At 63.0% G+C, this 47,922-nt stretch carries 34 protein-coding genes (1 of these 34 running past the window's edge); 19 read left to right on the forward strand and 15 right to left on the reverse strand.

The window, feature by feature from the left end; translation table 11 throughout:
* The 7 genes from Q0248_RS03865 to Q0248_RS03895 all read left to right on the forward strand — a co-directional run.
* On the forward strand, positions 1–74 hold the final stretch of the coding sequence (locus tag Q0248_RS03865) for an outer membrane lipoprotein carrier protein LolA (RefSeq protein ID WP_299319925.1). Its footprint begins 559 nt before the window's first position; 74 of the gene's 633 nt are visible here — the last part of the coding sequence; its start codon lies beyond the left edge, outside the window; it ends in the stop codon at positions 72–74.
* Positions 75–110: 36 nt separating this feature from the next.
* The gene (locus tag Q0248_RS03870) at positions 111–857 is read left to right on the forward strand and encodes an ABC transporter permease (RefSeq protein ID WP_299319928.1); all 747 of its coding nucleotides are present in this window, start codon (positions 111–113) and stop codon (positions 855–857) included.
* A 4-nt stretch (positions 858–861) separates the two neighbouring features.
* Positions 862–1,593, forward strand: a complete 732-nt coding sequence (locus Q0248_RS03875) for an ATP-binding cassette domain-containing protein (protein WP_299319931.1) — start codon at positions 862–864, stop codon at positions 1,591–1,593.
* A 23-nt stretch (positions 1,594–1,616) separates the two neighbouring features.
* A complete protein-coding gene (locus Q0248_RS03880; RefSeq protein WP_299319934.1) occupies positions 1,617–2,270 on the forward strand; it encodes a PASTA domain-containing protein in 654 nt (217 codons plus the stop codon).
* A gap of 212 nt (positions 2,271–2,482) precedes the next feature.
* The gene (locus Q0248_RS03885) at positions 2,483–3,508 is read left to right on the forward strand and encodes an RluA family pseudouridine synthase (RefSeq protein WP_299319997.1); all 1,026 of its coding nucleotides are present in this window, start codon (positions 2,483–2,485) and stop codon (positions 3,506–3,508) included.
* A 67-nt stretch (positions 3,509–3,575) separates the two neighbouring features.
* Complete coding sequence (locus Q0248_RS03890; protein WP_299319936.1) at positions 3,576–6,806, forward strand: S41 family peptidase; 3,231 nt, start codon at positions 3,576–3,578, stop codon at positions 6,804–6,806.
* 411 nt (positions 6,807–7,217) lie between these two features.
* A complete protein-coding gene (locus tag Q0248_RS03895; RefSeq protein ID WP_299319939.1) occupies positions 7,218–7,523 on the forward strand; it encodes a glutaredoxin-related protein in 306 nt (101 codons plus the stop codon).
* A gap of 243 nt (positions 7,524–7,766) precedes the next feature.
* On the opposite strand, the gene Q0248_RS03900 is transcribed toward Q0248_RS03895, so the two are convergent.
* Together Q0248_RS03900 and Q0248_RS03905 are read right to left on the reverse strand one after the other, a co-directional pair.
* A complete protein-coding gene (locus Q0248_RS03900; protein WP_299319941.1) occupies positions 7,767–8,840 on the reverse strand; it encodes an OmpA family protein in 1,074 nt (357 codons plus the stop codon).
* Positions 8,841–8,846: 6 nt separating this feature from the next.
* Complete coding sequence (locus Q0248_RS03905) at positions 8,847–11,210, reverse strand: outer membrane beta-barrel protein (protein WP_299319942.1); 2,364 nt, start codon at positions 11,208–11,210, stop codon at positions 8,847–8,849.
* A 613-nt stretch (positions 11,211–11,823) separates the two neighbouring features.
* Here Q0248_RS03905 and mscL point away from each other — a divergent pair.
* From mscL to Q0248_RS03935, 6 genes are all read left to right on the forward strand, one after another.
* Positions 11,824–12,246: a large-conductance mechanosensitive channel protein MscL gene (gene mscL / locus Q0248_RS03910; RefSeq protein ID WP_299319945.1), complete on the forward strand. Its 423-nt coding sequence runs from the start codon at positions 11,824–11,826 to the stop codon at positions 12,244–12,246.
* Positions 12,221–13,327, forward strand: coding sequence for a hypothetical protein (locus Q0248_RS03915; protein WP_299319947.1), 1,107 nt, complete (start codon positions 12,221–12,223; stop codon positions 13,325–13,327). The genes mscL and Q0248_RS03915 overlap by 26 nt, the downstream gene beginning before the upstream one ends.
* A 123-nt stretch (positions 13,328–13,450) precedes the next feature.
* A complete protein-coding gene (locus Q0248_RS03920) occupies positions 13,451–14,704 on the forward strand; it encodes an MFS transporter (protein ID WP_299319949.1) in 1,254 nt (417 codons plus the stop codon).
* A gap of 42 nt (positions 14,705–14,746) precedes the next feature.
* Positions 14,747–15,196, forward strand: a complete 450-nt coding sequence (locus Q0248_RS03925; RefSeq protein WP_299319951.1) for a YhcH/YjgK/YiaL family protein — start codon at positions 14,747–14,749, stop codon at positions 15,194–15,196.
* Positions 15,189–16,373: a hypothetical protein gene (locus Q0248_RS03930; RefSeq protein ID WP_299319952.1), complete on the forward strand. Its 1,185-nt coding sequence runs from the start codon at positions 15,189–15,191 to the stop codon at positions 16,371–16,373. The genes Q0248_RS03925 and Q0248_RS03930 overlap by 8 nt, the downstream gene beginning before the upstream one ends.
* A 62-nt stretch (positions 16,374–16,435) precedes the next feature.
* Positions 16,436–17,617, forward strand: a complete 1,182-nt coding sequence (locus tag Q0248_RS03935; protein ID WP_299319955.1) for a TlpA disulfide reductase family protein — start codon at positions 16,436–16,438, stop codon at positions 17,615–17,617.
* Between the two features lie 477 nt (positions 17,618–18,094).
* Here Q0248_RS03935 and mnmE read toward each other — a convergent pair whose 3' ends face one another.
* The 13 genes from mnmE to Q0248_RS04000 form a co-directional block, all read right to left on the reverse strand.
* Positions 18,095–19,654, reverse strand: coding sequence for a tRNA uridine-5-carboxymethylaminomethyl(34) synthesis GTPase MnmE (gene mnmE, locus Q0248_RS03940; protein ID WP_299319957.1), 1,560 nt, complete (start codon positions 19,652–19,654; stop codon positions 18,095–18,097).
* Positions 19,655–19,709: 55 nt separating this feature from the next.
* Positions 19,710–20,108 (reverse strand): 2-amino-4-hydroxy-6-hydroxymethyldihydropteridine diphosphokinase, encoded by a 399-nt coding sequence (locus Q0248_RS03945; protein ID WP_299319959.1) that lies wholly within the window; start codon positions 20,106–20,108, stop codon positions 19,710–19,712.
* 4 nt (positions 20,109–20,112) lie between these two features.
* The gene (locus tag Q0248_RS03950; protein ID WP_299319962.1) at positions 20,113–21,189 is read right to left on the reverse strand and encodes a bifunctional 3-deoxy-7-phosphoheptulonate synthase/chorismate mutase type II; all 1,077 of its coding nucleotides are present in this window, start codon (positions 21,187–21,189) and stop codon (positions 20,113–20,115) included.
* 7 nt (positions 21,190–21,196) lie between these two features.
* Positions 21,197–22,618: a polysaccharide deacetylase family protein gene (locus Q0248_RS03955; protein WP_299319963.1), complete on the reverse strand. Its 1,422-nt coding sequence runs from the start codon at positions 22,616–22,618 to the stop codon at positions 21,197–21,199.
* Positions 22,619–22,642: 24 nt separating this feature from the next.
* A complete protein-coding gene (locus Q0248_RS03960; protein ID WP_299319965.1) occupies positions 22,643–23,776 on the reverse strand; it encodes an endonuclease/exonuclease/phosphatase family protein in 1,134 nt (377 codons plus the stop codon).
* On the reverse strand, positions 23,763–24,662 hold the full coding sequence (locus Q0248_RS03965) for a rhomboid family intramembrane serine protease (protein ID WP_299319967.1): 900 nt from the start codon (positions 24,660–24,662) through the stop codon (positions 23,763–23,765). The genes Q0248_RS03960 and Q0248_RS03965 overlap by 14 nt, the downstream gene beginning before the upstream one ends.
* A complete protein-coding gene (locus Q0248_RS03970) occupies positions 24,646–25,347 on the reverse strand; it encodes a rhomboid family intramembrane serine protease (RefSeq protein ID WP_299319969.1) in 702 nt (233 codons plus the stop codon). The genes Q0248_RS03965 and Q0248_RS03970 overlap by 17 nt, the downstream gene beginning before the upstream one ends.
* Before the next feature lie 375 nt (positions 25,348–25,722).
* Positions 25,723–26,931, reverse strand: a complete 1,209-nt coding sequence (locus Q0248_RS03975) for an FtsX-like permease family protein (RefSeq protein ID WP_299319972.1) — start codon at positions 26,929–26,931, stop codon at positions 25,723–25,725.
* 16 nt (positions 26,932–26,947) lie between these two features.
* Positions 26,948–27,589 (reverse strand): ATP-binding cassette domain-containing protein, encoded by a 642-nt coding sequence (locus Q0248_RS03980; protein WP_299319974.1) that lies wholly within the window; start codon positions 27,587–27,589, stop codon positions 26,948–26,950.
* Between the two features lie 4 nt (positions 27,590–27,593).
* Positions 27,594–28,787, reverse strand: a complete 1,194-nt coding sequence (locus Q0248_RS03985; protein ID WP_299319977.1) for an ABC transporter permease — start codon at positions 28,785–28,787, stop codon at positions 27,594–27,596.
* A 3-nt stretch (positions 28,788–28,790) separates the two neighbouring features.
* A complete protein-coding gene (locus tag Q0248_RS03990) occupies positions 28,791–29,963 on the reverse strand; it encodes an ABC transporter permease (RefSeq protein ID WP_299319979.1) in 1,173 nt (390 codons plus the stop codon).
* A gap of 1 nt (position 29,964) precedes the next feature.
* Positions 29,965–31,014, reverse strand: coding sequence for an efflux RND transporter periplasmic adaptor subunit (locus Q0248_RS03995; RefSeq protein WP_299319981.1), 1,050 nt, complete (start codon positions 31,012–31,014; stop codon positions 29,965–29,967).
* Between the two features lie 18 nt (positions 31,015–31,032).
* Entirely contained in the window at positions 31,033–32,403 is a 1,371-nt protein-coding gene (locus tag Q0248_RS04000) for a TolC family protein (RefSeq protein ID WP_299319984.1), read from the reverse strand.
* 627 nt (positions 32,404–33,030) lie between these two features.
* On the opposite strand from Q0248_RS04000, the gene Q0248_RS04005 reads away from it, so the two are divergent.
* The 6 genes from Q0248_RS04005 (at position 33,031) to cobJ (ending at position 47,647) form a co-directional block, all read left to right on the forward strand.
* Positions 33,031–35,583 carry a hypothetical protein gene (locus Q0248_RS04005; protein WP_299319985.1) on the forward strand — a complete coding sequence of 851 codons (2,553 nt, stop codon included), beginning with the start codon at positions 33,031–33,033 and terminating at the stop codon, positions 35,581–35,583.
* 29 nt (positions 35,584–35,612) lie between these two features.
* Positions 35,613–37,313, forward strand: coding sequence for a hypothetical protein (locus Q0248_RS04010; protein ID WP_299319987.1), 1,701 nt, complete (start codon positions 35,613–35,615; stop codon positions 37,311–37,313).
* Positions 37,314–38,642: 1,329 nt separating this feature from the next.
* Positions 38,643–40,775: a glycoside hydrolase family 97 protein gene (locus Q0248_RS04015; protein WP_299319989.1), complete on the forward strand. Its 2,133-nt coding sequence runs from the start codon at positions 38,643–38,645 to the stop codon at positions 40,773–40,775.
* Positions 40,776–40,888: 113 nt separating this feature from the next.
* Entirely contained in the window at positions 40,889–43,879 is a 2,991-nt protein-coding gene (locus tag Q0248_RS04020) for a TonB-dependent receptor (RefSeq protein WP_299319990.1), read from the forward strand.
* 15 nt (positions 43,880–43,894) lie between these two features.
* A complete protein-coding gene (locus Q0248_RS04025) occupies positions 43,895–45,478 on the forward strand; it encodes a RagB/SusD family nutrient uptake outer membrane protein (protein WP_299319992.1) in 1,584 nt (527 codons plus the stop codon).
* Between the two features lie 756 nt (positions 45,479–46,234).
* On the forward strand, positions 46,235–47,647 hold the full coding sequence (gene cobJ, locus Q0248_RS04030) for a precorrin-3B C(17)-methyltransferase (protein ID WP_299319993.1): 1,413 nt from the start codon (positions 46,235–46,237) through the stop codon (positions 47,645–47,647).
* The last annotated feature ends 275 nt before the right edge of the window (positions 47,648–47,922 follow it).

A 47,922-nucleotide genomic window follows, 5' to 3' on the forward strand; every position in this document is an offset into this window, starting at 1 on the left:
GTGCGGCCGCGGCCTCCTTCTATGTGCTCAGTGAGCGTAGCTATCCCGGCTGCGAGGTTATCGACCTACGCTAGCGGACCAGTCCCTTATCCTTCCCTTACAGTGCATCTATGCAATCCAAAGTCCTAGCCAACATCGGTGAGTACACGCAGCTCATGGGGCGCACCTTCGCCCTGCCGCTACGCTGGCACATGTTCCATCGCTCCGTCGTGCGGGAGATCTACAGCCTCGGAGTGGGCTCGATATGGATCGTCTTCATCATCTCCTTCTTTATAGGGGCGGTGATCACCATCCAGCTGTCGATCAATATGACCAGCCCGCTCATCCCGCGCTTCACCATAGGCTACTCGGCGCGTGAGATCATGATCCTAGAGTTCTCCTCGACGGTGATGTGCCTCATCCTCTCGGGGAAGGTGGGCTCCAGCATCGCCTCCGAGCTGGGGACGATGCGCGTCACTGAGCAGATCGACGCCATGGAGATCATGGGGGTCAACTCGGCCAATTTCCTCATCCTGCCCAAGATCGTCGGCTTCATGAGCTTCATCCCGGTGCTCTCCGTCTTCTCTATGATCACGGGCATCTATGGGGGCTACATCGCCTGCGACCTGGCCAACGGGCTGACACACCAGGACTATGTCTACGGGCTGCAGCTCTTCTTCACCCCTGCCTACGTAGGCCACTCCATCATCAAGAGCCTGGTCTACGCCTTCATCATCTCCTCGGTAGCCTCCTACTACGGCTACTGCGTCAAGGGTGGCGCCCTGCAGGTGGGCTCGTCCAGTACCCGTGCCGTCGTCAATAGCAGCGTGCTCATCCTCTTCTTCGACGTGCTGCTCACCAACCTCATGCTTACCTAGCGCTATGATCCAAGTAAAGTCTCTCTACAAGCGCTTCGGCGATAAGGAGGTGCTCAAAGGTATTGATGCCACCTTCGAGGCCGGTAAGACCAACCTCGTCATCGGGCGTAGCGGGGCGGGGAAGTCCGTCTTCGTGAAGTGCATGATCGGCCTCATCACACCCGACGTAGGGGAGGTGCTCTACGACGGCCGCGACCTGGTGGGCATGGACAAGCCTAGCCTGCTGGGGCTACGCCGCGAGATGGGGATGCTCTTCCAGGGCTCGGCACTCTTCGACAGCATGACGGTGGTGGAGAATGTGCTCTTCCCTATGGAGATGTTCTCCCGCGAGAGCTATGACCGCCGCTACCACCGAGCTATGGAGCTGCTGGAGCGCGTCGGGCTGGCAGAGGCAGCCAATAAGTACCCTGCCGAGATCAGCGGCGGGATGATGAAGCGCACGGCCATCGCCCGCGCCATCGCCCTGAATCCCCGCTACCTCTTCTGCGACGAGCCGAACTCTGGCCTTGACCCTAAGACCTCCATGGTGATCGACCAGCTCATCTACGAGATCACCCGCGAGTACGGCATCACCACCATCGTCAACACCCATGACATGAACTCGGTGCACTCCATCGGGGACAAGATCATCTACATCCATAACGGCCTCAAGGAGTGGGAGGGTAGTAGCGCCACCATCGACTCCCCCGACACGCCCGAGTCCGTCACCCTCTTCGTCAACGCGGGCCGTCTCTAGCCTGCGCTCTCCCTAGCAAATCTATGAAGAAGCTCTTCACCAAGGACTCCCTCCTCACACATCTGGCCCTTATGATAGGGCTAAGCCTGCTCTTTGTCCTCATCCTCACCTACGGGCTCGACCTCTATACCAAGCATGGCGATAGCGTCGTCATCCCCGACCTCAGGGGCAAGACGCTGGCCGAGGCCGAGCAGATCCTGAAGTCCGTCGGGCTGGAGTACGAGATCAATGACTCGACCTTCTCCAAGACCGCTCGTCCTGGGACGATCCGCGATGTCGTCCCCGCCCCAGGCAGCCGCGTCAAGGCTGGGCGTCTGCTCTTCATCGCCATCAACGGGCTGCACCCGCGCAATCAGACCATCCCTGCCTATAAGGACCAGTCGGCACGCCAGATCCTGGCGCTGCTGCGCGGGCTAGGCTTCGAGGAGGTCGAGCAGCGCACCGTCCCAGGGGGCTACGTGGGCTCGGTCGTCGACCTCAAGACGGCCGATGGCAAGAGCATCCCGCAGGGGACGCAGCTGCCCGTCAATACCAAGCTCTACCTCTATGTAGCTACGGCCGTCGTCGATACGCTCGGCCTGGATCGCCTCATCGAGGGCTGGGGACGCGATAGCCTTGCCGATAGCGTCGCCGTCACCCCCGAGCCCAAGAAGGAAAATACGACGGACTGGTGGTAGACACGCCTAAGCCTACCGCGGATGAGCTCGAGGCTGAGCTCGCCCTAGAGCTCGCCGAGGAGCTGCGTAGCCAGCGCTCTACCCTCAGCCCTGAGGGGGGCGAGGCTCGGCTGGGGGCTGCAGGGGACGAAGCGCCCCTAGCGGACGAGCTGGAGGCGGAGCTCCTCGAGGACGAGGAGGACGAGGAGCGGGATCCCGCCGCCGTCTCCTATCTGACGCACGCCGACAGCACGCCGCTCTACGAGCACTTCCGTGTCGTCGCTGACAAGGGGCAGGAGCTGCTGCGCATCGACAAGTTCCTCGCCACGCGCATGCCCCACACCTCCCGCAGCCGTATCCAGCAGGCACTGGAGGGCGGCTATGTCTTCGTCGGGGATCGACCCGTCAAGGCCAACTACCGCATCAAGCCCCTCGAGGTCGTCACGCTCCAGCTGCGCCGTCCGCGCCGCCAGCTGGAGATCATCCCCGAGGATATCCCCCTGGACATCGTCTACGAGGACGAATACCTCCTGGTGGTCAATAAGCCTGCGGGCCTCGTCGTCCATCCCGGGCATGGCAACTATACGGGGACGCTCGTCAACGCCCTGGCCTATTACCTCAAGGACGACCCGCATTACGACCCCGAGGACCCACGCCTGGGGCTCGTGCACCGCATCGATAAGGACACGAGCGGCCTGCTCGTCGTGGCCAAGCGCCCCGAGACGAAGGCGCATCTGTCGCGTCAGTTCTTCGAGAAGACCACCAAGCGTACCTACCGCGCCCTCGTCTGGGGACGCTTCGACAGTCCCGAGGGCACCATCGTCGGCAATATAGGCCGCGACGAGCGCGATCGCCTCCAGATGACCGTCTACCCCGAGGGCAGCGACAAGGGCAAGCACGCCGTTACCCACTACACTGTCCTCGAGGAGCTGGCCTATGTCTCCTGGGTAGAGTGTCGCCTCGAGACGGGGCGCACGCATCAGATACGTGCCCACATGCGGCACCTTGGGCACCCGCTCTTCGCCGACGAGCGCTACGGCGGTGACCGCATCCTATGGGGCAATCAGTTCGCCCGCTACCGACAGTTCGTCCAGAACTGCCTCACCCTCTGCCCGCGGCAGGCCCTGCATGCCAAGACCCTTGGCTTCGTCCATCCGCACACGGGGCAGGAGCTGACCTTCGACAGTGACTTGCCGTCCGATCTGGCGCTCCTCTTGGAGCGCTGGCGCGGCTACGCAGCACAGGTGGACAAGGACTAGGCCGCTCGCGGCCCTGCCTCGTCCACCTGTCTGGCTTTACTATCTATCACCTTACTCCTTATCACGTATGACTCTTCGCACGGTACTATGTACGCTGCTCCTGGCCTCAGGGGCGACGCTGGCAGCTCAGGAGCGTCCGCTGTGGCTGCGCTACCCGAGCATCTCGCCCGATGGTCGGCAGATCGCCTTTGCCTATCAGGGGGATATCTATACGGTCCCGACGACGGGGGGCGAAGCGCGCCGCCTGACCACCGCCGCCAGCCATGAGAGCCAGCCCGTATGGTCGCCCGATGGCCGCTATATCGCCTTCACCAGCGACCGCAATGCTGAGGGGACGAATATCTACCTGATCCCTGCGACGGGGGGCGAGCTGCGCCAGCTGACCACCCACTCGGGGACAGAGACGCCCCAGTGCTTCACGCCCGACGGGCGCTACCTCGTCTTCAAGGCGCACCTACAGGATCCTGCGGCCTCGGCGCTCTACCCTGCGAGCTTCCTCACCGAGCTCTACCGCGTGCCCATCACGGGCGGCCGTCCCGAGCTCGTCACCGCTACGCCCGTCGAGGCGATCAACTTCAGCGCCGACGGCAAGCGCTTCCTCTACCAGGACATCAAGAGCTACGAGGACCCCTGGCGCAAGCATCATACCTCCTCCGCCAGTCGTGACCTCTGGGAGTACGACCTCATCCGAGGCAGCTACCGCCCGATCGTGCAGCACGACGGCGAGGACCGCGATCCCATCTATAGCCCCGACGGCAAGAGCCTCTACTTCCTCAGTGAGCGCGCTGGGGGCTCGATGAACGTCTACAGCCGCCCGCTCTACGACACGGCTGCGACGCCCCGCGCCCTCACACAGCTCAAGGGCGACCCTGTGCGCTTCCTCTCCAGCTCGCAGGCGGGGCTCCTCTGCTTCGGCTACGCGGGCGAGATCTATACGCTGGCCCCTGGCGGCCGCGAGCAGCGCGTACCCATTAGCATCGTGCGCGACTCCAGCGAGGGCGAGCAGCTGACGCTCTCGATGAGCCGCAGCCTAGGCTCCTCCTCCGTCTCGCCCGACGGCAAGCAGATCGCCTTCATCTCCCGAGGGGATGTCTTCGTCACCAGCGCCGACTACGCCACGACCAAGCAGGTGACCTTCGGATCGCAGGTAGACCGTGGGGTGACCTTCGGCCGCGACAGCCGTAGCCTCATCTATGCCAGCTGCAAGGACGGTAGCTGGGCGCTCTACGAGGCGCGCATCGCCCGCAGCGAGGACCCGAACTTCCCCAACGCCACCCAGATCACCGAGCGGCGTCTCGAGCTCGGCGTCTCGGGCGAGCAGATGTACCCGCAGATCTCGCCCGACGGTACGGAGCTGGCCTTCGTCCTCGACCGCGAGCGCATCATGATCCACAACCTCCGTACGGGTAAGACGCGTCAGATCACCGACGGGCGCTATGCCCACGAGCGCTCGGGCGCCATTGACTTCAACTGGTCGCCCGACGGCAAGTGGCTGGCGCTCACCTACGTGGCGCGCGACCACGCCCCCTATAGCGATATCGGCCTGGTGAGTACCTCGGGAGACGGCAAGGTCTACAACCTCACCAACAGCGGCTACCGCTGCTGGGCGCCTCGCTGGAGCCGCGACGGGCAGTCGCTGGTCTACCTGACCGAGCGCTACGGCATGCGCAACCACGCCTCCTGGGGCTCGCAGACCGACGTGATGATGATCTTCCTCAACCGCGCTGCCCACGAGCAGTACCTCCGCAGCGAGGAGGAGCAGGAGCTCTACAAGGAGCAGGAGAAGCAGCGTGCCAAGGCTAAGAGCGACAGCACGAGCACGAAGGCCGAGCCCAAGACCAGTGCCACGGCCAAGAAGGAGACCCTTCTGGAGTGGGACGACCTCGACCTGCGTACCGTGCGCCTCACCCCACGCTCGGGCACGCTCGGCGACCTCATCATGAGCCCCGACGGCCAGAAGCTCTACTACCTCTCCTCCACGGAGGGCAGCTACGACCTCTGGGTGCACGACCTCCGCAAGCATACGACGGGGCTGCTGCGCAAGCTGGGGCTGAGCTCCGCCTTCTTCGACAGCGACCGCGAGGGCAAGACCTACTTCATCCTCGGCGCCTCCCCGCAGAAATTTGATCCCCGCAGCGAGACGCTCAAGCCCATCAGCCTCTCGGGACGCCGCTCCATCGACCGCGCTACCGAGCGCCGCGCCATGTACGAGGAGGTGGTGCGTGAGGAGGCAGCACGCTTCTACCGCAAGGATATGCACGGCGTGAACTGGCCCAAGCTTACCGACCACTACCGCCGCTACCTGCCCTACATCAGCTACTCACAGGACTTCGCTGAGCTACTGGCCGAGCTGCTGGGCGAACTCAACGTCTCCCACACGGGCGGGCGCTACCGCACGCCGCCCTCGTCCTTCCCCACCGCCGAGCTGGGCCTTTTCGTCTCCTCGCCTCGCGTGGGGGATGGGCTCGTGGTGGATGAGGTGGTCGCAGGGGGGCCCTTCGACCGCTCCGACTCGCGTCTGCGTCAGGGCGCGCTGATCCTCGCCCTCGACGGGCAGCAGATCAAGGCGGGGATGGACTACTACCCGCTGCTGAGCGACAAGGCGGGTAAGCGCCTCCTCGTACGCTTCCGCAGCACCGACGGCAGCGAGCATGAGGAGGTCATCCGCCCCATCACGGCAGGGCAGCTCTCGGCGCTGCTGTATCGCCGCTGGGTCAAGCAGCGTGCCGCCGAGGTAGATAAGGCCTCGGGCGGCAAGTACGGCTACGTGCATATCCCCTCGATGGGGGACGAGCACTTCCGCACCGTTTACTCCGAGGCCCTCGGCCGCTACTACGACCGCAAGGGCATCGTCATCGACATCCGCTACAACGGCGGTGGGCGTCTGCATGAGGATATCGAGGTCTTTTTCTCGGGCAAGCAGTACCTGATGCAGGAGGTGCGTGGCAAGGACTACTGCGAGATGCCCAGCCGCCGCTGGAATAAGCCCAGCGTCATGCTCACCTGCGAGGCCGACTACAGCAATGCCCACGGCACGCCCTGGGTCTATCAGCACCAGCGTATCGGCAAGGTCGTCGGGATGCCCGTAGCAGGTACGATGACCAGCGTGAACTGGGATACGCTCCTCGACCCCAGCCTCTACTACGGCATCCCTGCCGTAGGCTACCGCACGGCTGAGGGGACCTATCTGGAGAATACTCAGATGATACCCGACGTCATCATTCCACTCGATCCTGAGAAGGTGCTCAAGGGCGTTGACACGCAGCTACTGAAGGCCGTCGAGGTGCTGGGCAAGTAGCCCCGCAGCCTCCGATAGATACTATAGGAAGACTCCGCCCCCGCTGTGCTCCATACGAGCATAGCGGGGGCGGAGTCGCTTCGTACTAGGGGGAGGGGCGCTGAGGGATATCAGTCAGCGCGCTGAGGGACGTCGGTGGCGGTCGTGAGGGATAGCAGTCAGCGCCCGTGAGGGATATCCCTCACGGGCGCTGACTGTAGGCACTGCTCGCGCTCCGCCTTGGTTCGTCGGCTCGTGGAAGGCCTTAGGTAGGCGGGCGAAGGTTTGCCCTTAGCTTGTCCTTGTGAGCGGTTGAGGACTGCCCTTGCCTACCCCTCAGCTAGGGGAGACTTTGCCTGTCGCAACCTAGGAGGCCTCCTGGGAGTTACTAGAGTGCATAGATTATTAAGTTTCATCCCATCACCAAGCATCATGATCAAGATATATGGTATGCCCAGCTGCCCCGACTGCGCAGCTGTCGAGGAGCAGGTCAAGGGCGACGCCCGCTACGAAGTAATAGATATCGGGGCGCACATCAGCCACCTCAAGGCCTTCCTTCGTCTCCGTGACAGCGAGCCTGCCTTTGAGGCCGCCAAGCGTAAGGGCTGGGCAGGTGTCCCCTGCTTCGTCCTCGAGGACGGTACGGTGACGCTCCGCCCCGAGGAGGCTGGGCTGTCGCGCCGCTCGGCGGGTGTCGCCGCAGGTACTGCCTGCAGCATCGACGGCTCGGGCTGCTAGGCTGCCCGCTAGCGGCTTCTGGACAAGGCTCCACCCTTGTCTAGGCCGCTCCTAGAGGCTCCCTCATGCCCGTCCTTAGTCTCAGGAGGCTGGGGGCTCAGCCTGCTCTGACCTTCGTCCCTAGCACCTAGGCATACGGCTCTAATAGCGAAGCCCCCGAGGCTGCTCACATCGGTGAGCGCCTCGGGGGCTTCCTTGTCTATGCGGCACGCCTTATATGGAGCGTGCTCGTGGGGAGTGGCTTTACTTCTTCAGCTCGATATCTACGCGACGTGCGACGCCGTAGAGATCGGTGTTGCGGTCTACACCTCCAGCGACAGCCACGAGGCGGTCACGGGAGACGCCGCAGCTGACGAGGTAGTCGAAGACGGCGCGGCTGCGCTGCTCGGCTAGGCTCGCATTGCGCTTAGCGTTTCCCTCAGGGGAAGCAAAGCCCGTGAGGAAGAGGCGCAGCTGGCTGTCCTGGCTGAGGAAGCGGTAGACCTCGTTGAGCGTCAGGCGTGCCTCGGGCAGCAGTTCGCTGCGGCCTACGGCGAAGAAGACCTGGCGCTTGAAGTAGGTCACCAGCAGCGCATCCGATAGTTCGCTCGTAGGCTGAGCGGGCTGCAGCGGCTGCAGGGGCATCACGGGCTGCTGGACAGGCTGTGCTGGCTGCAGGGGCACGGCAGGCATCACGATCTGCGTCGTGGTGGGCTGCTGCTGAGGCTGCTGCTGCACCTGGCTGGGCTGCTGACGCAGCGCCTCACGCTCCTGGCGTAGAGCTCCGAGCTCCTGGTGTAGGAGGTAGAGCAGCGAGTCATTGGTCTGACGTGCTGCACGAGCCTGCGCTGCGGGCAGCGTCGTGACCTTCTGCTCCGCCTGGCGCTGCAGGAGGCTCAGCTCCAGGAGACGCTCCAGACGCTCCAGGCGAGCGCCACTAGCGAGGTCCTGGTACTGCTGCTGGGGCTGCTGGTAGCTACGCGCATAGCCATAGCGATCGGGGTAGTACACGCGCTGCGCGGGAGCCGTCCCAGCCACGATGGGCTGCACGGGGCGCTGGGCAGCACTTAGCCCGAGGCTATTGAGCAGCAGCTGGAGCTTCAGCACACGAGCGAGCTCTGTCTGCTGGGGGACTACCTGCTGCTGACGAGCCTGCCAGGCCTCAGCGATGGCGCGTAGGCCAGCCACCAGCTCATCCTCGGTCAGCGTGATCACGCTGTCCACGCGGCTCACCTGGAGCTGGGCGACCGAGTCCGTGCTCTGGGCACGGAGCTCGGTGCCCGCTGCTCCGAGGAGCGTAAGGGCTAGTAGCAGGCTCTTGGTCTTAAGCGACTTCATAGCGCACTAGAGGTTGAAGCTGTAGCCGACAGCGATCTGATTGTTGCGCAGGGCACCACGTACCGTGTAGTCGAGCGAGAGCGCGCCACCCAGCACCTTATCCAGACGAGCGCCGAGGATATAGTTGGGGAGGAAGCGCTTGGTAGCACCGACCTTGTTGTAGCCAAGACCTACGCCGAGGTAGGGCGAGAAGTTAGCGCCCAGGAACTTAGGCAGGTTGTAGTGCAGATTGGCATTGAGCCCGACGCCGTTCGTGCTGCCGAAGCCGTAGTAGAAGTCGGGTACGAGGTCGAACTTCGACTGTCCGATCTGGGCATAGGCACGTACACCAGCGTTCAGCTGGAACTGATCACCGAAGTTAGGGGCTACGAAGAAGCCTGCACGGGTCAGCGTGAAGGCGGGCTCGCTAGCCTCCTTGACACGGATCTCCTGTGCCTGGATCTTGCCCTCATCGTCGCGATCAGCTACGATGATGTGCTGCTTGGTCTGCTGTGCCATAGGAGCTACGAGCGTCGTCGTCTCACTGGCCTTGCGCGCTACGGTCGTAGTGGCCTTGGCGGTAGCCTCCTGGTTGCTGTTGATGGCGTCCAGGCGGTCGATGACCTGATCGAGGCGCTTGACCAGCGCGATATTGGCATCTACCTGCTGTGCGTCGGGCTGAGCTGTACCCTGCTGTACGGGCTGAGCGGGAGCTACAGCGGGCAGAGCGAGCTGCGTAGCCTGGGGGTTGTGGTAGAGCGCATTCAGCAGGAGGATCTTGTCGAGGTCGGAGAGCTGGCTCGAGGTGATGGCGGAGAGCGAGTTGGTAGCGGGCGTCTTGCTCTTCTCCAGGTCGCTGATGACGCGGCGTACGAGCTGCTCGAACTGCGTCGTGGTCAGCGTCACCGTGCGGGGTGCATTCTGTGTCTGCTGCACCTTCTTCTCGGTGGTGCTGGCGCTGGCTGTCACGCGCTGCTTCTCCTCGAGGATACGTACAGCGGAGGCCGTGTCCTGACGGGCTACAGCTTCCTCCAGCTGCTTGTTGAGCTTCTGGATGCGTGCGTCGTACTTGGCGCGCAGCTTGTTCAGCTCCTGTAGGTTGGCTTCGTTGGCCTCAGCAAGGGCGCTGTTGACGTTCTCCTGGCTGTAGTTCTCGTAGAGAGCGCGGCCATCGCGCGCAGAGCGACCGAGGTTGAAGCGTAGGCCAGCCTGGTAGAAGGTAGCGACCTTGACCTGCTCGGGGTTGGTCACCTCCGTGATGTCGGGATTGCCGCGCTGCGTCAGCATGGCGTTGACATTCCCGTAGAGGGCGACGTAGCGGTGCAGGGGGATCTCGAGCCCAGCACCTCCGAAGAGGAAGAGACCGCTCTCGGGCTTGACCCCGCTGCCGTCACCGACGTACTTCTTACCTGCATCGAGGTAACCTGCACCGATATTGAGGCTAGGCGTCAGACCTAGGGGCATGTTGAGGCGAGCGATAAAGTTCCCCCCGTACATAGCTAGCTGATCGTTGAAGTTCAGCTTGAGCGTCTGGGGCTTCTCGGTAGCCTGGTAGTAGAAGCCACGCAGGCCGAAGATGCTGCTGAAGTCTACCCCTGCAGATCCCCCGACGAACCACTGGTCAGCATAGCCCGTGTTGTTGGCGAAGTCTACATAGGCTACGCCGGGCTCGAGGACGAACTTGAGGCCGCGGAAGCCATCGGTGTAGAGGTTCTTGTAGGCGCGAGATACGGCGTCGCTAGGCTGCGAGGTGCTACCGCCGAAGTAGATGTCCAGCGAGGCCTGCCCCGTCCAGTTGTGCAGCAGCTTGCTGCCGTTGGTCGCGTCGGTGAGGAAGCGGTTGTTGCCGTTGACGTTGAACATGAGGTCCTTCCCCTCCAGCGAGAGGGCGACGCGCTGACCCATGTTGAACTTCAGACCGAGGCCACCTGCGCCGTAGATCTGCTCTTCCTTGTAGTCCTGCGTCAGGCCACCGACGGGCTTGCCCGTGTAGGTGAACTTCATCACACCACCGCCTGCGGTGAGGTAGGGGGTAACGACGGCATTGGACCAGAGGTTAAGCTTGAGTTCACCGCCGAGGCGCTCGATGTCGGCGTTGGAGTCGTCGAGCTTGTCGAGCCACTTAGCTGCCCAGTCGGGACGCGTGTCCTTGGTCTTGCCCTTAAGGTCATAGCTGCGCTCATAGAGCCCACGGATCTCGAAGAGGGGACCGAAGCCGAAGCCAGCACGGATCCCCCAGTAGGGAGCATCGCCAAGGTTAAGCTTCTTGCTCCACTGGGTATAGCCGACGACGGGGGCCACGGTGAAGCTGACATCCTGTACCTGTGCTAGAGCTTGGCTGCTGATACCTGCGAGCAGCGAAGCGCACAATACGATAGAGAGTTTTTTCATATGCATACGTGTATGGTGTTACACAATCAAATAGAGCGTACGTCTCCCTAAAGAGCGCGCTACTCCATTGCAAAGATAAGTAAAATATGAGTTGCTACAATAGAAAGCAAGATTTCGCTTAAAGGTTCATTATTCCTCGATTCTGAGCCTTCTCCCGCTACTTTTAGACCGCCGCTTGCAGCCCTCCCTTGGAGCTCCCCCCCGCGCGCTCAGCCCGCAGGCAGAGGCTGGACTGGAGCTCGTGAAGGCTAAGTTAGCCCAAGGTGAGTCCTAGGGGTGGGCGCGGGGAAATAGCCTGCGCAGTTTGTCTCCCCTTAGCCCACCGAGTAGGCCGGGCTAAGGTCGGGCTGCGCCGAGGGATATCCCTCAGCCTCTTGACTGCCGTCCCTCACGGCGCCGACTGGTATCCCTTACGGGGGCTGAGGGATATCCCTCTAGGGGGCTCCGCCTTAGGACGAGACGCTGTCCGCTCGGGGCGGAGACTAGGCGGCGGGGCTACAGGTGGCAGGTGCTGAGGCGGATAGCGGCGTGCTTCTTTACGTATTTTTGCTATATTTGTACACCTCTATACAACTCGTATAGGGGGACAGACATCAATAATCAAACAAAGTTTATGAGCAAGTTCGTACAGGAATTCAAGGAATTCGCCCTCAAGGGCAATGTCATGGATATGGCAGTGGGTATCATCATCGGTGGTGCCTTCGGCAAGATCGTATCCTCGCTGGTCAATGACATCATCATGCCTCCCATCGGCCTCATCACGGGCAGCAACTTTGCTGACGCTAAGGCTATCCTGCGCCCTGCTGAGCTCGCTGCTGACGGCAGCGTAGTCAAGGAGGCTATCGAGCTGAACTGGGGGAACTTCGTCCAGACGACGGTAGACTTCTTCATCATCGCCCTCTCCATCTTCTGCATCATCAAGCTGATGAACAGCTTCCGCAAGAAGGAAGAAGAGGCTCCTGCAGCACCCGCTCCTACGCCTGAGGATATCGAGCTGCTTCGCGAGATCCGTGACGAGCTCAAGCGCCGCGGCTAGTCCTACAGCACGCCTCTGGGTCTTCAACGCTGGGGGAGAGGAGGCCCTGCGCCTCCCAGCTCAGCAGCACTATAGTCCCAGCCGAGAGGTGCGTCGCCTACGCTATGAGGCGACGCACCTCTTGCGTTTACTAGCAGCGCCAGGCGACTACCTCTATCTGCCCGCGCTGGAGGATAGCGCGGCGCGCCTTCTCGATCATGAGGGGGCGGAGCTGCCGAGTCCTCCCGAGGCGGGGACGGTACTGGAGGTCAAGCCCTGGGTGCTGGAGCCGCATATCCTCAAGGAGCTGGCGGCAGCGCCCTGCCTAGCTCCTTATCGCCTCTTGCTACCCGAGCTGGATGCGCCCTACCTCCGCCTCGCGCATCGACGCGGCTGCGAGGCGCTGCTGGAGCGCTGCTGTCGTGAGCTCGGCTATCCCGAGGCACTACGGGCGCACTGGGTGGAGGCGGGGGCGGATCGTGCTGAGACCGAGCAGAGGCTCCTCGAGCTCTGGCAAGGGCTCGGCGCGGAGCAGGCGGCGGGCGCACGGCTCGTGCTCAAGCGTCCCTACAGCTCCTCGGGTCGCGGCGTGCAGCTCGTCTCGGCACAGCCTGAGGCGCGTGAGCTCGCCTCCGCTGTCGGCAGCTGCCAGCGGCTGGGCTCGGTGAGCCTCGAGCCCTACTGGCAGGTGGAGGCCAACTGGGCCCTAGAGTACGAGCGCCTCGCCTCGGGCGCGGTGCACTTCGTCGGCTACTCGCACTTCGTTACCTCCGAGCGTGGCGCCTATGCGGGGAATGTGCTCTGGACGCAGCAGCAGCTCGGGGAGCGGCTCGCAGCGCTTGTCCCCGAGCGGGAGCTGGCGGCACTCATCGCCCTGCATGAGGCCTACCTCGGTGAGCAGCTCGCGGGCTCGAGCTACGTCGGATATATAGGTATAGACCTCTTCGTCTACCGCTGTGGTGCGACACTTGCCCTACATCCCGCCGTGGAGATCAACCTGCGCTGCACGATGGGGGTACTGGCGCACCGAGCTCAGCTGAGGGACTGGCCCGAGGGCAGTGAGGCGCTCTTCACCCTCGACTACGGGCACGGCGTGAGGTGATAGCAGAGGGGGAGCACGGTGCAGGCGCTTCACTTGGACGCTCCTCGGATAAATACTTATCTTTGCCTTCGTATAGTGTAAATCAATCTGTTTTCACCCGCTCACTAACTACTAAAGACACGCATGTTTACCTCACTACGTAGCAAGAGCTATTACCCGTGGCTCGTCGTCGCCCTCCTCTGGGTCGTGGCGCTCCTGAACTATATGGACCGTCAGATGCTCAGCACGATGAAGGATGCGATGATGCTGGACATCACCGAGCTGCAGAGCGCGGAGAACTTCGGTATCCTCATGGCCATCTTCCTCTGGATCTATGGCTGCGTGAGCCCCTTCGCAGGAGCTATCTCTGACCGCGTCAACCGCAAGTGGCTCATCGTCGGGAGTATCTTCATCTGGTCGCTCGTGACCTTCCTCATGGGGGTGGCCAATGACTTCACCACGCTCAAGGTGCTACGTGCCCTGATGGGGGTTAGTGAGGCCCTCTACATCCCCGCAGGCCTCTCGCTCATCGCCGACTACCACGAGGGTAAGAGCCGCTCGCTGGCCGTAGGCATCCACATGACGGGGCTCTATATGGGGCAGGCTATTGGGGGCTTCGGCGCTACGCTCGCCTCGGCCTACAGCTGGCATACGACCTTCTTCACCTTCGGGATCATCGGGATGGTCTACGCTGGGGTACTGCTGCTCTTCCTGCACGAGATGCCGAAGAAGGCGCCCGCTGCGGCTGCCCCCGCCAAGCCTGCCGAGGGCTTCACCCTTCGCAGCCTAGGACAGAGCTTCGCCTGGCTCTTCCAGAACGTCGCCTTCTGGGCTATCCTCATCTACTTCGCCGTCCCCAGTCTCCCCGGCTGGGCTACCAAGAACTGGCTGCCGACCCTCTTCTCCGAGAACCTCGGGATCGAGATGAGCGCCGCCGGCCCCCTCTCCACCATCACCATTGCAGCGGCCTCCTTCGTTGGGGTCCTCGTCGGGGGGACGCTCTCTGACCGCTGGGTCAAGCGCAACCTCCGCGGACGTATCTATACAGGCGCTATAGGGCTGGCGCTGACTGTGCCCTCGCTGATGCTGCTCGGCTACGGGCACTCCACGATCGCCGTCGTCGGGGCTGGGATCCTCTTCGGCGTAGGCTACGGGATGTTCGACGCGAACAATATGCCCATCCTCTGCCAGTTCGTCCCCTCGCGCCTACGCGCCACGGCCTACGGCTTCATGAATATGATAGGCGTCTTCGCTGGGGCTGCAGTGACGCAGGTACTGGGTCGCTGGAAGGATGAGGGCAACCTCGGCTTCGGCTTCGTCCTCCTCGGGGGCATCGTCCTCGTGGCCCTGGCGATACAGCTCAGCCTCCTACGCCCCACCACGGACAACATGGAGTAGCCGCCTCGCTCCTCCTATACATTATATATACACCCTACGATCATGGTACTAGGTACACTCAAGGATAGCGCCCGCTACGAGGCGCTCCACCCCCTCTTCGCACGCGTCTTCGCCTACATCAAGGAGCACGACCTGCTGCACGCCGAGCTCGGGCGCATCGAGCTGGAGGGCGACACGCTCTTCATCAACAACGTCGAGCCCGCGACCGTCCTCCAGGCCGACCAGCCGCTGGAGGCCCATCAGGCCTACCTCGATATCCATGTCCTCCTGGAGGGACGTGAGCGCATCGGCTGGCGCAGCACCGACAGCTGCGAGCGCCCACGTGCGGCCTTCGACGTGGAGAATGACTTCGTCCTCTACGACGACGCCCCCACGAGCTACGTCGACCTCCAGCCTGGGGACTTCGCCATCGTCTACCCCGAGGACGCCCATGCGCCGCTGATCGGGCAGGGCGAGAAGATCCGCAAGCTCATCATCAAGGCGCGTGTCTAGCCGCTCGCGCCTACCCCTCGTGCTCCCGCTCCTCCTCGGGGTGCTCCTCTTCGGCTCCTGTAGCCCGAGGCTACGCGCGCCGAGGCTGAGCTATAGGGAGCTGCCGAGCCGCTTCGGTGACCCTGCCTACGACAGCCTCGGCGTGTCGGCAGCAGCAGCGGGGCGACTGGGGGGGCTGCTCTTCTTCGCAGGCGGGGCGAACTTCCCCGAGCGTCCTGCGGCCGAGGGCGGAGCCAAGCGCCTCTACCGCCAGGCCTTCCTCGGCGAGCTCCACGGCACGGAGCTGCGCTGGCGCCCGACGACGGCGCTGCCTCGTCCCCTGGCCTACGGGCTGAGCCTCCAGACGGCCGACACGCTCTTCCTCCTGGGCGGACAGAGCCCCGAGGGGCCGCGTCGCGAGGTCTATGCCCTGAGCCTCGAGGGAGGGGAGGTGCGCTATCGAGAGCTTCCTCCGCTTCCCTTCACGCTCGACAATGCGGCGGGTGCTGCCTCGGGGAGCTACCTTTATGTAGTCGGGGGCAACCAAGATGGACGGCCCTCCAGAGCCGTATGGCGCTACGACCGCTCGGCGCCCGAGCGTGGCTGGCAGCGCTTCGCGGATCTGCCCGACCCCGAGGGCTACGTGCAGCCTGTGGCGACTATGCAGGGCGACACGCTCTGGGTCGGCGGAGGCTTCACCCCAGGTAGCCCCACGCGCCCAGCACGGGTACAGCAGGGGCTATACCGCCTCATCACCTCGCACCCCGAGCTGGGCTGGCGCGGCTACTACCGTAGTGTGCCGTCCAACGAGCATTCGGGCGGCTTGCTCTTCCCCTGGGGAAGGGTACTTGTCGGGGCAGGTGGCGTCGATCGTGAGGTCTTCACTGCAGCCCTTGAGCGCATTCGGCTCCTAGCGCTCCCCAGCTCGGGGCTATCCCCCGAGGAGCGGGCGCGCATAGAGACTGAGCAGGCGGGCTATCTGCGCCACCCTAAGGAGTGGTACCGCTTCGAGCGCTTGCTCAGCTTTTTTGACCCCAAGGCGGGGCGCTGGCTCCCCAGCCGCGTCTCGGACGAGCGCTTTGCTCGCGCCGGCGCCACGCTCCTCGTCTACAGCCCCCAGTGCGTCCTCCTGATGCAGGGCGAGCAGATGCCTGGCGTGCGTACGCACCAGATCATCTGCCTCGAGGCTAAGCCCTAGCCTCTGCAAGGACGAGCACCCAGCATTCGCTACTATTCACCTTAAATAATCGAACAGACGTAATGAACAAGAATCAATGGCTCCGCGTCGGGCTCCTAGCGCTGGCTGTAGCCACCGCGCTGCCCGCCGTGGCTCAGCGCCGCAAGAAGGCCGCCGTACGTCCCGAGGCTCGTGCCGTGGTCGCCAGCCCAGTGTCCCACCAGCCCGGGCGCTACCTCATCCTCGGCTCCGTGCCCGAGAAGCACAACGGCCAGTGGATCTATCTCTATACTAAGGGATCGATGAAAGAACAGGCCGCCGACAGCGCCAAGATCGAGGGGGGTAAGTTTACCTTCGATCGCTCCGTAGCTGAGGATGGCTTCGCGGGACAGCTCTACCTGCCTATGACCTATGCCCTTCCCTTCATCGTAGAGGAGGGTGTGATCCAGGTGCCCATGAACGGCCCGCACGCTAAGGGCGCGCCGCTCAACGACGAGCGCGCCAAGCTCAGCAAGGAAATCGAGGACTATGCCGATGGCTTCCTCGGGCGCTACAAGGCTGCCCGCAAGGACACCACGCTCACCCCTGACGAGCGCGACGCCAAGTGCGGGGCTATCCTCAACGAGCTCTACAGCGGCCTCGAGCCTCGTCTCCTGGCTGTCCTCGATATGCACAAGGACGACGGGCTCGGCTTCTACGCCTTGACTGAACTCATGCGCGGCCCCAGTGTCGACCTCGCCAAGGCCGAGAGCTACGTCTCCCGCGCTGGTAAGGCCGTGCAGCAGGACCGCCGTGTGCAGGAGTACCTCGACAGCCGTCGCAAGCTCGAGGCCACGCAGCCCGGGGCGATGTTCCAGGACTTCAAGGGCCTCAGCGACGACCAGAAGGAGGTGCGCCTCAGCGACTATGTCGGTAAGGGGCACTACACGCTGGTCGACTTCTGGGCCTCCTGGTGCGGCCCCTGCCGTGCTGAGATGCCCCACCTCAAGAAGGCGCTGGAGGTATACGGCCCCAAGGGGCTCCAGGTCCTCGGCATCGCTGTCTGGGATAAGATGGAGGACCATCTCAAGGCTGTTCAGGAGCTGAAGCTGCCTTGGCCCCAGATCTTCAACAAGGAGGAGGCTACCGACCTCTACGGCATCAGCGGTATCCCTCAGCTCATCCTCTTCGCTCCTGACGGCAAGATCGTAGCCCGCGACCTGCGTGGTGCGAAGATCGCCAAGACGCTCGACGAGATCCTCAAGACGACGGGGGGCAAGCTCTAGCCCCGCCCCCTCCTCCCCAAGCCAAGGAGCCCGCCCCCACCTAGCCTCAGCGCTACGTGGGGGCGGGCCCGTTTTGTCTAGCCCTATCTTTTAGCCTCCTATCTGCTCCTCTTCCCCCTCCTGACCGCTATCCCTCAGCTTGCTGACCGATATTCCTCAGTCGCTTGACTGACGACCCTCAGTGCGCTGACTGATATCCCTCGGGAGGGCTCACTGATGTTTCTTAGCTTTGTGATGGCTTTCCTGTACGGAGCTCGCACCTTGATTTGGCTTCGTCGCCGTACAGCTTGCTGAGCTTGGACTTGCTAAGCTCGCCGAAGTGGGGTGTGTCTAGAAGAGCAGCAGAAAGGCAACGTAAACGACTCCTTTCCTTAGGCTGAGTAGCATTATGCAGCTAAGGAAGGGGGCTCTGAAGAAATGAAAAAGGCGCTCACTACGAGCGCCTTTTTCGTTTGGGCCATGTGTGTTAGCAAGCTCTTACTTGCCGATGCAGAAGTGGGCGAAGATGTGGTGGAGGACGGCGTCACTGGTGATCTCGCCGCCAGTGACTTCGCCGAGGGCGCTGATGGCGAGGCGAAGGTCGGGGGCTAGGAGGTCGGTCGGGAGGCCTTCGGCGAGGCCTTGACGAACGAGCGCCAGCTGTGCGGCGGCTTGCTTGAGGAGGGCGTGGTGACGGGCGTTGCTCACTACGAGCGAGGATGGGCTGAGCTCGGGGAGGGCGAGGCGCGTCACGAGGGCCTTGCGCAGCTCGGGGAGTCCGCTGCCCGTGCGTGCCGCTAGCGGGAGGACGGGGATGTCGGCGCTGAGCTTGAGGAGCTGCGGCAGCTGGCTGAGGAGCTGGTCTAGTTCGGTGGGCGCGAGGAGGTCTACCTTATTCAGTAGGACGATAAGGCGCGCGGGGGCGAGGCGCTGGCGGAGCTGCTGCACTTCGGCCAGGTAGTCCGCTGGCTCCTGTAGCTCGGGGGCGTAGGGCTGCTGCAGTTCACTGGGGCAGCCCTTGTCGTTGGTTTTGGTGGGGGGCTTGGGCTGGTCAGCGCAGTCGCCTGGGGAGGCGGGACGAGAGGAGGATAAGTGCTGGGAGGCGGCAGGGGAGAGGGCCGGGAGTAGGCGGGAGGCATCGAGGACGAGGAGGATAAGGCTGGCCTCATCAATCCGGGCGTAGCTGCGCTCGATGCCGAGGGCTTCGATCTGATCGGCCGTGTGGCGTAGCCCTGCCGTGTCGATGAAGCGGAAGAGCAGACCATCGACGTTCATCACCTCCTCCACCGTGTCGCGCGTCGTGCCGTGGATGTCGCTGACGATGGCACGCTCCTCACCGAGTAGGGCGTTGAGGAGGGTGCTCTTGCCCACGTTGGTCGCGCCCGCCAGCGCTACGGGGATACCCTTCTTGATGGCATTGCCGAGGCGGAAGCTCTCCACGAGGCTCTGGATCTTCGTCTCCAGCTCTTGGCTCAGGCTCAGGAGCTCGCTGCGGTCGGCGAAGGTGACGTCCTCCTCGCTGAAGTCCAGCTCGAGCTCCATCAGCGCCGTCAGCTGAATGAGACGCTCGCGGAGCTGGGCGAACTCGCGGCTGTAGCCGCCGCGCATCTGCGTGAGGGCCATACGGTGCTGCGCGGCGCTCTCGGAGGCGATGAGGTCGGCCACGGCTTCGGCACGGCTAAGGTCCATCTTGCCGTTGAGGTAGGCACGGCGGGTGTATTCGCCTGGCTCAGCCATGCGGCAGCCTTGGTCGGTCAGCGCCTCGAGGAGCGCCTGCTGGATATAGAGCGAGCCATGGCAGGCGATCTCCACCACGTCCTCGCCCGTGTAGCTGTGTGGGGCGTAGAAGCAGGTGACGAGCACCTCGTCGAGGAGCTTCCCCTCGTGGACGATGCGGCCGAAGTAGGCGTAGCGATCCTTCGCCCGCTCGAGCGTGGTGAGCTGGCGGCAGTGGAAGATCTGATCGACGATGCCGCGGGCTTCGCTGCCCGAGACGCGGATGAGGGCGACGCCGCCGACACCAGGGGCGGTGGCTACGGCGCAGATCGTATCGCTCATTAGCGGGGTATAGCTCATAGGAGGAGGGAGAGTAGAGGAGAGAGACGTAAGGGGGCTAGTCGAGGAGCGGTACGCCGAGCTCGGCTAGCCCTTGCTGTAGGTAGGGGCGGGTGCAGTCCTTCGGCTTGAGGATGGTCCCGTCCCAGGTGATGAGGTCGATGTCGATGGGTATGCGCTCGGGATGCGCTTGGCGCTGCTCGGGCGTGCGGCCAGCCCGCTGCTCTAGGGCCTTCAGAAGGCGCTGCAGTTCGTCGAGCTCCAGCGCGGTATAGCCTAGGAGGACGACATCGGTGAAGGGGGCGGAGGAGAGGGGAAAGTCCACGGGGCTGGAGCTGCGCGGGGTAGAGCTCCGAAGCTCTAGCGGCAAGGCTGCCAGCTGCTCCAGCGTCCAGGCGATACGCTCGCTGGGGCGGTCGTTGCTCCCGAGGGTGAGGACAAAGCGGTGGCGTCGCATGGCCTTAGTGCTGTGCTGCCTGCTGTACGTGTACGGCGGCCTCGTGGATGGAGCTGAAGAGCTCGCGGACGAAGCCTTCATCAAGGCCGCGGGCACGCCCCTCCTGCAGGCGCGCCTCCAGGAGCTGACGGTAGCGCTCGGGCTGGACGATGGGTAGGTGTGCGGCACGCTTGAGGGCGCCGATACGCTCGGCTATCTGCATGCGCTCGGAGAGGAGGGAGAGGAGCTGGCCGTCGAGGCGGTCGATCTCGGCGCGTAGCGGGTCGAGGTCGAGGGAGGGGGTGGAGCTGGGGCTCGTCGAGTAGAGGTCAAGCTGCTGGAGGAGCTGCTGCAGCTGGAGCGGACTCAGCTGCTGGGCGGCGTCGCTCCAGGCGGCCTCGGGCGTGCAGTGCGTCTCGATGATGAGGCCAGAGAAGTTCATCTCCAGCCCCATACGCGCCACCAGCGGCACCAGCTGGCGGTCGCCAGCGATGTGGCTGGGGTCTACGAGGATGGTCAGCTCGGGGTGGCGGCGCTGTAGCTCGATGGGCAGCTGCCAGAGCGGAGCATTGCGGTAGCTGCCGCGGGCGTAGGTGCTGAAGCCTCGGTGGATCGCCCCGAGGCGCGTGATGCCCGCGGCCTGTAGGCGCATCAGGGCGCCTTCCCAGAGCTCGAGGTCGGGCTGCGGAGGATTCTTGACCAGCAGCAGGACGTCTCGACCGCTCAGTGCCTCCGCCAGCTCGGCGATGGCGAAGGGGCTCGCCGTCGTTCTCGCCCCGATCCAGAAGGTGCGTAGCCCTGCGGCGTAGGCCTCCTCGACATGCTCGGCCGTAGCGACCTCCGTCAGTGCCTGCATCCCCAGCTCCGTCTCGACACGCCTTAGCCAGGGGAGCCCTAGCTGACCGACGCCCTCGAAGGAGCCCGGGCGTGTGCGGGGCTTCCAGAGGCTGGCGCGGTAGTAGTGTACCCCTTGGGCGGCGAGCGCGCGGGCTGTCTCGAGGGTCTGTGCCTCGGTCTCGGCGCTGCAGGGCCCAGCGATGAGTGGGCAGGGATGATGGGGGGCCTGGGCTAGGTCAAGTCTAGTGAAGGGACTGGCGGGCATGGATGGGTCAGTAGTCAATGGGGGCAAGCTCGGGCGCCTGCTGGGCACGATGGAGCTCGGCCACCAGGCGCAGGATGGCGCGGTAGAGTACCGAGTGCCAGGGGTGGGTGCGCTGGGAGAGGAGGTCGTTGTGCCAGAGGAGGGTGAGGGAGCCGTTGTAGCGTGCCGTGGTGCGAACCAGTTGCTCGGCGAGCTCCGTGGCGGCAGCTTGGTCGAGCGCCATATAGCGCCCGTCGCTGAGCGTGAGGTCGCGCAGGATCAGCGGGTGCATCACGAGATCCGTCAGCACGCGCGTATTGGGATTGATGAAGCGTACGGGACGGCAGGTGCCGAGGCGGAAGCCAGCGACATCGGGGTAGCCCATGGTGAAGTCGTTGCGGAAGCCTGAGAAGTAGGCCTGCAGGAGGTCCTCGGGCTCGCAGGACATTAGCTTATTGTGCCGCACACCCTGGGGACGCTGCCCGAAGTAGCGCTCGAAGAGCCTGCGCTCCTCGCGGATGCGCTCGGCGTGCTTGCCTGCGGCGAAGCTGGACTGCAGCCCCAGGCGTACGCCGTAGCGCTTCCCCTCGAGGAGGATACGGCGTATGTAGGTCGACCTAGGACTGTAGCAGGGCTTGTCCAGCGCGTGCCGTGAGGGCATGCGGATGAAGAAGTAGAGATCCACCTGCCCCTTATCCAGCTGGTCGCGCAGCGCCTTGTCCCACTCGAGGAACTTAGGGTAGGTGTAGTAGTCGTCCTCTGCGTCGGGCGAGAGCACAAGGCGTAGGGCCTGCCTCAGGGACTTGCCCTCACGGAAGCAGGCGCGTAGGAAGCTGCGCCAGCCGCGGTAGTTGTAGGGGCGGGCGAGGTCGTGCGTCAGGTTGACGTGGCTGAAGGTCTGGGGCCGCTCCTCGAGCTGCAGTCCGTAGCGCTCCACGAGGCCGTAGTCCAGTACCAGCTGCCGCAGCGCAGCGCCGTACTCGTCCACGATGGGACGCTGGAGGAAGCCCGCACGGTAGGGCAGCGAGTCCTTGCCGAGGAAGCGGCCGTAGGCGTCGCGCTGCTTGCGGCAGTACATCTCCTCGTAACGGGAGATGAGGAAGAAGGCCGAGGCCAGGAGGTCGGCGTAGAGGATCAGCTGTCCCGTCTCGGGGTGCCACTCCTCGCGGGGCTCACCGAAGAGCAGCGGGATACTGCGCCACTCCGAGAGAGGTAGCTGCGGATAGGCAGCCTCGGTGCCGTAGATCCTACGATCGAAGAAGCCCGAGGGGATGATCACGATCGGGTACTGCTTCATCTCCTCGGGGTCGCTGGTGTAGCCGATCAGCTCGAAGCGCCTACGGTAGCGCTCCTGCCCGTGGCCCTGCAGGACGACGGGGCCGATCAGGAAGTCGATGAGGTACTGGCGTATCTTGGAGCACAGTATAGGATACAGGCTGCTGGCGTACACGGTAGGGCTGTAGAGGGTGGCAGACTAGTCCTGGTAGAAGGCTTCGTCGAGGGCGAGGACCGCGCTGATGGGGTAGTGGTCGCTCTCGTCGGCGGTCTTGTCAATCTCGCAGCTCAGGGCGCGGAAGGCCTTGCCATAGAGGATATGGTCGATGCGCACGATGAAGGGACGATTGCGGAAGGTGAAGCCGAAGCCATTGCCGCGGGCGACGAAGGCATCCTTGAGCCCGTCGCCGATCTTGCGGCGGGTGTAGGAGAGCGGCGTGTCGTTGAAGTCGCCGCAGACCAGCACACGGGGGCTGTTGTAGGCCTTGATCAGCTCGTGGAGGATCACGGCCTGGGCGTTGTGGTAGCGAAAGGTCGGGCCGAGCTTGGCGCGCAGGGCGTCCTTGAGCTGCAGGGCCTCGCCTTGCTTCGCCAGAGCGATGTAGTTGGCACCGTCGTCGGCCTTGAGGTGGAAGGACTCGAGGTGTACGTTCACCAGCAGTAGCTCGTGGCCCTTGAGCTTGACCTTAGCCTTGATGGCACCGTTGGCATGGGTAGGCACGGGGATCTGCTCGACCTCGCTGAGGGGGTACTTGGAGAGTATGGCCAGGGTGCTCCCCCCCGTGCCGACCTGGATGCAGGCGATGTAGGGGTAGTCGGAGGCGAGGTATTCGCGCAGCGTCTTGGTGACGACGCCAGCCTCGGGGTTCTGGTTGAGCATGGCCTCCTGCAGGCAGACGATGTCGGCATCGCTGCTGCGGATGTACTGGAGGATGGGGTTGGGCTGCGTCGCGCTGTGGGGCTTGAAGCCGAAGGCGCTGACGTTGTAGCTGAGCACGCGCAGCACTTCGCCCTCCGTCCCGAGGACCTTCGTCGAGCGGGAGATGGGGAAGAAGGTGAGCAGCTGCGGTAGGGCGATGAGCCAGACGGCGCCCACGAGGAGGAGCCGACGGACGTCCAGCGTCAGCAGCCAGAAGAGGCTGATCAGGATCCAGCCCGCCAGTAGGAGGGGGAAGAAGAGCCCGAGAAAGGCGGGGGCTGTCCAGCGCATTGGGGCGATATAGCCCGAGTAGGCGCCGAAGAGGAAGAGGAGGGCGTAGAGGAGCGTCCCTGCGAGGAGGACGCCCTTGGCGATACGTGAGCTGATGCGGATGATAGGACTAGGCTTGTGCATCTCCTTGAGTCAGGGGCTGGTCTGTCGATCGAGAGAGGAGGTGGAGCAGGCGCTGCTGCTCCTGGGGAGTAAGGCTGGGGTAGCCCGAGTAGCGGAGGCGCTGCTGTAGGGCGAGGAGCTCGCTCTGCTCCGTCTCGCTGAGGGGAGAGGCGGTGCTGGCTAGCGGCTCGGTCTGGGCGGCGCTCGGGGCGCAGCCGAGGAGCTGGTGCCGCTGGAGGTAGCCCTCCAGGGCGTGGCTGGGCTGGTAGCCGCGGTGCTGGGCGCTCCAGTAGAGGAGGCCAGCGAGGATGGCGCCTAGATGCGCCAGCGCCCCGCCGCGGTTGAAGTCGCTGATGAGCCCTGCGGCGATGTAGCCCACCACGAGGAGGCTGACGAGCCCGAGGGTAGCACGCCGCGCGGCGCTGTAGCTAGGCCAGGCGCTGAGGAGGCTCACTGTGGCGACCATGAGGATGGCTGCCGAGGCGCCCACGAGGCTCAGGGGCAGGATGAGGCCTATCCCCGTGAGGAGGCTCAGCTGATAGCCCAGAAGGTAGCTCAGCGAGCCCGCGAGCGCTCCGTATATATATAGGGCGAGCGTGCGGGCTGCCCCGAGCTGGCGCTCTGCCTCGAGTCCCACCCAGTAGAGCAGGAGGAGGTTCGCCAGCAGATGCAGCGGGTGCTCGTGGGGGAAGATATAGCTAAGGAGCGTCCAGGGAGCACGTAGGATGCTGGTCCACTCGGGGCTGAAGCCGAAGAGCAGCTGCGGCAGGAGGCTGAGCCCAAGGAATTTGTCGAGCTCCCCCCAGCAGCCGACCAGTAGCCAGCCGACGAGCTGCAGCAGGATGAGGCGCCCTGTCAGCGTCCCCTCGAGCTCCAGCAGGCGTAGGAGCTTAGTGGTAATAGTCATTGGGGAGCTCTCCCTTCTTACGCCACAGTAGGATAAGGATGAGGCCGCCGATCATCCCGCCGAGGTGGGCGAAGTGCGCCACGCTGCCCCCTGTGTTGCTTACTCCGAGGAAGAGCTCGAGCAGGCCGTAGAGGAGGACGAAGTACTTAGCCTTCATCGGGAAGAGGAAGTAGATATAGATGCGCACATTGGGGAAGATCACCCCGAAGGCCAGCAGGATACCGAAGACCGAGCCCGAGGCGCCGATGGTGATGAGCTGGTTCATGTAGCTCGCCACGGGGATAACGCCTTGCTCCGTCGCTACCCCTGAGTAGGCCGAGAGGTCACCCAGCTCGTAGAGCCAACTGAGCTCCTGCATCAGTCCCGCCGAGATCCCGCAGACGAAGTAGTAGATGAGGAAGCGCTTGCTCCCCCAGAGACGCTCGATGCTGGAGCCGAACATCCAGAGGGCAAACATATTGGACAGCACGTGGTCGAGCCCCGCGCGGCTGTGCAGCAGTCCATAGGTCAGCAGCTGGTACAGGCGGAAGTCCGAGGCGGCGAAGTAGTGCAGCCCGAAGAGGCTGTCTAGGTCGATGCCGTGGCGAAGCAAGGCCAGCGAAGCCAGCCAGAGGAGGATATTGATGACGATAAGGTTGCGCGTCGCAGGCGGCGCCCAGCGGGTCCATACCGAGGTCTGTTGCATAGGGGTTAGCTAATATATGGGTCAGCTAATTGATCAGCTTAGTACATGAATAAGTATCCGCAAAGATACGCATTCTCCCCTGCCTAGCCTGCCTCTCGGCTGTGATGGCTGGGGCGAGGCTGTCGCGAGCCTCCTCGGCGCTGCGCTCCGAGCGTGCGAGCGCGAAGCGGCTCCCGAGCCTCAGCGCGTGGCGGGCTAAGGCGGGACGCCCCTGAGGGATACCAGTCCGGCCTCTGAGGGACGTCAGTCAGCACCCCTGAGGGATATCCGTGACGGCGCTGAGGGATATCCCTCACGGAGGTACCCCTTACGCGTCAGTGCGCTGGGGAGCTGGAGGCGCTAGTCTGGACGCCTGTGGGTCGGGGAAGGTGGGGCTTAGCGCCGTGCGAAGGCTCGGAGGCTCCGGACCTTGCGCCCTATGGCTACGGCGTTGACGAGCGTCGTCCCCACCAGTAGGCCCAGGCCTAGCAGCAGCGTCGGCAGCAGCGAGGCGCCGAGCTCCTCGGGCACGAGGCGGCTGGCCGCCTCGAGGTAGTAGCCACGCACCCAGAGGACGAGGCCGAGGGCGGCGAGCAGTGCCAGGAGGTTCAGCACGAGCGTCAGGAGGACGTAGGGCAGGACGAGCTGCCGCTGGCTGTAGCCGAGCAGAAGGAGGTTCTCCAGCTGGCGGCTATTCTTCTGCAAGAGGAGGTAGATGGAGAGCAGCAGCAGGTAGGCCGAGAGGGCAGAGATCAGGAGGCCGACGCCGAGGACAACCCCCGAGAGGAGGCGCAAGAAGTACATCGACTGGCTGGAGGCAAGGCGCTCGCCCTCGCTCTCGTAGCCCTGCTGGCGTAGGTAGAGGGCTATGGCGGGGTCGCTCGGGTTGTGCAGCTCGAGGATGAGGCGGGTGGGACTGGCCGTCGCCTCGGGGGCGAGGCGGTGATTCATCTGCTGGATGAAGTGCTCGGGGACCAGGAGCGTATTGAGTCGATTAGAGAAGCCGACGATACGCCCGCGGTAGTGCTGCGTCTCCAGTCCTCCTCTGAGCTCCAGCCCCAGCGGGATCGCACCGATTGTCGCCTCACTCAGCAGGGGGAGGCCTTGGCTCTGAGCGAAGGCCGAGTTGTACAGGCCGAGGTAGCTGCGGGGGATGATGATCGGCACCTCCTGCTGCCCTTCCTCCCAGTGCCAGTCGCTGGGCTTGAGGTCGAGGAAGCGGTCGGGGACGGCCTCGAGGAACATGTAGGTCGAGAGCCCACCGCCGAGCGCGCTGCCCAGGCCTAGGCCTGCCGAGACCTGGAACTTAGAGGGGGTGAAGCGCCCTAGAGCCGCGACGAAGGGTTGCTGCTCGAGGTCGGAGATCTCCTCGGGACTAAAGCTATTGTCCCGCGAGCCAAAGAGGCCAGAGGAGACCTGCTTGGAGATGATGAGGTAGTCGGCGCGCATCAGGCTGTCTTTAGCCGAGAGCGCCGTCAGCGCGTCGCGGTAGAACTGGAGCCCGAGCAGGAGGATGCCGAGGCCGATGAGGTTCGCCAGGACGAAGCCCAGCAGCTGGGCAGGGCTGATGTGGCGCTTCAGGAGGCGTAGGAGGAGGGCGTTCATGGGAGGGCTGTGCCTATTAGAGCTGAAGCGTCTGGTCGTAGTCGAGAGGGAGCTGCTTGCCCACGCTGGTGACGATGATCCCTGCGCCCTGCTGGTCAGCCTCCTCAGTGATGAGGCTCGCCAGCGTCAGGGCATTGGCCTCGTCCAGATGGCTGATGGGCTCGTCCAGCAGGAGGAAGTCATAGGGCTGACAGAGGCAGCGGATGAGGGCCACACGCTGCTGCTGCCCCAGTGAGAGCAGACGCGCCGGGCTGTGGAGCTTGTCCTCTATCCCCAGGAGGGCGAAGAGCTCGCGGATGCGCTCGGGGCTGTGGTAGCCGGTGAGCTGGTTCTTGAGCTGGACGTTCTCCCAGGCGGTGAGCTCCTCGAAAAGGCGCATGTCCTGCACCAGGAAGGAGAGGCTCTGCTGGCGGAGCTCCGTCCAGTGGGAAGCCTTGAGCCCGCGTAGGTCTTCTCCGTCGAAGGCGATCGTGCCCTCGTAGTCCCCGCGCCAGCCGTAGAGGTAGCTGCAGAGACTGCTCTTACCCGCCCCTGAACTAGCCTCGATGAGGTAGCGCTCGCCGCGGCGCAGCGTTAGCTCCGTGCGCCACACCTCGCTCTGGAGGGCTTGGTCGCGGAAGACCTCGGGACATACTCCGCTGAGGGTGATGTGCTGCATCGGCTTAGTGGCTTTGTGCCTTACGCAGCATACGGGCGTAGGCATAGGTGGCGAGGAGGAAGTAGACGATGGCCTGTACCCAGAGCGTCGTGTACTGGGGGAGGATATCGTAGGGCTGGGCCCCCATGCTGCTGGCAGCTACATAGGCCTGCACTCCAGGCGTGGAGGGGATGAGGTAGCCGAGGGCACGCAGCGGGGCGGGGATGGCGCTCAGTGGCCAGGAGAGCCCCGTGAGGAAGAGGAAGGGGATGGAGGTGAAGACCCAGAGGATCATGGTCTTCTCGCGGTGCTGCACCACCAGCGCCCAGAAGAGAGCAAAGAAGATCATCGCCAGCAGCATCGGCGGCAGCAGCCAGCAGTAGGTCCTGAGGTCCAGCAGCTGCGGCAGGCCGAAGAGGCGCGGGGCTAGGACGAGCACGAAGAGCGAGCTCATCGTATAGAGCCCTAGGTAGCAGAGGGCACGCCCTAGCATCAGACGTAGGACCCCGAGGTAGTGCCCCCCGGCATGGAGCCGCGGACGGGCGAGCGTACCCCGCTCGCGCTGCGTACCCATCAGCATGGAGCAGCCTAGCAGCAGCGTCTGCTGGAGGATGAGCACCAGCACCCCAGGCAGGAGGAAGCCCTGGAAGCCCCCCTGCGGGTTGAAGCTACTCGTCCATTCGCTCTCGATCGGGCGTACCTGGATGCGCGTGGCCTCGGTAGAGGCAGCAGGGTTGCGCTCAGCCTCGAGCTCGCGTCCCAGCTGGAGGGCGACCTCGGTGGCCGTCAGCGAGTAGCCCTTGTAGTAGAGGGCAGCGGCGAAGGTGCTATGGAGGTTGACCGTGGCCTGACGCCCCTGCATGAGGCGGCGGCTGAAGTCCTCGGGGATGACAAGCACCCCGTAGGCCTCGCCTCGGTCGATATAGGGCGTGGCCTCCGTCTCCGTCGTGGCATGCGCTACGACAGCGACGTCGGGGGAGGCGTCTATGCGGCGGACGAACTCCCGACTGAGCTCCGAGCGGCTGCGATCCACGACCACCAGCGGCGCCTCGCGGGCGACCTCAGCACCGTAGAGAGCCGCGTAGAGGAAGGGGTAGGCGAAGGGTACGACCAGGAAGAAGAGGATAGCCCCGCTGTCGCCAAGGATGCTGCGCAGCTCGCGCCAGGCGATGGCGAGGACGTCCTCGAGGCGTATCATGAGCGATCTAGTGAGCGGCATGAGCTAGGCGATATAATCCATGTGGAGGAGGTAGTGGCGTAGGCGGGGCAGCGTCACCAGCGGCAGCAGGAGGAAGGCCAGCAGTCCTAGGTACAGCGGCATAGCCTCCACCCAGGGCGCCCCGACCAGTGCCTGATTGATGCCGATCTGGTAGTAGTAGCGCAGGGGAAAGATATGACTCAGCGCCTGTACCGCTGGGCTCATCGTGCTCACTGGGATACTCATCCCCGAGATAGAGAAGGAGAGCATACCGAGGAGACTGCCTAGGCTGAGCGACATTCTGAGTATAGGGACAAGGGCGACGAAGAAGGCCCCGAGGCTCTGTGCCGAGAGCACGAGCGCCAGCATAGCCCCCGCCATCGACCACCAGCTACTCTGCAGCGGATAGCCCATCCAGCCATAGAGCAGACCCTGCAGACTCCAGCCTACGAGGAGGAAGATCAGCGTATGGGGTAGCAGCTTGCCCACGAGGGCACGTGCCATAGAGCCGCCTGCCGCTGCGAGCCAGCTACGGGCGGTGCGGCGCTTGATCTCGACGCCGATACTGTAGGAGGTAATGAGGAAGATCATCAGCTGCAGTACCCCAGGTAGGATGGTGGTCGTCAGGTAGGCCGAGTAGTTGAGCCAGGGATTGCTCATCACCTCCAGCTGTACGCGTATCGGCTGTATGGCGCCCATGATCTGCTCCTCGGTGCGGCCGCGTGCCTGGCCCGTCTGCAGACCCACCTTGGCCGAGGCCAGCTCGCTGAGCATCTTCATGTCGCGGAAGGTGAAGCTGCCTGCCATGAGGTAGCTCCCATTGGTGTAGTAGTGGATCTTCGGCTGGCGTGCCGAGCCCGCGTGAGCCTGCAGTCCGCGCGGGATGTGGTAGATGGCGTAGACCTCCCCGCGGCGCATGGCGCTGAGCGCCTCCTGCATCGAGAGCGCTCGGAGGCTCACGCGGCTGGACTGGAAGGCGTCGAGGCTGCGCACGAGGGCCCGTGAGGTGGCGCTGCCATCCTCGTCTACGACCGCGACGGGCATATCCTGTGGCAGCCCGCCCGCCATCATGTAGAGCAGGAGGAAGGCCGTGAGGAAGGGGGCGAGGATCATCCCGAAGAAGTATATGGGACGTGTGCTGAGGATACCCCACTCACGCCGCATGACCTCGAGGATGCTGCTGAGGCGTTCCGCCATACTAGATCTGGCCCTTGTCGAGGACGACGGTCATGCCTGCCAGGAGGCCCTCCAGAGCCTTCACGGGGCGTGCCGTCACCTCGAAGGTACGTAGGTCGTACTGACCGCGGGGCTTGGTCGCCTTCCACGCGGCGTAGCTCCCGAGGTCCTTGAGCTTGGTCACCTCGAGCTCGATGGGCTTATCTCCGAGGGCGGGGACGAAGCCCTTGAGGCGCGTGCCCTGCTTGACCTTGCTGAGCTGATCCTCACGTAGGGCGAAGAGCACACGCACGGCCTTGGTGTCGGCGATGCTCATGATGGGCGCGCCCGTACCGACCAGCTCCCCGCGGTGGGGGTAGATCTCGGAGACGCGGCCGTCTAGTGGGGCGAGCAGGGCCCCCTCTCTGCGGTAGGCCTCGACCTCGGAGATCGCACCTGCAGCGCGCTCTACGAGGGCAGCTGCGGCGAGCTTGTCCTCACGCTGCGCGCCGCTCAGGGCCAGGTCGTACTGACTGCGGGCAGCGCGCTCGGTAGCCTGCATGGCGCGCAGCTGGGCCGTAGCCTCGTCGTACTTCTGTGCGGGGAGGACGCCCTCCTTGTAGAGGCGCTCGACGCGGGCGAAGCTCTTCTCGGCGACCTCAAGGCCAGCCTTAGCCTTCTGCCAGAGCTCGTAGGCGCCTTCCTTCTGCTCCTTGCGAGCACCAGCTAGCGCCTTCTGATGCTGCGCTTCAGCAGCGCTCTTGGCGGCCTCGGCCTGCTCGAGCTTCGCTAGTACCTCGGGTGAGTAGATGCGTACGAGGGTATCGCCCTGACGCACCTGCTGCCCCTCCTGGACGAGGAACTCACTGATGCGTCCGGGTACCTTGCCCGCGATACATACCTCCTCGACCTCGACCTGACCGGTGATGATGTCCTCGGGCTGGCCGAAGAAGATGTAGCCCGAGGCAGCCAGCAGAAGCATGGCTAGGGCTACGAGGCCGATGCCGAGGATGATGCTCTTGCGCGTGCTGCTGGCGCTCTGCACCTGGCTCGAGGTGCTGCTGTCGGTATGCTTGGTGTTGTCGTTGCTCATTGTCGTGTGGTGCTAGGGCTAGAGTGCGAGTATATTCTTGAGTTTGCTCTTGCTGAGCAGGAGCTGGATCTGGCTGTCGATGAGGCCGTCCTGTGCGCTCATCCAGGCCGTCTGTGCCTGGGTGTAGTTGATCAGCGGGATGACGCCCTCACGGTAGCCTACCTCGGCGTAGCGCATGTTCTCGCGTGCCAGTTCGACGGCCTTGAGGGAGGCGGTCCAGGCGCGGCGGGCGTCCTCGACGGCGCGTAGGGCCTGCTTGATCTGCAGGCTGATCTTGCTGCGCGCCTCGGCCAGCTGGAGCTGCTTGACCGTCTGCTCGCTGCGTGCCTGACGGCGGCGGAAGGTGGCGGAGAAGAGGTCGGAGATCGGTACCTGTAGCATCACGCCGAGGTAGTACTGGCTGCCGAACTCCTTCTTGGGCCCGTTGAAGCTATTCGGATTGGTCGCCGAGTAGCTGGCGAAGCCATAGAGCTGAGGCAGCAGATCGGCCGTCTCCATGCGTACCTTGAGGCCGTAGATGCTGTCCACCAGGCGTAGGCTGCGCACCTCGCTGCGGCGCTCCACGGCGGCGGCGATGTCTTCCTTCGGGTAGACACGGGCGGCCTCCAGCTGGAGCTGGGCCTGGATCTCCTGCTCGTCCGCTAGAGCGAAGGGCTCGTCCTCCTCCAGCCCACAGAGGTCTGCCAGAAGCATGCGCGAGAGGGCCAGGCCGTTGGTGACCTTGCTGCGCTTGACCTCGGCCTCGCTCAGCTTGGTGCGTACAGCTAGCCCATCGGCCTTGGTGGCGACGCCCGTCTCTATGGCGGTGTCGACGTCCTTGACGGTGCGCTCGAGGAGGCTGATGACCTGGCCGAGCAGGCGCTCCTTGCTGCGGAGGCTGACGATCTGCCAATAGGCCTCGTCCAGCTTGGTCTCGACCTCGGTCTCGGTGGTGCGTCGTAGCTCGGTCTGTAGGCGCTCGTTGAGCCCCGCCATGCGGTAGCCCGAGAGGAGCTTACCGCCGAGGTAGAGCGGCTGGATGGCCGTCACGTTGCCCACCCACACGTTGCGCAGGTCTATGGTGCCGAGCTGGCGGAGACGGTCGGGAATGACGAAGTTGTAGCCGCCCAGTGGGGTCGACCAGTCGACGAGGCGGAATTCCTTCTCCATATGCAGGTAGAGGCCGCGTGCCGTGACCTGAGGGAAGAACTTCGTCAGTACCTCCTGGCGCTTGGCCTGGGCGCCTGCGGCCTCGGCGTCACGCTGCTCTAGCAGGCGGCTGTGGCTCAGCGCTAGCCGGCGGCAGGAGTCGAGGCTGAGCGTGCGCTGTGCCTCTAGCTCCGTACTTGACGCAAGGGCGCCGACCAGCCCGAGGGTGAGGAGGAGTGGGCGCAGATGGTGTCTGTACATACCTTATTTATATAAGTCCTTTGCTCTGCTCCCGCTGCAAGCGTGGGGAAGAGCCCGTAGTTCAAGTCTTGTCTCTAGGGGAGTGCGAAGGTGCTCGTGGGGCGCTACCTGTGCCGCACCTTGCCGCTCCGCATAGCTCCCTGCAAAGGTAGACAATCATAGCGATATACGTCATCGGAGCCCCTTGGGTATAGTCGACGAAGCCCCCTCGGAGCTGGAGCCTGATTCTAGACGCAGGTGGGACGCAGCTTCGGCTTGGCTGTGCGTGTCTCGCTCCTTAGCTACAAGCGTCCTACTCCTTAGTTGCAGCGTCCTATCCCTTAGCCCCTCACCTGCTGCTCCTTTGTCTTAGTGCTCGCGTCCTTATCCCCTAGCGTGCGCCCCCTTAGGCCTAGGCTCTGTGACTGATATCCCTCAGCGGGCTGATGGACGTCCCTCAGAGCGCTGACTGGCGTCCCTCAGCTCCGCGAGGGATATCCCTCGCGAAGCTCGAGGCTAAGGGGCAGTGCGCTGGGGGAGGGGAGCGAGGGGCGGGCGGCACCGCAGGGAGCGGGGTGCGGAGCCGCTAGCTAGCCGATTTTTGGTAACTTTGGGGATACTATATATCAAGGTATAAAACGCGACGAAGTGAATCTATCGATCAAACAAGCTCTAGCACACGCCCGCCGCTCCTGGCCCTGGTGGCTAGGCGTACTCTTGCTCTTCATGGGGCTGGCGCTCGTGTACTTCATGCCTGCGATCTTCGAGGGGCGCGAGCTCTTCCAGCAGGATGTGGCCGGGGCCAGCGGCACGGCCTCGGACGTGCGTGCCCTTGCCGAAGCCACAGGAGAGGTCTCCTACTGGACCAATAGCCTCTTCGGAGGGATGCCCATGTACCAGATCTCGCCCTCCTATCCCTCGCTGTGGGTGATCCACAAGCTGCAGACGCTGCTCACGCTGCAGTGGCCCTTCACCCTGCTGCCCAACTACAGCTGGCTGCTCTTCGCCCTTCTGGCGGGCGGCTACATCTTCCTGCGTGCCCTGCGTCTAGGGCGCCCCGCCTCCATCCTCGGGGCGGTGATGTGGACCTTCTCCAGCTACTTCCTCATCCTCATCGCCGCGGGTCATATCTGGAAGCTGATGACCCTCTGCTTCATCCCGCCCACGCTGGCAGGGATCCTGTACATCTACCGAGGGCAGTACCTCAAGGGGGCTGCGCTGACGGCGCTCTTCGCCTCGCTGCAGATCCTCTCCAATCACGTGCAGATGAGCTACTACTTCGGCTTCCTCATCCTCTTCCTGCTCATCGCCTTCCTCGTGGAGGCCGTACGTGAGGGGCAGCTGCGGCGCTTCGTCCTCTCCACGCTCGTGCTGCTGGGCTCGGGACTGATCGCCATCGGCATCAATAGCTCCAACCTCTACCATACCTACGAGTACGGCGCGGAGACCACGCGTGGGGGGAGCGAGCTCACGCAGCTGGCTGGGCAGGGTGCGCAGGCCAAGGAGGCCACCGCCTCGGGCCTCGACAAGGACTACATCACGGCCTGGAGCTACGGCAAGGGCGAGACGCTGACGCTGCTCGTGCCCAATGCCTACGGCGGCGCCACGGGTGCGCTGGCTGAGGACGCCGATGCTATGGGGCATATCCCTAGCGAGTACCAGCAGATCCTCGGGCAGCTCAATCACTACTGGGGTGATCAGCCCTTCACCGCGGGGCCCGTCTATGTCGGGGCCTTCGTCCTCTTCCTCTTCCTGCTGGGCTGCTTCGTCGTAGAGGGGCCGATCAAGTGGGCCCTCGTCGGCGGTACGATCTTCTCCATAGCGCTGGCCTGGGGGCACAACATGATGTGGCTCACCGACCTCTTCATCGACTACGTGCCGCTGTACAACAAGTTCCGCACCGTCTCCTCCATCCTCGTCATCGCGGAGTTCACCATCCCCGTGCTGGCTGTGCTGGCGCTGGTGCGCTTCGTCGAGCGTCCTCGTGAGCTAGTGGAGGAGCACCGCGGGGGCTTCCTCATCGCGGGCGGACTGACCCTCGGGCTCAGCCTCGTGCTAGCGCTGATCCCAGGCACCTTCCTCTCGCTGATCAGCGAGCAGGAGCAGGAGCTCTTCCGCCAGGCTATGGCCCAGGGGCAGATGCCCGTCTCTGAGCTCATGGCGGCCCTCAAGGAGGCCCGCGCCTCCATCGTCTCGGCCGACGCCTGGCGTAGCTTCTTCATCATCCTCCTCTCCCTCGGCGTCTGCGGTCTCTACTATCAGGGACGCCTCAAGGCAGGTATGCTCTACCTCCTCCTGGGTACGCTCACGCTCCTCGACCTCTGGCAGGTCGACAAGCGCTACCTACACGATGAGCTCTTCATCGACAAGGCGCTGGTGGAGCAGCAGGCCGCTCCCGTGACCGAGGCCGACCGCCTCATCGCTCAGGACAAGGATAAGCACTACCGCGTCATGAACCTCAGCGTGAATACCTTCAACGACGCTACCACCAGCGCCCAGCACCGCAGTGTCGGCGGCTACCACGCCGCCAAGCTGCGCCGCTACCAGGATCTCATCGAGCGCCAGCTGAGCCAGCAGAACATGCAGGCCTACAATATGCTCGACACGCGCTACTTCATCCTGCCGGCACAGGCAGGTCAGGGCGGGGCGCCCGTAGTGCAGCGCAATGAGGAGGCCTTCGGCGCAGCGTGGTTCGTCGACAGCATCGCCTGGGTCAAGGGCGCCGATGCCGAGATGGCCGCCCTCTCCACGCTGCCGCTGCGCCGCGTGGCGGCCGTCGATGAGCGCTTCGCCTCGCAGCTGCAGGGCTACCGCCCCACGCAGCTCATCCCCGACAGTACGGTCGGCGCCGATCCTGCCGTCGAGCTGCTGGACTACCAGCCTGCCGTGGCGCGCTATAGGGTCACGACGCCCCAGCCGCGCCTGCTCGTCTTCTCCGAGGTCTACTATCCCCACGGCTGGCACCTCGTGCTGGACGGAGCGAAGGAGCTGGAGCTAGTGCCCGCCGACTATACGCTGCGTGCCGCCTGGATCCCTGCCGGGACGCACGAGCTGGTCCTACGCTTCGACCCTCAGTCCATACACCGCACCGAGCTAGTGGCTGAGGTCTCCTCGGCGCTACTGGTGCTGCTGCTCCTCGCGGCCCTCGCCAACGCCTTCCTCCCCCGCCGTGTGCGCCCTGAGGACGGCCCCCAAGAGTAATCACTATCCCAATCTATAAGCACACCTTCATGATTAAGAAGACCCCAACGGTAGCCCTGCTGAGTACGGCACTGCTACTCATCACTACGAGCTGTGGGACGAAGCTCCGCCCGCTCACAGCAGACCTCGTCAAGGCCGAGCCGCAGCCTCTGGAGGCTGTCGGCGGTCAAGTCCCCATCACGGTGCACCTGACCTTCCCCGCCAAGTGGTTCCCTAAGGACGCCCAGCTGACCATCGTCCCCGTGCTGCGCTACAAGGGCGGCGAGAAGTGGGGCGCTGGTGCTGGATTCCAGGGCGAGAAGGTGCTCGGCAACGAGCGCGTAGTGCGCTACGCCGTTGGCTCCAATAGCTCGGTGAACTTCACCATCCCCTATCAACCCGCGATGCAGCGCAGCGAGCTCTTCCTGAGCTTCAAGGGCAAGCAGGGCAGCCGTGTCGTCAGCCTCCCCGAGCTCAAGGTAGCTGATGGCGTACTGGCTACCGAGGCGCTGGCTACGCTGGCGGGTGTGACGCCCATCATCGCGCCTGACGCCTTCCAGAAGGTCATCAATGAGGCCTACGACGCCAATATCATGTTCCAGATCCAGCAGTCCAATGTCCGCTCCAGCGAGCTGACCAAGGAGGAGGTCACCGAGTGGCAGTACACGGTGCAGAACGCCAACGAGACGCCCAACCAGCGCGTCTCGGTCGAGGTCCAGGCCTATGCCTCACCCGATGGCGGTAAGGAGCTGAACGAGAAGCTCAGCGCCAGCCGTGAGAAGAACACGACCTCGGTGCTGAAGGGCAAGTTCCGCCGCGAGAAGCTCGGCGACGTCTCCATCGACGCCCACTACACGGCTCAGGACTGGGAGGGCTTCAAGAAGCTGGTCGAGCAGAGTAACTTCCAGGACAAGGATCTGGTACTGCGCGTACTGAGCATGTACCCTGATCCTGAGCAGCGCGAGCGCGAGATCCGCAACATCTCGGCTGTCTTCAGCAAGCTGGCCGACGAAGTGCTGCCCAAGCTGCGCCGCTCACGTCTGATCGCCAACATCAAGATCCTCGGCAAGAGCGATCAGGAGATCCAGGAGCTGCTGACCAAGTTCCCCGCCGCTCTCTCCCTCGAGGAGCTGCTCTACGCCGCGACCCTCACCAGCGACCTCGTGCAGCAGGAGAACATCTACAAGATGACCATCCAGAAGTACCCCAAGGACTACCGCTCCTACAATAACATCGGTGCGATCTGCCTCGAGCGTCAGGACTACGCCTCCGCCAAGTACTGGTTCGAGCAGGCCCTCAAGCATAAGGCCAACCCCGAGAGCCAGATGAACCTCGGCCTCTTGAGCCTGCGTGACGGGGATCTGAAGAAGGCTACTGAGCTGATGGCAGAGGGTAGCGCACTGCCTGGTGCTGGCCAGGCCCTCGGCTACCTCTACCTGCGTCAGGGCGACTATGTCAAGGCCAGCACGTCCTTCGGGGACTTCGCGAGCAACAACGCCGTCGTGGCACACATCCTAGCCCGCGACTACAGCAAGGCGCTGCAGACGATCGCCGCGATCAAGCAGCCCAACGCTACGACCTACTACCTGCGTGCTATCGTCGCTGCCCGCAGCAACGATACGAAGGAGGCGCTGACGGCGCTGCAGCGTACGCTCCAGCTCGATCCTAGCCTCGCGCAGCGCATAGATCAGGACCTCGAGTTCGCCCAGCTGCGTCGTCAGCCTGGCTTCAGCTCGATCTTCCGCAACTAGCGCTTCGGTCCTTATATTATTATTGTATAGCGACCGCCTCCCAGCTTCGTGGGGGGCGGTCGCTTGCGTTTACTCGCCTCGGCTAGACCTATCCTTGTGCTGTGTCTAGGGGCTGCGCTTGGTTTAGATAAATGTAGCCCTTTGCTGTGGCTGTAGGGGACGTACGCTCCCTCCCTGCTGCGAGCTCCGTGAGTGATAGCCCTCAGCGGTCTCACCGCTATCCCTCGCGGGGCTGACGGGCGTCCCTCAGCCTCGTGACTGATATCCCTCAGCCAGCCTCCTCCTTGGTGTATAGCTCGCTGGTGAGGACTTCGAGGGTTTAAGTACCCTCCGTATGAGCAATAGGAGCGAAGCCTTTGTGCTAAACTGAAGTACAAGATAGGTCAAGTTGCTGACCTTGCTTCGGTCGTGCTGGAGAGGGGAGGCTAAGCCCCAGCGGGGCGACCCGTCCAAAGCCCAGGGTGCGTAGCCCTGCAAGGGTGACCAAACCCTGGGTTAGGCGTGACAAAAAGGAGAGAGCCCTACAGGGGCGACCCTCAAAGCCTTCGTAGTGCGCGAGGAGTGCCGTGCCGATCACACGCTGACCAGCTTTGAGGCTCGCCCCTGTAGGGCTCTTTGAATATGGATGTACCAAAACCCAGGGTTCCGTCACGCCTACAGCGTTCCCTCACCCTGGGCTTTGGACGGGTCGCCCCGTTGGGGCTTACGAGGCCCTCTGTTCTTATCCAAGGGTAACGCATAGGCTTCGGGGGCTTTAGATGTCAGTGTAAGTGGGGAACCTTCGTCCCCGCACGCGGCCTTGCGGGAAGGGCAGTATTAGGCCTTGGTCTTGCTGAGTCCTTGGTTCGTGGGAAGGCTGCTGAGGGGACTTGGAGCGCTGATCTTCGCTTGCAAAAGGCTCGCTAGGCGAGTCTTTTGCAAAGTCGTCTAGACAGTAGCTGCGGCTAGGTGAAGGGAGGTGGGCTTGAGGCTTGGACGCAGGTCTTAGGAGGACTTCGACTACGCTGCTCGTGGGGTTTAGTGTCTTGGTCTAGTGCTCCTTAGACTACTACTTGAGTAGACCTTCTAAGGGAAGGCTTGAGCCGTCTCGACGCGGGGCTCTTTTAATCGTGAGACCAAAGGGAGGCGCTTTTTATCAAAGTGCTGTCGCGCTTCCTTAATTATTTAAGGAAAAGAGGGCTTTTGTTCTGCTTCTTTATCTCTATATTTGCGTGCTCTAAGGGACAAGAGGGGCCGCGTCCTGCGCCCGCTCGCCGCTCCTTGCTGAGCCACTTTGGATAGGGTACAGACAGTCTCCCGCACATTCATTTTATAGATATAAGACAAGGTATGATGCACGCCAAGCATTGGATCGTCGCTTGTGCCCTAGCTCTCTCGGGGAGCTGGAGCGCGCTGGCCCAGACGATCAGCTCGCCCAACAAGGGGCTGCAGCTGCACTTCTCCATGAGTAAGGAGGGTGCCCCAATGTATCGACTCTCCTTCGCCGATGGGCAGGAGATCATCCGCCCGAGCCACCTAGGGCTTGAGATGACGGATGCCAAGAAGTCCTTCGACAAGGGGCTAGAGGTCACCGATACCAAGGAGTCGACCTTCGACGAGACCTGGAAGCCCGTCTGGGGCGAGGTCAAGGAGATCCGCAACAACTATAATGAGCTCCTCGTGACGCTCAAGAAGAAGAGCAACGGCGATCCTATCGCCATCCGCTTCCGTCTCTTCAACGACGGGCTGGGCTTCCGCTATGAGTTCCCTGGCGGCAAGGATCGCAACTTCTACGTAGTCAAGCGCGAGCTCACCGAGTTCGCCATGACGGGCGACCACAAGGCCCATTGGATCCCCGGAGACTACGACACCGAGGAGTACGACTACCAGCATAGTCGCCTCTCGGAGATCCGTGGACTCTTTGACAAGGCATTCACGGAGAACACCTCCCAGAAGGCCTTCTCCAAGACTGGCGTACAGACCCCGCTGATGCTCAAGACGGATAAGAACGTCTACATCAACCTGCACGAGGCTGCGCTCATTGACTTCCCTGCCATGAACCTCGATCTGGACGACAAGAATATGGTCTTCCACGTAGAGCTGACCCCCGATGCTCAGGGCAACCGCGGGCACATCGAGGCCCCCTTCAATACGCCCTGGCGTACGGTTATCGTCAGCCGCGATGCACGCGATATCCTTGCCTCCAAGCTGACCTACAACCTCAACGAGCCTTGCGCCTACGAGACGACCGACTGGATCAAGCCTATTAAGTATGTAGGGGTCTGGTGGGAGATGATCACGGGCAAGAGCACCTGGGCCTACACCGATGACCTGCCTTATGTAAAGATCGGTAAGACCGACTACTCCAAGGCAAAGCCTAACGGTAAGCACGCAGCCAACACCCAGCACGTCAAGGAGTACATCGACTTTGCCGCCAAGCACGGCTTCGATGCCGTCCTGGTCGAGGGCTGGAATATCGGTTGGGAAGATTGGTTTGGTCACAGCAAGGATCGTGTCTTTGACTTTGTCACACCTTATCCCGACTTCAACGTCGCTGAGCTGCGTGACTACGCCAAGAGTAAGGGCGTGCAGATCATCATGCACCACGAGACCTCCAGCTCGGTCACTAACTACGAGCGTCACATGGAGAAGGCCTACAAGTTCATGGTCGACAACGGCTACTCCGCTGTCAAGAGTGGCTATGTGGGTAATATCATCCCTCGTGGCGAGTACCACTACGGCCAGAGCATGGTCAATCACTACCTCCACGCCGTCAAGGAGGCTGCTAAGCACAAGATCTCGGTCAACGCCCACGAGTCCGTCCACATGACGGGTCTGAGCCGTACCTACCCCAACCTCATCGCGCAGGAGTCGGCACGTGGGCAGGAGTATCAGGCCTTCGGCGGGAACAAGCCCAACCACCTCACCGTACTGCCCTTCACCCGTCTCATCGGGGGCCCCATGGACTACACGCCTGGGATCTTCCAGATGGACATCAGTAAGTACAACCCAGACAACAACTCGCACGTCAATACGACCATCTGCAACCAGCTGGCCTGCTACGTGACGATGTACAGCCCGCTGCAGATGGCTGCCGACCTGCCTGAGGTCTACGAGCGCCACATGGATGCCTTCCAGTTCATCAAGGACGTGGCTGTAGACTGGGATGACAGCAAGATCCTCGAGGCTGAGCCAGGGGAGTACATCACCATTGCCCGTAAGGCTAAGGGCAAGGATAGCTGGTTCGTCGGGAACGTCGCTGGCTACGAGGGTCACAAGAGCCAGCTGACGCTGGACTTCCTCGATGCAGGCAAGACCTACACGGCTACCATCTACGCCGATGGCAAGGGGGCAAACTACAAGACCAACCCTGAGGTCTATACTATCCGTAAGGTCAAGGTACGTAAGGGGAGCAAGCTGAGCCTTGCCTCAGCCCCAGGTGGTGGCTTCGCCATCTCCATCATCCCTGACGCGACGAAGTAATACGCTTTGGACCACGAGCACTAGGCTGCAGCGTCGACGACAAGCCTCGCGCTGCGGCCTAGTGTGTGTCCAAGGACTCTTTATCCCATACACTCACTTTATCAGTACGTAGAATGAAAAGGATTTTACGCCTTACCCTCCTTGCGCTCTCGCTGCTCCTGGTGGCTCTGCCTGCACTAGCGCAGGAGATCCAGGTCAAGGGCCGCGTGATCGACGAGAAGGGCGAAGCAATCATCGGCGCTTCGGTCAAGGTGCGCGAGACGCCCAAGGGTGCCGTCACCGACATCGAGGGTAATTTCACCGTATCCGCGCCTCGCAAGGGACACCTCGTGGTCACTAGCATCGGCTATAAGAGCCTGACGGTGGACCTCTCCACGAGCAAGCTCCCCCTCACCATCACCCTCGCAGAGGAGGCCAAGGCCCTCAAGGAGGTCGTCGTCATCGGCTACGGCTCGATGCAGAAGAAGGACCTCACCGGCTCCATCACCTCCATCGGGGAGAAGAGCTTCCAGAAGGGAGCTATCTCCACGGCTAGCGATCTGCTCGTCGGTAAGGTAGCTGGGGTGCAGATCACCCCCGAGGGTTCGCCTGGTGCAGGCGGCCGTATCCGCATCCGCGGTGGCGCCTCGCTCAACGCTAGCAACGACCCGCTGATCGTCATCGACGGGGTACCCATCGAGAACTCTGTTGTCGCTGGCGCTCCCAGCATCCTCAGCACGCTCAATCCCCAGGATATCGCCACGATGAACGTCCTCAAGGACGCCTCCGCTACAGCCATCTACGGCTCGCGTGCCTCCAACGGGGTCATCATGATCACGACTAAGAAGGGGAAGATGGGCCAGAAGACCCAGATCGCCGTCTCGGTACAGAACTCGCTCAGCGAGGCAGCCCGTCGCGTCAAGGTCCTCTCCGCAGACGACTACCGCGCCCTCATCCAGCGCATCGCTCCTGGCTCCGTATCCAAGCTGGGCACGGCGAGCACCGACTGGCAGGACGAGATCTATCAGCTAGCCTACGGCGGTGACTATAACATCAGCGTCAGCGGTGCTGCGGGCAAGCTGCCCTACCGCGCCAGCGCAGGCTTCTACCACCAGGAAGGGGTACTGAAGACGGATAAGATGAACCGCGCCAGCGGCTCGCTCAGCCTTAGCCCCCGCTTCTTCGATAACCACCTCTCGGTAGACGCTAACGCTAAGTTCAGCGCTACGCACAATCGCTTTGCCAATAAGGACGCCATCCGCGCGGCGGTAGAGTTTGACCCTACGCGCCCTGTCCGCAGCAGCGATGCCCTCTATCAGCCCTTCGGCGGCTACTTCACCTGGCTGGATGGCTCCAACCTCCGCACGCTCGCTCCACGTAACCCCGTGGCACTGCTCGAGCAGAAGGAGGACATCAGTGACGTCTTCCGTACGATCGCCAACCTCCAGCTGGACTACAAGCTCCACTTCCTCCCCGAGCTTCGCTTCAACCTTAACCTCGGCTACGACTACGCTTCGGGTAAGGGCACGGTCGTCATCCCTGAGAACTCCTCTCTGGGCTGGCAGCGCTACACGCTGAAGCGTGCTGGGCAGCCCGACGTGCTCAAGAGCGGGACCAACAACAGCTACGAGCAGCAGAAGCGCAGCCTCCTGCTGGACTTCTACGCCCACTATGCCAAGGACATCCCTGCCCTCAAGGGCCGCCTCGATGTCATGGCTGGGTACTCCTATCAGGACTGGAAGACCTCGGTGCACAACGCCCCTGACTACACCTACGACAAGACGCTGGTCACCAATCCCGTCTTCCCCGTAGACTACCCGCAGAATACCCTCGTGTCCTTCTACGGTCGTCTCAACTACAACCTGATGGACCGCTATCTGCTGACGGCTACGGTACGTACCGACGGCTCCTCGCGCTTCAGCAAGGACCAGCGTTGGGGTGTCTTCCCCGCTCTGGCTCTGGCGTGGCGCATGAACCAGGAGTCCTTCCTCAAGCCCATCTCCTGGATCGATGACCTCAAGCTCCGCCTTGGCTACGGCGTCACGGGGCAGCAGGACGGCATCGGTAACTACACCTACCTGCCCTTCTACTCGCTCTCGACGAACACCAACCGCTACCAGCTCGGCGACAGCTACTACAATATGCTGCGCCCCGCGGCCTACGATGCGGATATCCACTGGGAGACGACCGCTACCTACAACGTGGGGCTGGACTTCGGCTTCCTCGGCAACCGTCTCTCCGGTACGCTGGACTTCTATCAGCGCAATACCAAGGACCTGCTGAACGAGATCCCCGTACCTGCGGGGGCCAACTTCTCCAACCGCATCCTGACCAACGTAGGGAACATCGAGAGCAAGGGCTTCGAGCTAAGCCTCAATGCTACGCCCATCCAGACCAAGCGCTTCACCTGGGATGTCAACTACAATATCAGTGCCAACGATACCCGCATCACCAAGCTCAACGCCGTCGAGATCCCTGGCTACCAGGGCGTACCTACGGGTGGGGTACAGGGGGCTACGGGTAGCTACATCCAGATCCACAGCGTAGACTATGCGCCCTCGACCTTCTTCGTCTACAAGCAGGTCTACGGCGCTGATGGCAAGCCCGTGGAGAACAAGTTCGAGGACCTGCACAAGGACAATACCATCAACGACCTCGACAAGTACCGCGCCTTCGACCCCGAGCCTAAGGTCGTCATGGGCCTCTCCACGACACTGACCTTCGACCGCTGGACGCTCTCGACATCGCTGCGCTCCAACCTCGGCAACTATATCTACGACAACGTCAATGCCTATATGGCGAACCACGCTGCCGTGCTGAACTCGGGCCAGTTCTTCAAGAACACGACCTACGAGATCAACCACTCCAACTTCGCCAACGCTGGGGACAAGCAGATGCTCTCTGACTACTTCCTCCATCGTGCCTCCTTCCTCAAGATGGACAACCTGACCCTTGGCTACGACTTCGGTCGCATCCTCGGGCGTACGAGCCTGCGTGCCTCGGCTACGGTGCAGAATGTCTTCACGCTCTCCAGCTACAAGGGTGTAGATCCCGAGCGCTCGATCGACTTCAGCCTCTATCCTGTCCCCCGCACCTACACGCTCAACCTCTCATTCTCCCTCTAAGCTATCATCGCGAATATGCATACAGATAAGAAGAACCTCCGCCGAGGGCTACTCGTGCTGAGTGCTGCCTCCCTGCTGGGACTCAGCTCCTGCACCAAGGATCTGGATCGCTTCCCTACCAACGGAGAGACCCCAGAGAAGATCTTCTCCGATCCTGCCAAGACGCTGCAGGCCTTTGCCAAGGTCTATGGCGCCTACGGGCTCACGGGTAACGGGGGGGATGCCCGAGAAGGCAACGGCGGCGACATCGCCGGGATCGACGAGGGCTCGAGCGACTTCCTACGTCAGCTCTTCGTCCTGCAGGAGCTCCCCACCGAGACGGCTATCAACGCCTGGGGCGACCAGGGGCTGCCCGACATCCACGTACATAGCTGGTCGGCCTCCAATCCCTTCGTCCGCGGGCTCTACTACCGCTCGCTCTATCAGATCAAGCTCGCCAGCGACTTCCTCCGCAATACGGAGTCCCGCGCTGACGACGCGACCATCCGTGCCTACCGCGCTGAGGTGCGCTTCCTGCGCGCCTACCAGTACTGGGTGCTCATCGACCTCTATGGCAATCCTCCCTTCATCACCGAGGCGACGGCTACGGGTAAGGTCTATCCCCAGCAGATCAGCCGTGCTGAGCTCTTCAAGTACATCGAGAGCGAGCTCAAGGCCATTGACGCCGATCTGCTAGCGCCTAAGGCTGCGGGCTACGGCCGTGCCGACAAGGCTGCTGCCTGGGCGCTCCTCTCCCGCCTCTACCTCAATGCCGAGGTCTACACCGGGACGCAGCGCTACGCTGAGGCTGCTGAGTACGCCGAGCGTGTCATCTCCTCCGGGAGCTACAGCCTCAAGGCGGACTACAGCCAGCTCTTCCTCGCCGACAACAATGTCAACAATCCCGAGGTGCTGCTCTCCATCAACTACGATGGTCAGCGCTCGCAGAACTGGGGGGGGATGACCTACCTCATCAATGCCTCCACGGGTGGTACGGCTAAGGCTGTCACTGGGGTGAACATGGGCGTCAATGGCGGCTGGCAGGGTAACCGTGCTACTACGGGCCTCGTCGCGCTCTTCGGCACGAACGCCGCGAAGGACAAGCGCTTCCTGATGAAGGCTGCGGCTACGGCGGACATCACCGACGTCTCGAACTTCGACCAAGGCATCTACGTCTACAAGTTCCGCAACGTCACCAGTGCAGGCGCCAACGGCAGCAACGGGGACCACGCCGATACGGACTTCCCCCTGCTGCGTCTGGCGGAGCTCTACCTCAACTATGCTGAGGCAGCCGTCCGCGGCCACGCCGACGCTACCAAGGCCCTGCAGTACCTCAATCTCCTGCGCACCCGTGCCTATGGCAATGCCTCGGGCAACTACAGTGCGCTGCCTGACCTGAAGGAGCTGCTCGCCGAGCGTGGACGTGAGCTCTATTGGGAGGCTCAGCGCCGTACCGACCTCATCCGCTTCGGGCTCTTCACGGGCTCCAGCTACCTCTGGCCCTGGAAGGGCGGTGTGGCTAGTGGTAAGAGCATCGACGACTACCGCAAGCTCTATCCCATCCCTGCCGATGATCTTCAGGCCAACCCCGAGAATCTGAAGCAGAACCCTAACTACTAGGAGAGCTTCTTCCTCTTTATAAGCTGTGCGCCGTGGCTGCCGTGCTCCCTCCTCACCGAGGGACTGCGGTAGCCGCGGCCTTTTTTGTGTCCTGCCGTGTCCGCTTCATGGAGTGCCGTACAAGTTGGCTGTACCTTATCCTTGTTTTCCTTGGCTGCCTGCGCCCTGACGAGCCCCAGCGGGGCGATCCATTCAAAGCCCAGGGTGCGCAGCCCTGCAAGGGCGACCAAACCCTGGGTAAGATGAAGTAAATAGGATAGAGCCCTACAGGGGCGACCCTCAAAGCCTTCTTCGTGCAGCAGGAGCACGGCACAGCCTTCGCTAGCCCTTGTGTGGAGGTTCGCCCCTTAGGGGCTCGCTTAGCCTTCTCTCCTTAGCTGATGGCTGGTGAATATGCTGAGGGTATCTTGCCCTTGTCCGCCTGGGGCTAAGTGTGGAATCTATGCCGCGTTGCCGCTAGGGCTAGTGGGGGAGGCCTCCTGAGGGATATCCGTCAGCTCGCTGAGGGCTATCCGTCGCGGCGCTGAGGGACGTCGGTGGGGAGGCTGAGGGATATCCCTCAGCGAGGCGGGGAGCGGCTGTCGTCGTGCTGCGGCCTCCTAGCGCGCTGCATGGGGGCGGACTTAGACGAGCCTTCGTAGGCTGGAGAGAGGGGAGGCCTTCGCCCGCTTGTAGCACCTAGGATACTTAGGGCTTGAGGGATTTAGGCTATCTTTGCAGTCGACAGACCAAAACAAAGTATTTAAGCCATCCATAATGAACAAGAATAAGATCATCGTCGCCGGCATCGGGCCAGGCAGCGAGGAGGACATCACCCCCGCGGTGCTGCGCGCCGTCCAAGAGTCGGATGTCATCGTAGGATACAAGTATTATTTCCGCTTCGTCAAGGCCTATCTGCGCCCCGACGCTGTCTGTGTAGACAGCGGTATGAAGGCCGAGCGCCAGCGTGCCGAGGAGGCCATCAACTACGCTCTCGAGGGCAAGACCGTCTGCGTCATCAGCTCCGGTGACGCTGGTATCTACGGCATGTCCCCCCTCATCTACGAGATGATGCGGGATAAGGGTATCGAGGGCCTAGAGGTCGAGGTATTGCCTGGCATCAGCGCCTTCCAGAAGGCCGCAGCGTTACTGGGCTGCCCCATCGGCCACGACCTCTGCATCCTATCGCTGAGTGACCTCATGACGCCCTGGCTGCGCATCGAGCGCCGCATCGAGGCCGCTGCCTATGGCGACTTCATCACCGCTATCTACAACCCCAAGAGCCAGGGCCGCTACTGGCAGCTCTACCGCCTCATCGAGATCTTCTCCCAGCACCGCTCCCCCGATACGCCTGTCGGCTACGTACGGCAGGCAGGGCGTCCCGAGCAGGAGGTGACGCTGACGACGCTGGCGGAGTTCGACCCCGAGCAGGTGGACATGTTCACCGTGGTGCTGATCGGCAATACCCAGAGCTACACCTGGGAGGGGCACTTCATCACGCCCCGCGGCTACTACCGTGAGGGGCAGCTGGAGCAGGATGTCAAGGTCGGTCAGGGTATCATGATCGAGAGCTTCCGCACCATCAACAGCGAGCTGGCGAACCCCAATGTCCCTCTCGACCATAAGTGGGCGCTCATCCACAGCATCCACACGACGGCGGACTTCGAGATGGAGAAGATCCTCTACACCGACCCCAAGGCCGTTGAGCGTATGCATCAGGCTGTCGTCGAGGGCCGACTCAAGACCGTCATCACCGACGTCACCATGGTGGCCTCGGGCATCCGTAAGGGCGCTCTCGAGCGCCTCGGCGTAGAGGTCAAGTGCTACCTCAACGATCCTCGTGTAGCCGAGATCGCTGCTAGCAAGGGCATCACGCGCTCGCAGGCAGGCATCCGTCTGGCAGTAGAGGAGCACCCCGATGCGCTCTTCGCTGTGGGCAATGCACCGACGGCCATCATCGAGCTCTGCGAGCTGATCCGCCGCGGTAAGGCCCATCCTCAGGGGATCATCGCCGCGCCCGTGGGCTTCGTCAACGTGCGTGAGTCGAAGTACATGGCTAAGGTCTTCAAGGATATCCCCAAGATCATCGTCGAGGGGCGTAAGGGCGGCAGCAACCTCGCCGCGACGCTCGTCAATAGCATCCTGACGCTCGACGACGCCGAGCAGCTCCGCCCCGGCCGCGACGTCTAGCCGTCCCGCCCGCGAGCTACAAAAACAGTCAGGCCTATGTCCCCCCTCGGGGACATAGGCCTGACTGCTTTTCTAGAGGGGTGCCTCCACCGAGTACTCTACGCTTCTGTGCACAGCATTCACGCCGTCTCCCTAGTGCCTGCCTAGAGTAGGCCCTCCTATTCGGGCTAAGGGTCGCCCCTGTAGGGCTCTATCCTAATTTGTACTACCTAACTCAGGATTTGGTCGCCCTTTCAGGGCTACGCACCCTGGGCTTTGGAGGGGTCGCCCCGCTG

Source organism: uncultured Porphyromonas sp. (genome assembly GCF_938046015.1).
GTDB lineage: Bacteria > Bacteroidota > Bacteroidia > Bacteroidales > Porphyromonadaceae > Porphyromonas.

Bases quoted from the DNA above. Each gene is read 5' to 3' on its own strand.
- Q0248_RS03950 (WP_299319962.1), bottom strand. From the start codon at position 21,189: ATGCCCGCCAGTCCCTTCACTAGACTTGACCTAGCCCAGGCCCCCCAT.
- Q0248_RS03925 (WP_299319951.1), top strand. From the start codon at position 14,747: ATGGTACTAGGTACACTCAAGGATAGCGCCCGCTACGAGGCGCTCCAC.
- Q0248_RS03960 (WP_299319965.1), bottom strand. From the start codon at position 23,776: ATGCACAAGCCTAGTCCTATCATCCGCATCAGCTCACGTATCGCCAAG.
- Q0248_RS03905 (WP_299319942.1), bottom strand. From the start codon at position 11,210: ATGAAAAAACTCTCTATCGTATTGTGCGCTTCGCTGCTCGCAGGTATC.
- Q0248_RS03985 (WP_299319977.1), bottom strand. From the start codon at position 28,787: ATGCCGCTCACTAGATCGCTCATGATACGCCTCGAGGACGTCCTCGCC.
- Q0248_RS03990 (WP_299319979.1), bottom strand. From the start codon at position 29,963: ATGGCGGAACGCCTCAGCAGCATCCTCGAGGTCATGCGGCGTGAGTGG.
- Q0248_RS03880 (WP_299319934.1), top strand. From the start codon at position 1,617: ATGAAGAAGCTCTTCACCAAGGACTCCCTCCTCACACATCTGGCCCTT.
- Q0248_RS04015 (WP_299319989.1), top strand. From the start codon at position 38,643: ATGATGCACGCCAAGCATTGGATCGTCGCTTGTGCCCTAGCTCTCTCG.
- cobJ (WP_299319993.1), top strand. From the start codon at position 46,235: ATGAACAAGAATAAGATCATCGTCGCCGGCATCGGGCCAGGCAGCGAG.
- Q0248_RS04020 (WP_299319990.1), top strand. From the start codon at position 40,889: ATGAAAAGGATTTTACGCCTTACCCTCCTTGCGCTCTCGCTGCTCCTG.
- Q0248_RS03875 (WP_299319931.1), top strand. From the start codon at position 862: ATGATCCAAGTAAAGTCTCTCTACAAGCGCTTCGGCGATAAGGAGGTG.
- Q0248_RS03870 (WP_299319928.1), top strand. From the start codon at position 111: ATGCAATCCAAAGTCCTAGCCAACATCGGTGAGTACACGCAGCTCATG.
- Q0248_RS03980 (WP_299319974.1), bottom strand. From the start codon at position 27,589: ATGCAGCACATCACCCTCAGCGGAGTATGTCCCGAGGTCTTCCGCGAC.
- Q0248_RS04000 (WP_299319984.1), bottom strand. From the start codon at position 32,403: ATGTACAGACACCATCTGCGCCCACTCCTCCTCACCCTCGGGCTGGTC.
- Q0248_RS03920 (WP_299319949.1), top strand. From the start codon at position 13,451: ATGTTTACCTCACTACGTAGCAAGAGCTATTACCCGTGGCTCGTCGTC.
- Q0248_RS03895 (WP_299319939.1), top strand. From the start codon at position 7,218: ATGATCAAGATATATGGTATGCCCAGCTGCCCCGACTGCGCAGCTGTC.
- Q0248_RS03970 (WP_299319969.1), bottom strand. From the start codon at position 25,347: ATGCAACAGACCTCGGTATGGACCCGCTGGGCGCCGCCTGCGACGCGC.
- Q0248_RS03890 (WP_299319936.1), top strand. From the start codon at position 3,576: ATGACTCTTCGCACGGTACTATGTACGCTGCTCCTGGCCTCAGGGGCG.
- Q0248_RS04010 (WP_299319987.1), top strand. From the start codon at position 35,613: ATGATTAAGAAGACCCCAACGGTAGCCCTGCTGAGTACGGCACTGCTA.
- Q0248_RS03900 (WP_299319941.1), bottom strand. From the start codon at position 8,840: ATGAAGTCGCTTAAGACCAAGAGCCTGCTACTAGCCCTTACGCTCCTC.
- Q0248_RS04025 (WP_299319992.1), top strand. From the start codon at position 43,895: ATGCATACAGATAAGAAGAACCTCCGCCGAGGGCTACTCGTGCTGAGT.
- mnmE (WP_299319957.1), bottom strand. From the start codon at position 19,654: ATGAGCGATACGATCTGCGCCGTAGCCACCGCCCCTGGTGTCGGCGGC.
- mscL (WP_299319945.1), top strand. From the start codon at position 11,824: ATGAGCAAGTTCGTACAGGAATTCAAGGAATTCGCCCTCAAGGGCAAT.
- Q0248_RS03995 (WP_299319981.1), bottom strand. From the start codon at position 31,014: ATGAGCAACGACAACACCAAGCATACCGACAGCAGCACCTCGAGCCAG.
- Q0248_RS03965 (WP_299319967.1), bottom strand. From the start codon at position 24,662: ATGACTATTACCACTAAGCTCCTACGCCTGCTGGAGCTCGAGGGGACG.
- Q0248_RS03945 (WP_299319959.1), bottom strand. From the start codon at position 20,108: ATGCGACGCCACCGCTTTGTCCTCACCCTCGGGAGCAACGACCGCCCC.
- Q0248_RS03935 (WP_299319955.1), top strand. From the start codon at position 16,436: ATGAACAAGAATCAATGGCTCCGCGTCGGGCTCCTAGCGCTGGCTGTA.
- Q0248_RS03975 (WP_299319972.1), bottom strand. From the start codon at position 26,931: ATGAACGCCCTCCTCCTACGCCTCCTGAAGCGCCACATCAGCCCTGCC.